The organism is Phyllobacterium ifriqiyense, assembly GCF_030817885.1.
Classification (GTDB): Bacteria; Pseudomonadota; Alphaproteobacteria; order Rhizobiales; family Rhizobiaceae; genus Phyllobacterium; species Phyllobacterium ifriqiyense.
Genome location: NZ_JAUSZT010000003.1, coordinates 2580237 through 2637707, shown reverse-complemented (window position 1 = coordinate 2637707; position 57471 = coordinate 2580237). Strand labels below are relative to the sequence as shown.

Genomic DNA, 57471 nt, shown 5'->3' with positions numbered 1-57471 from the left:
CCCATGATTTTTTCGACCTTGCCAAGATGCATGCGAAACCGGGATAGGAATCGCATGAACACACCGGAAAATAGCGCGGCAATAATGAAGGGAATGCCGAGCCCAAGAGAATAGATCGCAAGCAGTAGCGCCCCGTCAGCGACAGTATCGCGTGCGCCAGCCAGAGCCAAAATTGGACCAAGCACCGGTCCTATGCATGGGGTCCAGCCAAATGCGAATGCCAATCCCATAATATAGGCTGCAAAGGGATTGGCCGGTGCTCCTTTGCTTTGAAAGCGTGCCTCGCGGGATAGAAAAGCTAATCTGAACACACCGAGGAAGTTCAATCCCATAATGATGATGATGATTCCGGCCAGGATGGCTATTTCCTGCTGCCACATGCGCAGGAATGCCCCAATTGTCGATGCGCCTGCACCCAGTAGAACAAAAACTGTGGTGAATCCCAAGACGAAGCAAAAGGACGATAAAAGGAGCGCGCGCCTGACCGGTGAAATTTTGGCGGTGGAAGCATCAGCTCGGAAGTCTTCTACAGTCACCCCTGCCATGTAGCACAGGTACGGCGGCACGAGAGGCAGCACACAAGGTGAAAGAAATGAGAGCGCCCCGGCCCCGGCGGCAGTCAGATAGGAAACATCCAGCGCCATATGCGCTCCTTCATGGTCATTCAGGTTGCGCCGGATTAAGCCGAATCTGTTCGGATTTCCAATCACCTTTTCGCCATTCCTCTGATCAAATACCGCATTACGGGGTAGCTCTGCCGGGGAAATTTGAAGAAAGCTGTAAAAACAACGCTTTTTATCACAGAAACTATGCACAATAGCTGTTGACCGATTGCCATCTCGCACCTATGTTCCGCCGCACTTCCCGAGGCCAGTTTATGGCTTTCAAGGGAGCGCGTAGCTCAGCCGGTAGAGCAACTGACTTTTAATCAGTAGGTCCGGGGTTCGAACCCCCGCGCGCTCACCATCATTCCCGCAAAATATCCTATTCTCTTCGAGCGGTAATTATCCAGGCGCGGGAGTCAAAGAGCACCCCGTCAGTGGTCATATGAGCCTCAAGCAGGTTGCGCAGCCGTTGCAAGGCAGGTTCGGGTGCTTCATTCGTTTGAGCAAGCATATCCTTTATAGAGAAGATTTCCATGAGAGCGTCAAACGCGCTGTCGACAGATGCTCCGTAGAATACCGGTTCCCGCACGTCGATAAAATCGACGGATACAAACCCTGCGGTATTGAGAAGCTCTTTGGCGGTAGCAGGTTCACCAAGGGAAAACGCCTTCCGGGTTTCCGGTGAGGCCATCGTGGTCGGAGCTACGGTTCGCCGAATGGCGCCAGACCATTCATTTTTATCCTGGTTCTGCCATACCATCCATGCCAGTCGCGCATCGGGACGCATGGCGCTGGCAATATTTGCAAACGCGGCAGTCGGATCAGAGAAGAACATAGCGCCAAACCGGCTGATGCAAAGATCGAATCTGGCTTGGGGAAATACGTGGCTTTGGGCGTCGCCCTGCTCAAATGAAACATTTTTGAGCCCAGAATCATTTGCCCGTTGCCTGGCAACTTCCAGCATATCGCTTGACGTATCCACACCAATCGCCTTGCCATTGACAGCAAGGCTGGCGGCATCGCGCGTGGTTTGCCCTGCCCCGCAACCCACATCAAGCACATGGTCACTCACTCCAACGCTGGCAGCGGCAATCAAGTGTTTGGTGTGACGTTTTAATTCTGCGTCATAGAAATCTGCACGATCCAACATTTGAACCTCTCCTGGTTTTTGCTGTCATTGCCGGCGGTTGCTTCTTTAGCAAGACTGGTTGCATTAGAGGATCAGTTATGTAAGTTCACAACCAATGTAGTTGCTGTTCGTTTGAGACGAGGCTCGAGGCATTGACACCTCAGATGCTGTGCAGGGGGATGACGAAATGAATGAACGGATCATCATTGCTGACAATGTTGAGATCGCCACGCAGGCTTTTGGAGATCCAACCCATGAGCCTGTTCTGCTTATCATGGGCGCCATGGCTTCCATGTTGTGGTGGCCGGAGGGGTTTTGCAAGCAACTCGCCGCCCAAAAACGCTACGTCATTCGTTATGATAATCGGGATACCGGCCTTTCGACCGCTTATGAGCCGGGAAACCCTGATTATACAATGGACGACATGGCTCAGGATGCATTTCGCGTGCTCGACGCCTACAATATCAAAACCGCACATCTGGTCGGTATGTCGCTGGGTGGTATGATCGCGCAAATGGCCACTTTCGCCCATCCTGAACGCGTAAAAACGCTGACTTTGATCTCAACCACGCCCATCGGCGTTGATACCTCCAACCTTCCGCAGACGAGTAGTGCCTATATGGAGCACGCAGCGACAGGCGAGAGTGTTGATTGGACCGATAGCGCTCAGGTCATAGATTTTATTGTTAAAGATACGCAGATGATTGCAGGTACACGGCATCCCTATAATGAGATGCAGGCCCGTAAACTCGTGGAGCATGATGTGAAGCGTGCTAAAAACTTCGCCAGCGCTACCAATCATTTCATGTTGAAAGGTGGTGACAGCTGGGACAACAAGCGCGACGAATTAGCTAAACCTCTTCTCGTTGTCCACGGCACAGCGGACCCGATTTTTCCGATCGAGCACGGCGAATTGCTGGCACAAAGCGTTCCAGGTGCAGAACTTCTCCGTGTTCCAGGTGGCGGCCATGAAATTCACCTTGAGGATTGGGATGACATTATTCGCGCTATCGGCACTCACACAGGGCTTAACTGCCGCGCCTAACTTTTCAGGCGGACTTAGTTTTCTTGTTCCGTTGGGCCAAGAAGCCTGTCTCTTTCGCTTATAAAAGTATCAAGCGCCTGATGACCCTTGACTGTCCAGAAAGCGGCTTCCGGCTCGTAATCATATCCCATGAGTTTGGGGGGAATATCCACAGTGGAAAAATTCTGAATCGTTTTGCTTGCAAAGTCGCAGACGTAAAACGGTAGAATCTGGTCGATATGATATTTGGGTTTCTTCCCCAAGCTAACTGCTATCGAAACGGCAATTGCATTTGCCAATCGCATTGAACCTGGCGAATTATTTAAAAGAACGGCAGATGCAAGAATTTTGCGCCACGGATGTTTTTCATTCCTTCTAAATATGAATGCTCCGCTTTGATGGTCGAAATCAGATGGAATTATTGGCCAGGGAGACCGATTCATCACGGCGTCGACATCAATCATAAGAAGGCGTTCGACACCAGCTTCCAGAATTAAAGGCGCTAGCAGGAAGCGTGCGGCGGTATAATAGATTTCACGGCGTGGCAGCCCCTCTGCCAGTGCGCATGGATCAATAGAATAGGTCAGCCTCACGTGCTTGAGAGTCTTGGAAAGGGTAGCCGCTTCCTCGATGACCTTGCCGGAAGGTTGAAGAAGCAGAAGATGGAATGCCTCAGCCTGACCTAGACGTTCGATGGATTTGATCAGCCCCAGAGCGAAATTGTAGAAATAGCGATCATCGCATGCTGCCAGGAGAACATTACCTGAATTTGGCAAATTTCCCTTTATACTTTTACGAAACAGCTCTGTTTCTCGGGCTCTGACCTGTGGCAGCTTTAACGCCTGCCGAGCATTCCGCCTCAACATCCAGCGAAATAATAGTGAATGTCTCTTTTCCGATTTAGGTATGGGAGCAGTGGATTTGGCAGACATGCGATCATTTCTATGACTTTGAGCGTAGTTTCACCTCAATCTATAACACAACCATTATCGTGAAGAAGGGCTTCAGAACCAGATCAGAAATCCTTCCCATGAGTCTCAACAGCGAAAGGCTGGATGACTCTGAAATCTGGAAGTGATGATCTGATTCTAACCATTCGCGTCGGGAAGCGCTTGACACTGGATACCTTAAATTTGATAATGGAACATATCATGAACAAACAGGGGTTCTATAGTGGCGATCGTCGATCTAACGGCGTTAAGACGCGATATTGCGTCTCTAAATGAGCAAGGCACGCAAGGTGCGTCTGGCTCTGCCTTTGATCTTGGCTGCCGGACTGTAGACAGCATATTTCGGGGTGGCCTTCAGCGAGGCGCTCTGCATGAGATTTTTGCGAAGGAAAGTGGGGACGCAGGAGCCACAACAGGTTTTGTTATTGCCCTCGCCTTGCGCGCATCAGCCAACCTAAGCCCCATTCTTTGGATTGAAGAGGATTTTACAGGCAATGAACATGGCTTTCCCTATGCTCCCGGCCTGCATTATTTGGGTCTCGACCCGAAGCGGGTGATTTTCGTTCGGTGCTCCTCGCCTCATAATGTTTTAAAGGCTGCAGCAGACAGCCTTGGCATTCGCGGTATGGGAGCAGTTATTATTGCGCCGTGGGGCCATCCCAAATGTCTGGATCTGACTGCCTCGCGAAAATTACTGCTTAGCGCACAACAGGCCGAAGTGCCCGCCTTTCTCCTGAGGCTGGGAGCTGTTCCGGGTGAAAATGCTGCCGTCACACGGTGGTTAATTCGTGCTGCAACCTCACAATCCCCTGGTGCAAACGCGCCGGGCAACCCTGTTTTTCATGTCCAACTCATTCGCAACAGGCAGGGCAACACAGGCCAATGGCTATTACAATGGGAGAGTGAAAATCATGTTTTCCAACGGATCGAGCCGGTTTTTGGCTCTGTGGTTTCCACATCTTCCTACGGATCGTCTCAAACGCGAAAATTCGCAGCGCGACCGTTCTGATCAGTATCTCATTGTTGTTGACAAGATTGCCAATACTTTACGGCTGGTAGCGGTTGATCAGAGAGCTGCAAAAGCAGGTCTATACAAAAGCATGACTTTGGCTGATGCACGTGCGCAGTTTGAAAAGCTGGATATCGCATTTGCCTCACCTCGTCAGGATTCCGCATTTTTGGAGCGTCTGGCAGATTGGTGTGATCGATACACGCCTCTGGTCGCTTTTGACGATCCGGATGGTCTTATCCTCGATATTACAGGCTGTGTTCATCTTTTTGGGGATGAGCACACTATGCTCAAGGATATTCACAATCGTCTCAATCAACAGGGCGTGGCAGTAAAATCAGCCATCGCAAGCAATGCAGCCTCTGCCCGTGCCTTTGCACGCTATTCATCCGGCGGTGTCATCGGCGATGATGAAGAAAAGAGACTATATAAACTGCACCTTGCCTGTCTTGAGATAGAAGCAGCACATCTTGCTGGTCTGAAGCGCGCAGGTCTGCTGCATGTTGGCGAAGTCGAGGTTCTGCCCCGTGCTGCCCTTGCTGCCCGTTTCGGAAAAGAGCTGATCAATCGCCTGGACAGTCTTTTTGGCAGGCAAGACCAGCCAATTTCTCCGCGCCGTATTGTGCCTGTCTGTATGGTTGAGCGACGCATGACCGAACCTTTGGTTGTTATGGATTCCGTCGAGCTTTTACTTCAATCCCTTGGCGATGAACTTTTCAGGCAATTGCAAACCCGTGTTCAAGGTGCGCGTGAAATCGAAGCGAGCTTTTTTCGTGTTGATGGAAATGTGAGACGGATTCGTATTGAATCCGGAAGGCCGCTTGTAGAGACAAAAACATTACTGCGATTGCTCAAGGAGAGGCTATCAAGCTTGGCAGAACCTCTGGATGCAGGCTATGGCTTTGATATTGTTCGGCTCTCTGCTATTCGAACAGAACAAACACATGCGCTGCAGAAAAGTCTCGACAATACGCGGCAAGAGACAGAAGCATTTGATGCGCTCATCGATAGACTTTCTATAAGATTGGGCAGTTCGCGTGTGTTGCGACCTGTTGCTGTTGATACGCACATTCCTGAACGTGCTGTCATGCTTGAAGCTGCAGCCGGGAATAGATCGGATCAATCAGTTCAGTGGTCACCAGAACATTACCCTGGAAATCCTCCCGAAAGACCAATCAGACTGTTTAATCCACCCGAACGCATTGAAACGACATCGGGAGTTCCTGACGGTGCACCGGCGCGCTTTACGTGGCGCCGCGTACAGCACACGATTGTTTTAGCTGAAGGACCCGAGCGTATTGCACCAGAATGGTGGCGCGAGCATGCGGGTGCTCTCACACGCGACTATTACCGGGTTGAAGACAATCAGGGAAAGCGTTTTTGGGTATTCCGCGAAGGTCTGTATGAGCGAGGCGATCCCACCCCCCGATGGTATTTGCATGGGATTTTTGCCTGATGGATTATACTGAGCTTGCCGTCACCAGCAATTTTTCCTTCCTCAAGGGGGCGTCGCAACCCCAGGAACTGGTTCTGGCTGCAGCTCTTCTGGGGCTTAAAGGCATTGGTATTGCCGATTGCAATACACTTGCTGGCGTGGTGCGAGCCCATAGCGCCAGAAAAGAAATTAAAAAAGAACAGGGTCTTTCAATAGACCTCTATATTGGTTGTCGGCTAAGTTTCACTGACGGCACGCCTGACCTTGTTGTTTATCCGCGAGATCGCCCTGCTTACGGTCATCTCTGCCAGATTTTGAGTGTGGGAAAGCACCGTGCCAAGACCAAAGGGGAATGCCATCTGCTTTTCGAAGACTTTCTGTTCAAGGCAGACAATTTTCAGATAGCTGTAATGCCTCCCGAAAATCCCGACGAAAGCTTCACGGACTTCCTAAAAAAACTGGCTTTTGCAGCGCCGGATTGCGTTTGGCTTGGTCTGGTGATGCCGCGCAAGGGAGCCGACAGGCGTCACGGTGAAAAACTGGTTCGAATTGCAGCCGATGCAAACATTCCATTTTTGGCAGTTAATGATGTGCTTTATCACACTCCTGCCCGGCGGCCACTTCAGGATGTGCTGACCTGTATCCGTGAGCATGTTACGATAGAGACAGCTGGCCGCAAACTGGAAAAGAATGCAGAGCGACATCTGAAATCGCCAACCGACATGCAGTATCTCTTTCGGTTTTTTCCGGAAGCACTTGAAGAGACGCAGCGCTTTGTGAAGCCGATCAGTTTTTCTCTTGATGATTTACGCTATCAATATCCTGATGAACCTGTTCCACCCGGCAAAACACCCCAGCAACATCTGATCGATGAAACATGGATCGGCGCCAATAAACGCTATCCGGATGGCATTCCCAAAAATGTGTCTACGATCCTGGAAAAAGAACTGACCCTGATCGGGGAGTTGGAATACGCTCCCTACTTCCTGACCGTTTATGACATTGTTACCTATGCCCGTTCAAAAAATATCCTTTGTCAGGGGCGCGGTTCCTCGGCCAATTCTGCTGTCTGTTATTGTCTGGGCATTACGGCCGTTGATCCTGCCACGAGCAACCTGCTTTTTGACCGGTTTCTTTCGAAAGAACGTAAAGAACCGCCCGATATTGATGTGGATTTCGAGCATGAGCGCCGCGAAGAAGTCATGCAATGGATTTTCGAGCGATATGGGCGCGACCATGCTGCTATTATTGCAACCGTCATCAGTTATCGGCCGCGCAGTGCAATCCGTGATGTTGGGAAAGCACTGGGCCTGACAGAAGATGTCACTGCCGCTTTGGCCAATATGGTTTGGGGTAGTTGGGGATCGGTCGTTGAAAAGCAGGAAATAAAGCAGGCTGGACTTGATCCTGATAATGTCATGATCCGCCGCACCATAAGGCTTGCCAAGGAACTGCTTGGTTTCCCACGTCATCTTTCCCAACATGTTGGTGGTTTCGTCCTCACGCAGGAACGTCTTGATTTGACCGTTCCGATAGGGCCCGCCGCCATGAAAGACCGTACTTTCATCGAATGGAACAAGGATGATATTGACGAACTCAATATCATGAAAGTCGATGTTCTTTCGCTTGGCATGCTCACTTGTATCCGCAAGGCCTTTGATCTCATTCATCTACACGGTGGTAAACGCTATGGACTTGCGGACATCCCATTGGATGATGACGACGTCTACGACATGCTCTGCAAGGCAGATTCCCTTGGGGTCTTCCAAGTGGAAAGCCGTGCACAGATGAATATGCTGCCGCGCCTTCGTCCGAGGAAATTTTACGATCTGGTTATTGAAGTCGCCATAGTAAGACCGGGACCCATTCAGGGGGATATGGTTCATCCCTATTTGAAGCGGCGCAACAATCCTGATTCTGTTGTTTATCCTTCACCCTCGCCTGATCACGGACATAAAGACGAATTGAAAGAGGTTCTTGTCCGGACGCTTGGAGTTCCTCTCTTTCAGGAGCAGGCGATGAGTATTGCCATCGTCGCAGCAGGTTTTACCGGCGATGAAGCTAATCAATTGCGCCGCGCCATGGCAACTTTCCGGCATGTGGGAACTATACACAAACTGGAAAACAAGATGGTGGAAGGCATGGTTCGCCGAGGCTATGAAAGGGATTTCGCTCAAAACTGCTTCAACCAGATCAAAGGATTTGGCGAGTATGGTTTTCCTGAAAGCCATGCTGCGAGTTTTGCCATCCTGGTCTATATTTCATCTTGGATTAAGTGTCATTATCCCGCTGCTTTCGCGGCGGCATTGTTGAACTCACAGCCTATGGGTTTTTATCCGCCAGACCAGATTATTCGCGATGCGCGCAAGCATGATGTCGAAGTACGTCCTGTAGATATTAATTTCAGTCATTGGGACAACACATTGGAATCAAAGGAAAATGGTGTTTTATGCACAAGACTCGGTTTTCGTCAGGTCGATGGTTTTTCAAAGCCTTGGGCCGACTTGATCTGTGAGAGAAGAAAGCAAGCCTATACCGATATTGAACAGGTAAGGCGTCTGACGAAACTTGAAAGACGGGCTTTTGTCTTGCTTGCCGATGGAGATGCATTTCGTTCGCTAGGTATCGACCGGCGAGAGGCACTTTGGGCCGTGCGCCGCTTCCCTGACAACACGACGTTGCCCCTATTTCAAGCGGCTGAAACAAATGAGTTGGCTACAGAAGTCAAAACGGTTCTTCCTCAAATGAAACTCTCTGAGCACGTCATTGCCGATTACGAATCGACAAGGCTTTCGCTCAAAGGGCATCCGATGCAGTTTTTGCGAGAAATGTTTGTGTCAGAAGGCGTTTCCACATGCCAATTTGCAAATAGTCTGGCGAATAATAAGCGCGTCAAACTGGCTGGAGTGGTGACTGTTCGGCAAAGGCCTGGAACTGCAAAAGGCGTTGTCTTTATGACTATTGAAGATGAAACAGGCATCTCCAACATTGTCATCTGGCAAAAGCTCCTCAACATTTATCGTAAGGAAGTGATGGGATCTCGGCTGATCCAGATCGAAGGAATAGTTCAAAGCGCCGATAATGTGGTGCACATCGTTGCCAGAAAGCTTATCGATCGGACTGGCGACCTTTATCGTCTCTCTGAGCAGCGGGCCATTTTGCCCGTATCACGCAGTGACGAAGTCAACCATTCTGTCCAGGGAGACGCGCGGGCGCGTCATCCCAGAAATGTTCGCATAATGCCGAAATCTAGGGATTTCCATTAATTCGGATATTGTCGAATTTGGCATCCGGCACGACAATCAGTTTCCCGACGAAGGATTTGGCCATGAAATCCGTTTGTGCGCGGTGAAACTCAGAAAGCGGATAGACGCCGCCAACAAGCGGCCGGATCTTGCCTTCTTCAATATAGCGCACGATCCGGCGGAAATCTCCCCGCGTGCCCTGCGATGAGCCATGCAAAGCCAGTTGTTTAAGATACATGGTGCGAAGATCGAGCTGCACAACAGGTCCAGCAATTGCTCCGGCTGTGGTGTAACGACCCTCAGCCCTGAGAATGCGCAGCAAATCGTTGAATATTGAACCGCCAACAAGATCGGCTACGACGTCAATTGGCTCTCCGCCGGTCGCATCATTCACCGCTGCCACAAGGTCATTGGTGCCCCGTGTGATCACTGCTTCAGCGCCAATGTCTAGCAATGCCTGTTCTTTGCCCGCTCCCACAAGCGCATAGGGAATTGCACCCCGTGCTCTTGCAAGTTGAACAATACCGGAGCCCACGCCACCTGATGCGCCAGTAACAAGCACTCGCTCTCCTGCCCGCAATCCGGCACGTTCCAGCATCTGTTCGCCGGTTAAATATGCACAGCAGAAGGTGGCAAGTTCGATATCACTCAAATCCGTGTTGACGTAATGGGCATTTTCAACCGGCACGGTTACATATTCGGCATAACCGCCATCGCGTCCATGACCAATATAATCGATATCGGCAAGACTATCATCATCGCGATTATAGATGGAAAAATCGACCATTACGCGTTGCCCGATACGCCCCTTGTCGACGCCCTCGCCAACATCAACAATTGTCCCGACTATGTCAGTCCCCTGAACGCGCGGAAACCTTAATGTCGGCTCTTGTCGGCGCCAGGTTGAAACGGCGCCAGCATCTTCCTCGGTGCCGTAGGCGCCTTCCCGCACCCAGACATCCGTATTGTTCATACCGCAAGCGGTTATTTCGATAAGAACCTCGCCCGGCGCAGGTGTAGGAACCGGCGTGTTCTCATTGTAAATCAGCTTGTCGAGCCCGCCATGGCCAATGAGTTGTATAGCGGCCATGGTCTGCGGAATGTTTTGCTCTTTCATTGTGAACCTCAGAGCGTTTTTGCAATCGACTCGACCGCTTTGGCCGCGGCATTGACAACCGTGTCAGCCTCGTCCCGGGTCAAACATAATGGTGGTGCAAAGCCCAGAATATCGCCTTGCGGCATGGCCCGCCCAAGCACGCCAAGTTCAGCCAGAGCTGCCGCAATGCGTGGTCCGACTTTCAATGCAGGGTCAAAGAATTTCCTATCGTCTTTGTCAGCAACAAATTCTACGGCGGCGAGCATCCCGTCACCGCGCACTTCACCGACGATGGCATTCTCTGCCAAGGCTTCAGTCAACTGCTTGCGGAAATAAGCACCGGTTTCACCGGCATTTGTCACAAGATCGAGCTTGTCGATAAGTTCGAGATTGGCGATACCAGCCGCAGTGCAGATCGGATGTGCTGAATAGGTCCAACCATGCCCGATTGCACCAAGCATATCGGATCCCTTGACCAGTACCTGCCAAACCTTATCTGAAACGATGACGCCCGAGAGCGGTGCATATGCTGAGGTGAGCCCCTTCGCAATGGTGATCAGATCGGGCTTAATGCCATAATGATCCGATCCGAACATTGTACCCAAACGGCCAAATCCGGTAACCACTTCATCAGCTACGAGTAAAATGTCGTATTTGTTGAGTACGGCCTGAATTTTTTCCCAGTAACCTGCTGGCGGCGGGACAATGCCGCCTGTCCCAAGAATTGGCTCACCGATGAAGGCTGCGACTGTTTCCGGTCCTTCTGCAAGGATCATCTCTTCCAGCTTGTCGGCACAATGTTGCGAAAATTGCTCTTCGCTCATCGAACGATCTTCGCGGCGGAAGTAATAGGGTGCTTCCGTGTGGAGAATTGGCGCACGCGGCAGATCAAAGGCATTATGGAAAAGCTCAAGCCCTGTCATGCTGCCGGTCATGATTCCCGAGCCATGATAGCCACGCCAACGGGAAATGATTTTCTTCTTTTCAGGACGACCCAGAACATTGTTGTAGTACCAGATCAATTTGATGTTGGTTTCATTGGCGTCAGAGCCGGAAAGCCCGAAATAGACCCGGCTCATTCCTTCCGGCGCGCGATCAATGATCATCTTGGAAAGTGTTATTGATGCATCCGTGCCATGCCCGACATAGGCATGGTAATAAGCGAGCTCGTGAGCCTGTTTTGCAATGGCGTCGGCGATTTCGGTTCGGCCATAGCCAACATTGACGCAGTAAAGCCCCGCGAATGCATCAATACTGGTGCGACCGGTACTATCGGTAATATGAACGCCCTCACCGCTTTTGATAATACGCGTTGGTGTTTCACCGCGCGCATGAGCGCCCATATGAGTTGACGGGTGAAAGAAGTGGTCCCGATCCCAGGCGTTCAATTCGTTCGAGCGTTCAAGCATGGTACTATCCTGTTCTTCTAAATCAGTGAGTGTCGATGCAGAGATATTTTAGTTCTGTGAAAGCCTCGATTCCGTGCCGCGATCCTTCGCGCCCCAGCCCGGACTGTTTAATGCCCCCGAAGGGAATTGGCGCGCCGGTGATTTTCACCCGGTTTATCGCGACCATTCCATATTCGAGGCTACGGCCAAGACGCAGCATTCGTGCCCCATCCTTGGTCACGGCATAAGCAACCAAACCATATTCTGTATCGTTGGCGCGCTGAACGACCTCTTCTTCCGTATCAAATACGGCAAGAGCCGCCACAGGGCCCGAATGTCTCTTCGCGCATGATCAGTGCATCTTCTGGTACATTCAAAAGAAGCGTGGGCTCATAAAATAGTGCACCGGCGTCATGGCGCTTGCCGCCGACAGCGCATTTCGCGCCTCGTGCCACGGCATCCTCAACCTGCTCTTCAACCTTTTGAACGGCGCGTTGATGCATCAGAGGACCGATATCAACGCCCTCAGTCAGTCCTGGAGCGACCTTCAGCTTAGAAATCCGCATGGCAAATGCTGCGGCAAAAGCCGCATGTATTGGGCGCTCAACATAAATCCGGTTTGCAGCGAGACAATCCTGTCCCGAAGTGGCGAACTTTGCATCAATGGCGATGTCTACGGCGCGATCAATATCCGCATCGGCAAACACGATAAGCGGTGCATGACCGCCCAATTCCATCACGAGAGTTTTCATGGTTGGCGCACATTGCGCCGCGATAAGCCGGCCAATTTCTGTTGAACCAGTGAAGCTTAACGCCCGAACGCGCGGGTCTTTGCACATGCGCCCAACCACTGTTGCAGCGTCGCCTGTGACAATATTGAAAACGCCAGCAGGAATACCTGCACGATCAGCAAGCTCTGCCAGAGCAAGCGCCGAAAGCGGCGTTTCCGATGATGGATGCGCAACGACAGTACAACCAGCGGCCAAGGCGGCGGCTGCCTTTCGCGTCAGCATGGCTGATGGGAAGTTCCAGGGCGTAACAATCCCGACAACGCCAATTGCCTCGCGGCGAACAATCATCTCAGCGCCGGAAAGATGACTTGTTACATTCTCGGCGTTTAAGCGCTTGGCCTCTTCCGCATACCACTCGATAAAGGAGGCGGCATACTCGATTTCGCCACGCGATTCACTGAGCGGCTTGCCCTGCTCAAGGGTCATGATCAAAGCCAGATCATCCTTCGCAGCCAATATGAGTTCGTACCACTTCCGCAATCTTGCCGTTCGCTCTTGAGGGAGAAGCGCCCGCCAAGCCGGCCAAGCTCTCACGGCAGCATCAACGGCAATCGAAGTTTGATCCGCATTGAGCTTGGATACCCAGGCTATAGCAGCACCGGTCGCAGGGTCAGAAACTTCAAAGGTCTGTCCTGCGTCACCTGCAGTCCAATGGCCATCGACATAGGCCAGTTCGCGCAGCATGCGCCGGTCGGTCAGGCGATCAAGTGCGGCATGGCGATCTGGTCGTGCAAAGTGAGCGGACATTCAACTCTCCCGGAATTGTTCGGTGCAAGGGTCGCACAAATCGGAAGAGAGACAGCCTATATGAGACGCCGGGTTAAGAGAGATTGTCTTTATTTCGTAACACTGAAAGAGAGATTGACTAGCTATTATCCGCGTCGGTCAACAACTCAGCCACAGGCAATACCGCGTCATCTTTGACGGTCTTGGTCACGATATAGGTAAAATACCGGTCTATGCCGATTTCGCGTTGCAAAAGGTCATCCACCAGTCGCTGATATGCATCGATATCGCGAGTCATGACTTTGAGAACGTAGTCGACGCCTCCTCCGACCGACCAACAGGCAACCACTTCTGGCAGCGTTTTGATTGCGCGTTCAAACCGTTCGAAATCCGCTTGTTTGTGCGCACCCAGAGTAACTTCCATGAGCACGGTCGTAATGGGCGCGATAAGCCGCAACGCGATACGGGCATGATACCCTGTAATGACACCTGCCTTTTCCAGGCGGCGCAGACGTGTCCAGCAGGGTGTCGGAGATATTCCTACCCGTTCGGCCAGTGCAAGCTTGGTGATCCGGCCTTCCCGCTGGATTTCATCAAGGATGCGTATATCGATTGGATCTAGCTTGATTGAGGTCATGATACGCCCGTTGGATTCATGTTATAATCATGACGTTGTGATTTTTTGATTGTCAATTGCGCTGACTTCGATCACTTATAAATCATGACATTGTGGCAACCAGATCCAACAAGCCTTCGCCGTCCAGCCTATCTATCGCTGGCAGAACAGATTGCACGTGCTATCGCTGATGGCAAACTGGAAGGTGGCGCCCGTCTGCCAACGCATCGACGAATGGCCGATGATTTGCGACTTTCGGTACAGACTGTCAGTCGCGCCTATGAAGAATTGATTCGCCGCAATTTGATTTCGGGTGAAACCGGGCGTGGTACATTCGTCTGTCAAAACAGCCGTGAGCCGGATCCTCCCTATCTGCCGGAACGACTTGGCGAGGTTATCGATCTGTCCATCTTGAAGCCCATATGCGAGCCAATGCATTTGGAGCGCATGAAAAAAGCCCTGGCGTGGCTGTCGGAAACCCTGCCTCCAAGTTCGGCTTTATCATTCCGGCCAAATGTTGTTTTCCCGCGCCACCGTACCATCGCAATGGAATGGCTGCGCGCGTGCGGACTGGAGGTGGCGCCTGGGAATATCAGTGTAACAAACGGTGCGACTGCTGCCATGACGGTCGCCTTGATGAGCGCAGCGCCACCCGGTTCGAAGGTCGCGACGGAAGGGATAGGGCATCACACATTGACGCCGCTAGCCTCCTATCTTGGCCTTACGCTTGAAGGTCTTGCCATCGATGATCAGGGCATTATTCCGGAATCGCTCGACGAATGCTGCAGGGTCACCGGTATCCAAGCAGTTTTCGTTCAGCCCTCGGTTATCAATCCGACTGGGACACTGATGGGCCTGGAGCGGCGAAATGCTCTGGTGGCTATTGCCCGCAAGCATGACATCGCGATCATTGAGAGTGATGTGCTGGGCCCGCTTGTCGAGCATCGTCCGCCTCCCATCGCATCAATTGCGCCAGAGCGAACGCTCTATTTCACCAGTTTCACCAAGATCGTCATACCCGGCCTGCGGATCGGCTATTTGGTGGCACCTGATCGCTATGTCGCTGCTGTTGCCAACAGGCATCTTGTTTCAAACTGGATGGCGACACCAATTGTTGCAGAAATTGCGAGCCGATGGGTATCGGACGGCACGGCCATGGACTTGGTCAACTGGCAGCGTGAGGCGCTGCGGGCCAGACATTCCGTTGCTGCCGAAGTCTTAAGCGGCATTCCTTTCTTGTCACATCCGCAAAGCCTGCACATCTGGTTACCTCTAACTGGCGAGCGGACTGAAGAAGCTTTTGTGGCGCATGCAAGGCTGCAAGGAGTTGCCATCGCACCCGGCGCGTCCTTCCGCATCTCAAATTATCCGTGGCATCCGGCGGTACGGATCTCGCTCGGCTCAACAACTGAGCAGGAGCTGCGGTCCGGACTTGGTGTTGTTGCCAATCTTCTTCGTGGCGACCTTGAACATCTGCTCCTTGCAATTTGACCAAACTGCCTGATTTTTCATCACGATCAGTTAAATTGTCATGATTTAATTTTAACAATTGACATGATTTCATAAGTCTCCCATCGTTAGCGCATGAGGTTGTCTCAACCAGAAGGGAGACACGCATGCCACCATCCGCAGCCGCACCAATCATCGAGATTGACGGCATCAGTAAAAGTTTTGGTGCGTTCAAAGTTTTGAACGACCTGTCATTCAGTGTAGCACCGGGCGAAAAGCTCGCTCTCATTGGACCATCGGGCTCGGGAAAGACTACGATCCTGCGCATCCTCATGACGCTTGAGGGAATAGATTCCGGAACGATCCGCGTTGCCGGCGACAATCTTTATCAGATGGAGCGTAACGGAAAGCTGCAACCAGCGGATGACGCGCATCTTCACAAAATGCGCGAAAAGATTGGCATGGTCTTTCAGTTGTTCAATCTGTTTCCGCACAAATGCGTGCTCGATAATGTGACGTTAGCGCCCATGCTGACAAAGGGCGTCGCGAAAAAAGATGCCGAGCAGCACGCAATGGAATTGCTGGACATGGTTGGGCTTGCGGATAAGGCGAAATCCATGCCGTCGCAACTCTCCGGTGGCCAAAAACAGCGCGTCGCAATTGCCCGTGCTTTGGCCCTCCAACCGAAGATCATGTTGTTTGACGAAGTTACATCTGCCCTCGATCCAGAACTCGTGGAGGAAGTGCTGAACGTGCTTTGGCGTCTGTGCCGCGAAACAGACATGACAATGCTTCTCGTTACCCACGAGATGGGTTTTGCCCATGATTTTGCTGATCGCGTTCTGTTCTTTGATCGCGGTCGAATTGTCGAGGATGGCAAGCCCGACGAAATTTTCAGACATCCGAAGCAGGAAAGAACACAGGCCTTCCTGAAAAAGATCATCGCCGCAGGTCACCGCATCTAACAGGCCCTCGGCGATCCTACAAAAAAGAAAACCAAGGAGTTGGGAACATGATGAAACTACAAACGATCAGTGCATTGTTGGGAGCCGCAGCATTGTCTGCTCTGGTTTCTTCAATGCCGGCAAAGGCTGACGAAGCGCTCGACAAGTTGAAAGCGCAAGGTTTTGCCCGCATTGCAATTGCAAATGAACCGCCATTCACGGCCGTTAAGGCCGATGGCAGCGTATCGGGTGCCGGTCCGGATGTTGCTCGTGCGGTGTTCAAAAAGCTCGGCGTCAACGATGTCGTTGCTTCAATTTCCGAGTATGGCGCCATGATACCCGGTCTACAGGCTGGCCGTCATGATGTTGTTACTGCTGGTCTTTTCATGAAGCCAGAACGCTGCAATGCAGTGTCCTATTCGGAACCGATCCTTTGTGACGCCGAGGCATTCCTCGTTAAAAAGGGCAATCCAAAAGGCTTCAAGAGCTATGCGGATATTGCCAAGGATGAGAAAGCTACAATCGGCGCGCCGGGCGGCGGTACGGAAGAGCGCCTGGCTCTTGAAGCAGGGGTACCACGTGAGCGCGTTATTGTTGTGCCGGACGGCCAGAGCGGTTTGAAAATGCTGCAGGACGGTCGCATCGATACATATTCCCTGCCCGTTCTTTCAATCAATGATCTGGTCAAAAAGGCAAATGATCCGAACATCGAAGTCATTGCGCCGGTACAGGGTGCTCCTGTTTATTGCGATGGCGCAGCTTTCCGCAAGGGCGACACTGCTCTGCGTGATGAGTTTGACAAGGTTCTTGCCGAGATGAAGACATCTGGCGAATTTGCCAAAATCATAGAGCCATATGGTTTCTCGGCAGCGGCAGCCATCTCGACCAATCGCGAAAAGCTTTGCGCCGCCAAATAAGGCCGCAAGCAATGCCGCTTCGCTTAAAGGTGAAGCGGCTCTTTCCTTTACTCTTACAAAGGTGGCGAAGCGATGGGCCAATGGGCCGGCTATCTGCAACTTATCCTCGACGGCGCAATCGTCACCATCCAGCTGACGCTGATGGGCTCAGTGCTGGCATTGGTAATGGCATTTCTCGCCGGGCTTGGGAGATTATCTCGCATCGCTCCCGTTCGCTGGCTTGCGACGGCCTATATTGAATTTTTTCGTGGCACGTCGATTTTCGTACAATTATTCTGGGCCTATTTTGTGCTGCCGCTCTTTGGCTTTTCGCTCACGCCGTTGCAGGCGGGCGTGCTTGCGCTGGGCCTGAATGTAGGCGCTTACGGCGCAGAAGTGGTTCGCGGAGCAGTCAAGTCCATTGGTAAAGAGCAATACGAGGCTTGTATCGCGCTCAATCTGACACCCTGGCAGGGCCTGCGCAAAATCATCCTGCCGCAGGCATTCGTCCTGATGCTTCCGACATTTGGTAATAATGCCATTGAGCTTTTAAAAGCTTCAGCTGTCGTATCGCTCATATCGCTTTCGGATATGACATTTCAGGCCCAAGTCGTACGTGCGCAAACCGGCAATACACTCGTCCCGTTTCTGACGATCCTTGTGCTATACTTTCTTATCGCCAGCATCATCTCCCTCGCAATCCGTGGTCTCGAGCGTTACCTGACGCGCGGCCTAGACGGCATCAGGTCATAGGAGGCGAAAATGGAATGGGATTGGGCTTTCGTTGTTCAAATTCTTCCAACGCTGATCGAAGGCGTGAAAATTACCATTATTGCCACCCTGCTCGGGTCGGTCCTGGCCGCGATTGTTGGGCTTGTTATTGCCATTATACGCCGTTCCAGCAACCGGCTGATATCAATGCCAATGGGTTTTATTGCCGAGTTCATTCGCGGCACGCCATTGCTGGTGCAGCTCTACTTCATTTTCTACGTGTTGCCGGACCTCGGGGTTACGCTTTCGCCGCTCGTCGCAGGTGTCATCGGGCTCGGGCTGCATTACGGTACATACACGGCTGAAGTGTACCGCGCTGGCATTGATAATGTGGCGCGCGGCCAATGGGAGGCGGCAAAGGCATGCAATCTTAGCCCTTTCCAGACATGGACCCAGATTATCATGCCGCAGGCATTGCCGCCGATGATCCCGGCTTTGGCTAACTATTTCATCGCCATGTTCAAGGAAACCCCGCTGCTTTCAGCGATCACGGTACTTGAGTTGATGAACCAGGCTCGCAGCATCGCCAACTACAATTACAGATATATTGAACCGATCACGATGGTTGGTGCGTTCTTCCTCGTCATTAGTGTCGTTTCTGTAATCGGGCTGCGTTGGCTGGAACGCCGATATGGCAAGATCGATTGAGGAGTACAAAGATGGACTCGTTCCCGACTATTCGCCAGACGGACTTGCATCTTGATTTTGATGATCGGCCTTTATCAAAGCGCGTCGGCCTCCTCATTCTTGCCACCGATCACACGACCGAGCCGGACTTTCAGCGTATGGTGGCCAGCAGCAATATTGGCCTTTATACGTCACGCATTCCCTATGCCAATCCAACCACACCTGAAAATCTGCGGCGTATGCTTCGTCCGATGAGCGAAGGCGCATGGATGATCCTGCCCGACGAAGAGCTTGATGCAATCTGTTATTCCTGCACATCAGCCTCTGTGGTCATTGGCGATGATGAAATTGAGCATGCCATTCGGCAGGCCAAACCGAACGTGCCTGTGGTTACGCCCACATTGGCCGCCGTTAAGGCATTGGAGGCGTTCGATGCGAAAAGGATCAGCATTCTTACGCCTTACACGCTTGAGACCAGCACTCCAATGGCGAGCTATTTCAGCAACAAGGGCTTTGAGATTGCGAATTTCAGCTGCTTTGGACTGGATGATGACCGGGAGATGGCAAGGATCAGCACAAAGTCATTGATCTTGGCTGCACGCGAAACAATCGCCAGCGATGCGGATGCCCTGTTCATATCTTGTACTGCCGTTCGCGCAGCAATTGTGGCGGCAGAAATCGAACAGGCGATTGGCAAGCCAGTTGTGACCAGTAATCTTGCAACCGCATGGGCAACTCTGCGTATATGCGGTGATCACTCGTTTAAGCCTGAACACGGCAGCCTGATGGCTCAGCCCATGGCAAGCTGGTGAAAATGGCTTCAAACCTCGTCAGCATAAACGATATTGAACGGGCGCATGATGCCATTGCGGCTAAAGTCGTGCGAACACCTACAGTTCAATCCGCATATCTTACTCAACAGCTGGGCGTCCCCGTCTGGCTGAAACTTGAACATCGGCAAACAACCGGTAGCTTCAAATTACGCGGCGCGACCAATGCATTGAGCCAGCTTTCCGAGGCTGAAAAGCGGCGCGGCGTTGTTGCTGCGTCAACAGGAAATCATGGTCGCGCACTTGCCTATGCTGCAAGGCTGGAAGGCATGCGAGCCGTAATCTGCATGTCCCGTCTCGTTCCCCAGAACAAGGTTGATGAAATTCGCCGCCTTGGTGCCGAGATACATATTGTCGGAAAATCGCAGGATGACGCTCAAGAGGAAGTCGAGCGCCTGGTTCTTCAAGACGGTTTGGCGATGGTGCCGCCTTTCGACAATGCACATGTCATTGCAGGACAAGGCACGCTCGGACTGGAGATGGCCGAAGACGTTCCAAATATTCACACGGTCTTTGTTCCTCTGTCAGGTGGCGGGCTGGCCTCCGGCGTTGCCTGTGCGATCAAGTCGAAGCAGCCGAATGCAAAAGTCATTGGTGTTTCCATGCAGAATGGCGCGGCTATGCACGCAAGTTTGAAAGCAGGCAGACCCGTGCTCGTTGAGGAAAGCGCTAGTCTGGCGGATTCGCTCGGTGGTGGTATCGGCCTCGATAATCGTTTCACCTTCGCAATGGCTCGTGACCTTCTTGATGATGTAATTTTACTGACCGAGCCGGAAATCGCAGCGGGCATGCGTCATGCCTATCAACATGAGCGCGAGGTGATAGAGGGTGCCGCTGCTGTCGGTATTGGCGCGTTGCTTTCAGGCAAAGTGCGCGCGGACGGGCCAATCATTGTCATTTTATCCGGACGCAACGTCGATATGAATCAGCACAAGAGTGTCATCTGCGCTGATCAGTCCAGTGGAAGAGCAGAACAATGCCACGCATGATCATTCTGACAGAAGCAGAACTACGCAAAATCATCTGGTTGAATCTTGACGCTGTCGCCTGCGTTGAAAATGCTTTTGAGGCACTCGCAACCAAAGCAGTGGCCATGCCGCCTATTTTGCGCCTCGATATTCCCGAACATCGGGGCGAAGTTGATGTCAAAACCGCCTATGTGCCGGGCATTGATAGTTTTGCAATAAAGATCAGCCCCGGTTTCTTTGACAATCCAAAACTTGGTTTGCCGAGCGTCAATGGAATGATGGTTTTGCTGAGCAGTAAAACCGGACTGGTAGAAGCATTGCTTCTCGATAATGGCTATTTGACCGATATTCGTACCGCCGCTGCCGGTGCAGTGGCAGCCAAGCATTTGTCGCGCCCCGATTCTACCGTCGCGACGATTTTCGGTGCGGGTGTGCAGGCACTGTTACAGTTAAAGGCGCTCACTCTCGTTCGGCCTATCGAGAAGGCATGTTTCTGGGCAAGAGATTACGCCAAGGCCGAACAGATTGCCGATAGCGCAAGCAAAGAATTTGGTTTTCCGGTTAAAGCGATTGCCGATCCGGAACAAGCGGCGGCTCTTGCGGACATTATTGTCACGACTACCCCCTCCTCCGATCCCCTTCTGCAAGCTGCCTGGCTACGTGCCGGGCAACACGTCACCGCCATGGGGTCAGACGCCGAACATAAGAACGAGCTGGCTCCCGACATCATAACCAAGGCTGATCTCTACATTGCTGACAGTCTCAAGCAGACCCGTATTTTGGGCGAACTCCATCACGCAATCAAAGCCGGCTTAGTAGATCCAGACGCTGCATATGGTGAGCTCGGGGCAGTCATTGCTGGTTCCGCAAAAGGCCGCGCCTCACCGTCCCAAATCACATTGGCTGACCTGACGGGCACGGGCGTGCAGGACACAGCCATCGCCACGCTGGCACGGGAACGCGCAGCCCACGCAAATGCTGGAACCAGTTTCGAAAGTTGATAAGGGGCTTTTGCCCAAGCATGAGGAAATAGAAATGACCGGACCTAACCTGAAGTTTACGAGGCAGGAGTTTGCCGATCGATTGAAGAAGACACGCGCTGCAATGCAGGCACGCGGAATCGATCTTTTGATCTGCAGCGATCCATCCAATATGGCGTGGCTCACCGGATATGATGGCTGGTCGTTTTACGTTCATCAGGCTGTCCTTGTGCCGCCTGAAGGAGAGCCTGTCTGGTATGGTCGCGGGCAGGATGCGAATGGCGCCAAACGCACAGCCTATCTGAACCATGACAACATCATTGGTTATGCGGACCACTACGTTCAGTCAACAGAACGCCATCCCATGGACTTCCTGTCGCAAATTATTGAGGAGCGCGGTTGGGACAAGCTCACTATCGGCGTCGAGATGGACAATTACTGGTTTTCCGCCGCGGCCTATGGCTCGTTGCAAAAACATCTGCCCAATGCCCGTTTCGTCGACGGAACCGCATTGGTGAACTGGCAGCGCGCAGTCAAAAGTCCCACCGAAATTGATTATATGCGCAAGGCTGGGCGTATTGTCGAACTGATGCATCAACGTATCGTCGATAAGATCGAGCCCGGAATGCGTAAATGCGATCTGGTGGCAGAGATTTACGATGCTGGAATTCGTGGAACGCCAGAGTTTGGCGGCGACTATCCCGCCATTGTGCCTTTGCTTCCTTCCGGTGCGGATGCTTCCGCACCCCACCTCACCTGGGATGACAAGCCAATGAAGCTTGGCGAAGGGACATTCTTTGAGATTGCAGGTTGCTACAACCGTTATCACGTACCGCTTTCCCGCACAGTGTTTCTCGGCAAGCCGACACAGGAGTTCCTGGATGCGGAAAAAGCCACGCTCGAAGGTATGGAGGCAGGTCTTGCGGCAGCGAAACCCGGTAATACATGCGAAGACATTGCCAACGGCTTCTTTGGTGTCTTGAAGAAATACGGAATCGTAAAAGACAATCGTACCGGCTATCCAATCGGTATTTCCTATCCACCGGATTGGGGCGAACGCACCATGAGCCTGCGTCCCGGCGATAAGACGGTGCTTGAACCGGGTATGACATTTCACTTCATGACCGGACTTTGGCTGGAGACGATGGGGCTTGAGATCACCGAGAGCATTTTGATCACCGATACCGGCGTTGAATGTCTCGCCAACTTCCCGCGCAAGCTTATCGTCAAAAACTGAGGCTACGATGCAGTTACAGACACTTCGGCCCTCACCTGTCACGCCCACCATTGATCTCGACAAGCAGGGTGTACAGCATGGTTTCTTGAGATTGCCTTATAGCCGCGACGACTCTGCGTGGGGATCTGTAATGATCCCGATAGCGGTTCTGCGTAATGGAGATGGACCGACGGCACTTCTAACGGGCGGCAATCACGGCGACGAGTATGAAGGTCCGATAGCCCTGTTCGATCTTGCCCGGACACTCGACATCAACACCATCAATGGCACCGTCATCATTGTGCCCGCGATGAACTATCCGGCATTTCAGGCGGGCACGCGGACATCGCCCATCGATAAAGGCAATATGAACCGAAGCTATCCCGGGAAGCCGGATGGCACGGTAACGCAGAAGATCGCCGACTACTTCACGCGGGAGTTGCTCCCGCGTGCGGATGTGGTCCTGGATTTTCATTCAGGCGGCAAGACGCTTGATTTCGTGCCTTTCGCTGCGGCTCATATTCTGCCTGACAAGGTCCAGGAGGCCAAAGGCTTTGATGCGGTCAAGGCATTTTCCGCCCCATGGTCCATGCGGATGTTGGAGATCGATGCCGTCGGAATGTATGACACGACCGTGGAAGAAATGGGCAAGGTGTTTGTCACCACTGAACTTGGTGGTGGGGGCACGGCTCGCGCCGAAACGGTGGCGATAGCAAAGCGTGGCGCAGCAAATGTTCTTCGGCATGCGGGGATTTTGCACGGCGCAATTGAACATCGTGAGACCCGTTGGCTCGACATGCCATCTGGAAACTGCTTCTCATTTGCCGAGGATGCAGGCCTCATAGAAACCATGGTCGATCTTGGCGAAGCAGTTCAGGAAGGGCAATTGATTGCTCAAATCTATCCGATTGGCCGCACTGGTGCTGCTCCTGCGGAAATAAGAGCTAGAATAACCGGCGTTCTTGCGGCTCGACACTTCCCAGGCTTGGTCAAACCGGGTGATTGTGTAGCTGTCGTTGGAACTGTTGACTAAGCAGCGGTTTTGGCTCGATCAAGTTTCGTTATCCAAAAGCACGGGCTGAGCGTAAACTTCGTCTTGATGATTCTCTTGCCGATTATGGATTGAGGAATCCAGGCCTGCGAACCATCGTGGTGAAACCGGTTATTGGAGAACTTGATATGGGCGGAGAAGGTCTTCTCGTATTTCTACTGGTTGGACTGATTGCTGGCTGGCTAGCCAGCATGCTGGTTCGCGGCGGTGGCTTTGGCCTCGTCGGCGATCTTGTCGTCGGCGTGATCGGCGCTTTTATTGCAGGGTTCTTGTTTCCAAGGCTCGGCATCTCGTTGGGTGCGGGCATAATCGGACAGATTATCGCTGCAGCAATTGGCGCGATTATCCTGCTTGTAATCATCCGCGCCGTTAAACGCGCCTGATTACTGTACCGTAAAAAAGGCCTCCGGATCGATCTGGTCCGGAGGCCTTTTTGTTTATTGGTTTACTCTGCCGTAGTGGCCCGCCGCAGTGGGCTCAGGGTCGGCGGCCTCTGATTTCAAATCCTTTCTGGAAATGAAGGTGTAGAACATCGGCACCACAAACAGTGTGAAGATCGTTCCGACCAAAATACCGGAGAAGATTACCAGACCGATGGAGTAACGAGCGGCTGCACCTGCGCCTGTTGCCGTGATCAATGGGATAACGCCCAAGGCCATAGCTGCAGTTGTCATCAGGATCGGGCGAAGACGTGTCTTTGCCGCCAGAATAATCGCGTCATGTCGCGAAATTCCATGAAGCTCACGTTGCTGATTGGCAAACTCCACCATCAAAATACCATGCTTGGTAATCAGCCCGACGAGCGTGATCAGTCCAACCTGTGTATAGATGTTCAGCGTGCCCAGCCCGAGATTCAGCGGTACGATAGCACCAAAGATCGACAGGGGAACCGACATCATGATGATGAACGGATCACGGAAGCTTTCGAACTGCGCCGCAAGCACGAGATAGATAACCACCACAGCCAAAGCAAATGCGATGAGGATTGTGCTTCCCTGTTCGATTTCAAGACGAGACTGGCCTGAATAATCCATGAAGAACCCATCCGGCATCAATGGACGTGCAGTATCGATAACCGTTTGCAGGCCCTGACCGGTCGTCACGCCAGGCAGTGGCAATGCCGAGATGGTCGCGGAATTGAGCTGGTTGAACTGCTCGATAGCCGCTGGCGATGCATTCTCGCTGATTTTCACAACCGCAGACAGAGGAACCATTGTTCCCGATGCACTCCTGACGAAGTACTGTCCCAGTTTATCCGGATTGGACCGGAAATCCTGCGGGACCTGCGGATAGATATCATAGCTGTTGGAGTCGCGATCAAACTTCGACACTTTCGGCTCACCAACCAGCAAACCGAGCGTCTGACCTATCTCGCTGACGGGAACGCCCAAGGCCGAAGCCCTGTCACGGTCGATCGTGATCGTGACTTGAGGTGCGTTGAATGACAGCGAGTTCTGGACGATAATGAACTGACCAGACGCCTGCGCCTTGTTCTTGATCTCTTCGGCAACTTCAAAGACCTTGTCAGCCGGTCCCGTTGACTGAATGACCACCGAGATAGGCAAGCCACCGCCTGTACCCGGAAGCGTTGGTGGTGAGAAGATGAATGCCTCCGCGCCGGCTATAGGCGAAATACGGCCTTGCAACTCTTCCTGCAATTGCTTCTGCGACTTGTCACGATCAGACCAGTCCTTGAACACCCAGATCGCAAATGCCGAATTTGTCGTTCCCAATCCAAGAATATTGAAGCGGGCTTTTAGCTCCGGCAAATCTTTGGTCAGATTGTCGATCTGATCGGCATAAAGCTTCGTATAAGCAGAGGTAGCATATTGCGGAGCGTTGACGATTGAGAACAGAGCGCCGGAATCTTCTTCCGGAGCCAGTTCAGAAGACGTCTTGGTGAAGAGGAAGCCGGTCAAAGCAACAAGTGCGATAACAATAAACAATGTTACCGGGCGGAAGCCCAGCGACCCGGCAACGCGCCGTTCATATGCACCTTCAAGCCAGCCAAAAGCACCATCGACGATCCGCTGGAACCGACTATGGTTGCCGCCGCGAAGCAGGAGAGCGCACATCATTGGAGATACGGTCAGAGCGGCCACACCGGAGATGATAACCGAGCCTGCGAGCGTAAACGCAAATTCGCGGAACAATGAACCCGTAAGACCACCCGTAAAGCCTAGCGGTGCGAACACAGCGGCAAGCGTTACAGTCATAGCGATGATAGGGCCGGTAATTTCCTTCATACCGCGCAATGCGGCATCGACTGGTTTCAGCCCCTCTTCGATATGGCGATGAATATTCTCCAAAACGACAATCGCGTCATCCACCACCAGCCCGATCGCAAGAACCATCGCCAGAAGCGATAGAAGATTGATCGAATAGCCTAGCAGGAAAAGGAAAAAGCACACACCGACAAGCGAGATCGGGATAGTTACGACCGGAATAATAACCGACCGGAACGAGCCGAGGAACAGCAAGATAACCGCGACAACGATCAGCACCGCTTCAACAACAGTCTTCAACACTTCTTCGATGGACGAGCTGATTTGCTCAGTAGCATCATAAAGCATGGTGATTGTCATGCCTTCTGGAAGCGACTGTTGAATCGACGGAAGTTCTTCTCGAACAGCGGCGGTCATATCAATCGGATTGGCCGCCGGTGTCGGGAAAATGCCCAGGAATGTACCGCTGGAACCATTGAAGGTCACGACTGTGTCTTTGCTTACCGCACCCAATTCCACGCGCGCAACGTCACGCAGACGCACGATATTGTCGCCTTCGGATTTGATCGGCATCGCGCCGAATGCTTCAGGCGTCTGCAATGTTGTCTTCAGGGTAATTGGTGAAGCGACATAAAGGTTCTTCACCTTGCCCGGAGCTGACAGGAAGTTTGACTGATTGATCGCAGTCAGAACTTCCGTTGCGGTTGTCCCGCGTGCTGCAAGCTTGATCGGATCGATCCAGACACGCATCGAGAATACCTGACCACCAAGAATCTGAGCGTCTGCAACACCTTGAATCGTCGACATGCGCGGTTGAATAACGCGTTCGAGATATTCGGTAATCTGCTCACTGCTCATATTGGGGTTCTGCACGGCGAGATACATCGTCGCGAAGTCCTGACCAGTTCCCTTGGTAATGATCGGATCATCGGATTCCGTTGGCAGATCGCCGCGAACCTGATTGACCTTGGAGATAACTTCGGTCAACGCAGCATCGGGGTCAGCGCCAAGCTTCATCTGTACAGTAACTTTACTGGACGATGGCGACGAGGACGAGGTCACATAGTCGATGTTTTCAGTCGTCGTTACCGCTTTTGCGATAGGCGACGAAATAAAGCCCTGCATCAGATCCGCGCTCGCGCCCGGATAGGCTGTTGAAATGGTGATAACCGTTTCCTCGACCTTCGGGTATTCGCGAACGGACAAGTTCACGAGACCCTGGGCGCCAAGCAGAATGATCATCAATGCTACAACCGTCGAGAGGACTGGACGGCGAATGAATATCTCGGAAAAATTCATTTCTTTGGCAGTCCTGCGTCGGTTGTATTGGCTGGGTTAACGGAGTTGTCGATCTTCACCGCAGCGCCGGGGCTCAAGCGGTTTTGACCTGCGGTTACAACTATATCGCCCTTTTTCAGGCCCTTGGTGACTTCAACCACCAATCCAGAGCGACGGCCGGGCGTAACGAAGACCTGAGATACGACGAGCTTTTCTTCTTTCTTCTCGCCCTCAGCCGGCTTTGCTGCGTCTGCAGGTTTTGCTTCGTCAGACTTTGCAGCGTCTGCAGGAGCCGTGCCTTCAGCTGGCTTTTCTGGAGCAGGACGAACAACAAACACATAGTCGCCATACAAGCTGGAAACGAGCGCTGTCTGAGGCAAGGTCACAACGTTCTCTTCCTTGGGAAGCGTTACGCGAACCTGAGCAAACTGGCCGGGACGAAGCTTGCCGGACGAGTTTTCAACCTTGGCACGTACAGATACAAGCCGGGTCGATGGGTCGATACGTGGTTCAATAGCGGTAATTACGCCATCGAAGCTTTCGTCATTGTCTGTCAGATTGAGCTTGATCGGTTGATCAATGTTGATCGAGGCAAGCGACTGTTCCGGCACAGTAAAATCAACACGCATTGTGTTAAGATCCTGCAACGAAACAACGACTGTGCCTGGCGACAAATACTGACCAAGTTCGATACGGGGGATACCAACCGTACCCTTGAATGGAGCTTTGATGAGCTTTTGATCAAGTACGGCCTGCAACTTGGCGATTTCTGCCTTCTTGGCCAAGGAGGCCGACTGGGCTTCATCTACGCTCGAAACCGCACCGACGCCGCGTGTATTCAGCGTACGTGCGCGCTCCAGCGTCTGGTCAGCCAGAACATCCTGTGCCTTCGCAGCAACGATATCCGCCTTTTCGATGGCATCATCGAGTTGCAACAGAGCTTCACCCTTCTCGATCATCTGGTTGGCTTTGAAAGGAATATCCTTGACGATACCAGCCACCTCTACGGCCAACTCGACGCCCTGAATGGCGCTAACTGTACCAATTGCTTCGATATTGGGCGTCCACACGCCAGGCTCAACCGTATAAGTTGATACGGGAGCGGCTGGCTGCTGCATGGTTGCGAAGAAATCTTTGATAGCCTTGTCCCGGAACAGATTGAATCCAACCAATCCAACACCGAGCAATACGACCAGGATCAGAACGATCACGGGGACTATGTAGCGCTTAATCATGGGGGAAACCGCTCCGAAACAAAACAATGGCCAGCAAAATTTCTGCCAGCCTGTCATATGACATTAACGTGGTGTGGACTTGATTGCCACATGTAATGTACTGTACCGTCTGGACGGTATTGTCAATATCAGTTGGCAGGTTGACTACAACGAAAGTTTTAGAATGAAGGCGGACACGCTCTCCACGAAAGATAAAATTCTCCAGGCAGCAGCCGAAATAACTATGGAGATCGGGCCGGTTAATCTTTCGCTTGATGCGGTTGCACGCAGAGCGGGACTTTCAAAAGGAGGGCTTCTTTATACGTTCCCGACCAAGGCAAAACTGCTGGAAGCCCTTGTTGAACAACATATGGCTGAGTTTGACGAATCACTGAAGAAAGAGGAAGCAGCCAGGAATCACGGAAGGAATAGCGTCATTCTTGCTTGTATTGCGGTTTTCAGGGCGCAATTTATCTGCAACGAAAAAGAGCCATCGGGCATTCTGGCGGCGATTGCCAATGACCCGACATTCCTTGATCCGATCCGTCGTTATAATAAGCAGCTATTTCAACGTATTCGTGAAAATTCAGACGATCCGACGCTTGCACTGATGGCATTTCTGACCATTGAAGGCATGCGCAGCCTCAAACTCTTTGAGATGGAGGGTTTAAGCCATGATGAGCAGATCGCAACAATCGATCGTTTAAAACTGCTCTTTCAATCAGCAGATTAATCAAACAACAGGAATGTCGCCAGTCGCCCAGGCAGCCTGTGTTTCACCGACAAAATCATCAAATCGTGTTGCTTCAATTGCACTACGCACGCCCTGCATGAGTTGCTGGTAATAGGCAAGATTATTCCATGTCAGCAACATTCCACCGAGCGCTTCACCTGATTTGACGAGATGGTGAAGGTAGGCGCGGCTATAATCCCGTGCTGCCGGGCACGTCGACTCTTCGTCAAGCGGACGGGGGTCATCCGCGTGGCGCGCATTGCGCAGATTGACTTTACCTCGCCGGGTAAAGGCCAGCCCGTGCCGCCCTGCCCTGGTTGGCATTACGCAATCGAACATATCAATACCGCGCGCAACAGACTTTAAAATATCATCAGGCGTACCAACACCCATCAGGTAGCGGGGCTTTTCTGATGGCAGCTCGGGGCAAGTCACGTCCAGCATATCGAGCATGACTTCCTGCGGTTCGCCAACCGCCAATCCGCCAACTGCATAGCCCTTCAAGTCCATAGATTTGAGAGCTTGCGCCGAGCGAATACGCAGATCCGGTACGTCACCACCTTGCACAATGCCAAACATTGCCTTTCCCGGCTGAGTACCAAACGCAATTTTGCATCGTTCTGCCCAACGCAACGAAAGCTCCATGGCGCGTTGAATATCTTTTGGCGTGGAAGGCAGCGCAACGCACTCATCCAATTGCATCTGAATATCTGAATCCAGCAATCCTTGAATTTCAATCGAGCGCTCAGGTGTCATTTCATAGGCGCGGCCATCTATATGTGACCGGAAGGTAACGCCCTTCTCGTCAAGCTTGCGCAGTTGCGCCAGCGACATAACCTGAAAACCGCCGGAATCAGTGAGAATGGGACCGGGCCAACGAGCGAAATCATGAAGCCCGCCGAGTTTGGCGACACGTTCCGCGCCCGGACGCAGCATCAAATGATAGGTATTGCCCAGAATAATATCGGCGCCGAGATCCCGCACCTGATCCATATACATGGCTTTGACAGTTCCCGCCGTACCAACAGGCATGAAGGCAGGTGTACGAACGGTACCGCGCGGCATGGTGATTTCACCACGCCGGGCTTTGCCGTCAGTTGCTATCAATTTGAATTCAAAGTTTTCGCTTGTCATGATGCCGATCGCCATAACAGGCTTGCGTCACCATAGGAATAGAAGCGATAGCGGTTTTTGATCGCATAGTCATAAGCGGCATGCATGCGTTCAAACCCGCTGAATGCCGAAACAAGCATGAACAGGGTCGAGCGCGGCAGGTGAAAATTGGTCATCAGCATGTCCACTGCACGAAACTGATAGCCGGGGGTAATGAATATGTCGGTCGGCCCGGACCAAGCCTTTATGGTACCGTCAACATCCGTCGCACTTTCAAGCAAGCGTAATGATGTCGTGCCAACAGCAACAATACGCCCGCCCCGCGCTCTTACGGCATTCAATGTCTCTGCAGTTGCCGCATCGACCGTGCCAATCTCTGCATGCATCTTATGATCGGCCGTGTCATCGGCTTTAACCGGCAGAAAAGTCCCCGCGCCAACATGCAAAGTGACAAAATGTTCTTCAATCCCGCGCGTTTTCAGTTCCGCCAGCAACTCCGGGGTAAAATGCAGTCCGGCAGTCGGGGCAGCAACAGCGCCTTCTTCACGGGCATAAACAGTCTGGTAGTCTGCCTGGTCCCGCTCATCTTCCGCGCGTTTGGAGGCAATATAAGGCGGCAAGGGAATGTGCCCCACCGCGGCAATGGCTTGATCAAGATCGGGGCCACTGAAATCAAACACGAGCAATGCTTCGCCAGCATCACCTTTTTCGGCGACAGTCGCTTGTAACGAACCGAGCAGGCAGGCATTATTGCCATGTCCGAAATCGATACGCTCGCCTTGCTTGATGCGCTTTGCCGGTCGCAGAAAGGCCTTCCAGCGATCAGGCCCGACCCGCATATGCAGCGTCGCGCTTATTTGTGCTTTCACACCCTCCCGTTCACGAAACCCTTCAAGTTGAGCGGGTATCACTTTGGTATCATTGAATACCAGAGCATCGCCTTCCCGAAGAAAATCCCCAAGGTTGCGCACGCTGCTGTCCTGAAATTCGGAACCATCATTCTTCACAAGCAAAAGCCGCGCTGAATCGCGCGGCTCTACTGGTCTCAATGCAATGTTGTCTTCCGGCAGGTCGAAATCGAAAAGATCAACACGCATGATAGATAAACAATGCCTTATTCAGCGTCGGCTGCGACGCGCATGGAAACGATTGAGTCAGGATCCTGCACTGGCTCGCCGCGCTTGATCTTGTCTACATTGTCCATGCCTTCAATGACCTGACCCCAAACCGTATACTGACGATTGAGGAAAGCAGCATCATCAAAGCAGATGAAGAATTGCGAATTGGCTGAATTCGGGTTCTGGGAACGAGCCATCGAGCAAGCGCCACGACCATGATTGGCGTTGGAGAATTCGGCCTTCAAGTCTGGCTTATCCGAACCGCCCATACCGGCACGCGATGGATTGAACGAGCTGCCGCCCTGCTTGCCGAACTTGACATCGCCGGTTTGCGCCATGAAACCGTCGATCACGCGGTGGAATACAACGCCATCATAAGCGCCTTCGCGTGCCAATTCCTTGATGCGCTCGACATGTCCAGGAGCAAGATCTGGATACAGTTCGATAACAACATTACCCTTTGTTGTTTCCAGCAGGATGGTATTTTCTGGGTCTTTATAAGCCATTTCAGGCAATCTCCTTGTTAGTAATTATTGGCCAACTGTGACCTTGAGCATCTTGTCCGGGTTATCGACAGAACCATTATCCGCCTCAGAACCCTTCTTGATTTTGTCCACGGCTTCCATGCCGCTCGTCACCTTGCCGACGACCGTGTACTGGCCGTTGAGCGATGGATATTCGGTGAACATGATGAAAAACTGCGAGTTTGCGGAGTTTGGATTTTGCGAGCGGGCCATACCCACCACGCCCCGAACAAACGGCTCCTTGGAGAATTCCGCTGGAATATCCGGGCGGGTTGAACCGCCAGTACCGGCGGCGGCCTGGTTGTATCCCTTTTCGGTATTGCCATACTGAACATCACCGGTCTGGGCCATGAAACCTGGAATCACACGGTGGAACACGACATTATTATAAGCACCCTCTTTGGCGAGCGCCTTGATCTGCTCAACATGTTTTGGCGCAAGGTTGGGGAGAAGCTCCACTTTGACGTCACCATCCTTGAGTTTGATCGTCATTGTGTTGGCATCGTCAGCCCAACTCGAGTTTGCAGTAGCAAAAGATAGAGACGTAACGGCAGCAACAAGCAATGCTGTGCGGAATACGGACATGAAAGACTCCAGATCAGGATTTGAATTTAGTCTTGAGCGCATCAGCGACAAGCGCGGGAACAAAGTGCCGGACGTCGCCGCCCATGGACGCAATCTGGCGGACCAATGTGGCAGTAATTGTGCGGACCGATGGATCAGCGGGTAGAAACACAGTTTGCAGTTCCGGTGCCATCTTGCCATTCATGCCAGCCATCTGCATTTCGTAGTCGAGATCAGTGCCGTCACGCAGGCCCCGCACCATCAGCGAAACCTTGTGTTTGCGGGCAGCATCAATAAGCAGTCCATCGAATGCTACGACCTTGATCCTGGCACCATCCTTGCCCAGTACATCGAGAGCAACCTGTTTAATCAAGTCCATTCGCTCTTCAAACGAAAATAATGGTGCCTTGCCCGGATGAATACCTATGGCAACGAACACTTCGTCGGCAAGTCTCAGCGATCCTTGCAAGACATCTATATGGCCATTGGTGATGGGATCGAATGATCCGGCATAGATTGCTATCGTCATGAGCGCTTACTAGCGGTTTTGCCAAGGGGTTTCAATGGCCCGAACCAATTGCCCTGAACAGGGAATGAACAAGCAGATCAGTAAGCATTCATCCCCTTTCAACTATGCGTGAACCCAAATGGTGAAACCATTTCATAGTTACTGCGTTGTTAACCATGAAATGAACTGTAATGATCCCGAAGGGAAGACCAATGTTTATTCTTCTGAGTATTGCCATGATGATTGCAATGGTAGTGTCCGCTATCATTATGATTGTTGAAGAAAACAAAAAACGGGAAGCTCCGTTAAGAACCTCCCGCTTTGGTGTTTATCACATACGCGATAACTAGGTTGTCGCGTATTATTCTTCGTTGGCACCTTGATCTGACGTCGGTGTAACCACTTCTTCTCCGACCGTCCCCTCGTCCTCAATGTCTTCGGACTCGGTTTCAGAGATACGCTCCACTGAAACGACCTTTTCACCATCGGCAGTATTGAAAATGGTGACGCCCTTTGTGGACCGTCCGGCAATTCGAATGCCGTTTACGGGGACCCGAATGAGCTGACCGCGATCGGAAACCAGCAAGATTTGATCCGCTGCTGCGATCGGGAACAAAGCTACCAGCTTACCAATTTCATCCGTCTTTGACGTATCGGTGGCGCGAATCCCCTTACCTCCGCGGCCCGAAACGCGGAACTCATAAGATGATGAGCGCTTGCCATATCCAAACTCACTGACCGTCAACACTGTCTGTTCACGATCGCGAAGTTCTGCATAGCGTTCAGCCGAAAGGCTGGTCAGTTCAGTTGCCTCTTCGCCAACCAGTGCGATTTCCTCAACATCATCAGCACCTTGCGCCCGGCGCTCCGCTGCCGCCTGCTTCAGGTAAGTCGAACGCTCTGCCGGACTTGCATCCACATGGCCAAGAATTGCCATGGAAATGATCTTGTCTCCCGGTGCGAGGGTAATACCGCGCACACCAATGGAGTTGCGACCGACAAACACACGAACATCGGTTACCGGGAAGCGTATGCACTGTCCGCCAGCGGCTGTCAGCAGCACGTCGTCAAACTCGTTGCATGTATCGACGCTGAGAATTTCATCGCCTTCTTCTTCCAGCTTCATCGCAATTTTACCGTTGCGATTGACCTGAACAAAGTCTGACAACTTGTTGCGACGAACCGTGCCACGTGTCGTCGCGAACATGACATCGAGATTTGCCCAGCTGGCTTCATCCTCGGGCAGAGGCATGATCGTCGTAATGCGCTCGCCCTGTTCGAGCGGCAGCATATTGATCAGGGCCTTGCCGCGCGATTGCGGCGTGCCAATTGGCAAGCGCCAGACCTTTTCCTTATAGACAATGCCGCGTGACGAGAAGAACAGCATAGGCGTGTGCGTATTGGCGACGAAAAGCCGTGTTACAAAATCTTCGTCCTTCATCGACACACCGGAGCGGCCTTTGCCACCACGACGCTGGGCGCGATAGGTGGCGAGTGGCACGCGCTTGATATATCCGGCGTGACTTACCGTAACCACCATATCTTCGCGGGCGATAAGGTCTTCATCATCCATATCTGCGCCGCCCTCCGTCAGCACAGAGCGACGGGGCGTTCCAAACTCATCACGAATGGCGATAAGTTCGTCCTTGACGATGCCCATGATGCGGGTACGTGAGGCGAGAATTTCAAGATAATCGGCGATTTCAACACCGATCTTATTCAATTCATCAGCGATTTCATCGCGTCCGAGAGCTGTCAGCCTCTGCAAGCGCAGATCAAGAATGGCTCGGGCCTGCTCTTCTGACAGATTATATGTGCTGTCATCATTCAACTTGTGACGAGGATCGGCGATCAATGTGATCAAAGGCGCAACATCATTGGCTGGCCAACGACGCTCCATCAACTGATCGCGTGCAGTCGCTGGATCTGGAGCTTTCCGGATGAGCGCGATGATTTCGTCAATATTCGCCACAGCAATGGCAAGACCAACCAATACGTGTGCACGGTCGCGAGCCTTGCGCAGCAGGAATTTAGTACGGCGGCTGACCACTTCCTCGCGGAAGCTGACAAAAGCGCGCAATATATCGAGCAGGTTCAAAAGCCCGGGCTTGCCGCCATTCAATGCCACCATATTGGCACCAAACGAGGATTGCAGCGGGGTAAAGCGGTAAAGCTGGTTCACGATGACATCGGCAACCGCGTCACGCTTCAACTCAACCACAACGCGATAGCCGTCACGGTCCGACTCATCCCGGATGTCCGAGATGCCTTCAATCCGCTTTTCACGGACAAGATCGGCCATCTTCTCGATCATCGTCGCCTTGTTCACCTGAAAAGGCACTTCGGTAATGATGATCGCTTCGCGATCGCCGCGCATGCTCTCGATGGCAACCTTGCCGCGCATCAAGATAGAACCACGCCCGGTGCTATAGGCCGATATGATACCGGAGCGGCCGAGGATCAAACCGCCAGTCGGGAAATCTGGACCGGGGATATATTCCATCATTTCCGGCAGGTCGATTGCCGGATTGTCGATCAAGGCAACGCAACCATTGATGACTTCAGTCAGATTGTGCGGGGGTATGTTTGTCGCCATGCCAACGGCAATACCGCCGGAGCCATTGACGAGCAGATTGGGGAAGCGCGCCGGCAGAACCGTTGGCTCTTGCTCGCGGCCATCATAATTGTCCTGGAAGTCGACAGTTTCTTTGTCGATATCGGAGAGCAAAGACTCCGTAACTTTTTCAAGACGGCATTCGGTATATCGCATCGCAGCCGGGCTATCGCCATCGATGGAACCGAAGTTTCCTTGCCCATCCACGAGCGGGTCGCGCAGCGACCAATCCTGCGCCATGCGCACAAGCGCATCATAAATCGAAGCATCGCCATGAGGATGGTATTTACCCATCACTTCACCGACAACACCGGCGGACTTACGATAAGACCTGTTCCAGGAGAGGCCCATTTCATTCATCGCATGAAGAATACGGCGATGAACAGGCTTCAAGCCGTCGCGCACATCAGGTAGCGCACGGCTGACGATCACGCTCATTGCATAATCGAGATAGGAACGCTGCATCTCCTCGATGATGGAAATGGCTTCAATACCGGAGCCAGGTCCGGTCTTGTCGTCTTCTGGGCCAGGAGGTGGAGTTAAATCAGACACGAGGCACTCATCTTTCGAATAGAATCAATCTTTGATCTTATAGCGGCTTTCCAAACCAAATGCCAATTAACACGTCGGTAATGCACAGATGAAAACCCTTTAAAATCAAGAACATAAAATGGAGTTTCTCATGCAGTGAAAAAGTTGCATAAGGATTTTCATCTTTATCGACGCTGAACAGCAAATCCGGTAAGTTAAGGCGGGGACAGCCATGGGCTTGCATGGCATTAATCAGAAAAGAAAAGCAAAATCGTGGCATTATATGACACAATTCTAAATGCGCTCGTTACCCTCATGGTAACGATTGATCCGCCGGGGCTTGCTCCGCTTTTCCTCGCCCTTACTCAGGGCATGAACAGGAAGGAACGCGGCCAGGTTGCGTTGCGCGCCAGCCTTACAGCGTTCATTGTACTCACGGTTTTTGCAATTGCAGGCGCGCAAATATTGGCGCTTTTCGGCATAACGCTCGGAGCTTTCCGCATTGCCGGTGGCCTGCTCTTGTTCTGGATTGCCTTTGAAATGATCTTTGAAAAACGTCAGGACCGCAAGGAAAAGAGCGCCGCCGTCGCAATCACCAAGGATCACATTCGAAATATTGCAGCCTTTCCTTTGGCAATACCACTTATTGCAGGCCCCGGAGCCATATCGGCAACGATCCTGTTGGCCGGAACGATGGCCACTCCAGCTTCGCGTATCGCCCTTATTGGCGTTATTCTCGTATGTATTGCCTCGGCTTATCTCGTCTTTTTCGTTGCGGAACGTGTTGATCGTTTTTTGGGAGAAACGGGACGTTCGATCCTGACACGCTTGCTGGGCGTGATCCTTGCCGCGCTGGCAGTGCAGTTCGTTGCGGATGGCATCAAGACGTTCATTACGACCTGATCAAATAGCCCGAGCCAACCACTATAGCGGCTTGTCTTCTTCCGCAGCTTCCCGCTGAGTGATCAGGCGGGCACTGCGTGCGCCGGTGAACGATATCCATAGCCAGCTTAATGCAACGGCGAGCCGGTTGCGCACACCTATCAAAAAATAGATGTGCGCCAGTCCCCACAACCACCATGCGGGGTAGCCCTTCAACTTTATGAATCCGAAATCTGTCACCGCAGCCCGCTTGCCTATCGTTGCCAGATCGCCTGAATGTCGATACCGGAAAGGCTTCGTCGCAGTATCGCCAGCAAGGCGCGCCTTGATGATTTTCGCAACATGCGCACCTTGTTGCTTGGCCGCAGGTGCTATTCCCGGAACAGTGCCCTTATCGCCATTTGCCACCGTTGCGGTGTCGCCAATGACAAAAATTTCGGGGTGACCTGGTGCGGTCAGGTCAGGATTAACGGCAAGGCGCCCTGCCCGGTCTGCCTGCGCATTCAACCATTTGGCGGCTGGCGACGCCTGAACGCCTGCTGCCCAGATGATTGTTTTTGCGCGCAGGGAATGTCCTGCAAATTCGACGCCGTCTGCATGACATTGGGTTACCGGATTGCCGACATGCACGATAACGCCGAGCTTCTCGAGCGCCCGTTGCGCATAGGCAGAAAGATCCTCGTTAAATGCGCCGAGAACACGCGGACCGCCTTCGATAAGCACCACGCGGGCTGTGGCTGGATCAATTACGCGAAAATCACCCTTCAATGTATCACGTGACAAGTCAGCCAAAGTTCCGGCAATTTCCACGCCGGTTGGTCCGCCGCCTATGATTACGAATGTGAGAAGTTCCTGGCGCTTTGCCGGGTCAGGTTCGCGTTCAGCTTTTTCGAATGCCGTGAGAATACGCCGGCGGATCATCGTGGCATCTTCGAGCGTCTTCAATCCGGGAGCATAGGGTTCCCAGTCATCGTGACCAAAATATGCATGCCGCGCACCAGTAGCCAAGACGAGCGTGTCATAAGCAATCACCTCGCCGTCGAGCGTCGAAACAGTTTTTGAGGCGGTATCAACCCCATCGACTGTTCCCAGCAGTGTCTTCACATTCTTGAATTTGCGCAAAAGATGCCGGATCGGCCAGGCAATTTCGGAGGTCGCCAGCGTTGAGGTTGCGACTTGATAAAGCAGCGGCTGAAACAGGTGGTGATTGCGCTGATCGATCAGCGTCACATCGATATCGACATTGCGAAGGTTTTGAACTGTGACCAGACCACCAAAACCTGCGCCGACGATCACGAGGCGATGACGAGATGCAACTGGTGTTTCGACTTGTGTCATAACCGGGCTCCGATGCACTATCGCGACTGGTCTAACAGACCAGCCTTTCCACGACAATTGCGTCAAACGCCGGACAGCAATGCGTTATGTATTGGTCCCAGTGAGCCGCTTCAGGCTGCCACTGTTGGCTTGACCTGCATGTGCTTATCGAAAAGGGACGCACCAATATTGCGAGCAGTATTGAAATGTTGAAGCGGGTCTCGCGAATCTGCCTCCAGCAGCCGTGTCGATGATATGACACGAGCCCCGCAATAATCGAAAATCCCATGATCGATCTGTCTTTCCATAGCGATATCATAGCCATGTTTCTCATAAGTCCTCGCGTCTGCGCCACCTATGCCGACGAGATGGATTTGAAGATGGCCAAGCTTTTTCGACAGCTTCCCTTCGAAATTGTCGTCATATGCCCAACCATTCGAGAAAACACGATCGATCCAGCCCTTGAGCAAGCCCGGCATTGACCACCAATAGACCGGAAATACGAGTACCAAACTGTCTGCCCGGTCTATCCGCGCTTGCTCGGCCGCTACATCCGGCGGCGTCTTGGCACGTCGTTTGTGGGAAGCGATATCTGCCTGGCTAAATCGCGGATCAAAACCCTCTGCAGCAAGGTCTGCGATCTCAAATGTATGGGAGCCGCTCTGCGACAGGCCTTCGCCAATCTTTAACGCAATGCTGTTGGTCAGTGATTTGGATTCTGGATGCGATGTAACAATAAGCGCATGCATGTCGATTACTCCATGATTAGAGATTGTGGAACCGGCCGAAACCTTATATACTTTTAGTAAGTTACTTTTGGTATATAGTGATGTCAAGCTCAGTTTCAAAAAACTCCTCATCTCAAACATCTCCCCGCCAGCGTCTTTCCCGCGAGGCGCGCCAGCGGCAATTACTGGATGTTTCATGGAAATTAATTCGTGACGAAGGTACGGAAGCTTTGACGCTTGGTCGCCTGGCTGAGTTGTCAGGTGTTACAAAGCCCGTTGTCTATGACCATTTCGGCACAAGGCCAGGACTTCTCGCGGCCCTTTTCAAAGAGTTCGATGCGCGTCAGACCGTTATAATGGATGCGGCGCTTGAGCGTGCCGCACCCAATCTTACCGACGTCGCCAAAGTGATCGCCTCGTCTTATGTTGATTGCGTTCTTACACAGGGACGCGAAATTCCCGGTATCACTGCCGCATTAAAAGGCTCGCCGGAACTTGATAAGATAAAGCACGACTTCGAGGCCGTGTTCATAGAAAAGTGCAGGCATCTGTTAAATGCGTTTACCGGCGCAGAAGGTGTTTCATCGGCTGGGCTGTGGGGAATGCTCGGAGCTGCAGAAGGCTTGTCAAATGCTGCAGTAAACGAGGATATCGCTCCTGCTCAGGCAAAAGATGAGCTCTATGAAATCATTATTTCAATGGTGAAGCGCTCCGGAAACTAGGAGCAGTTGTTTTCTCATCTAAAAACAAACATCGGGCAGTCTTGGACTACCCGATGCCTGCATAATAATGAGAATACGATCAAGTCCGGTCTTTTGAACTCAACTCAGAACGGGATTTCATCATCGAGATCGCGTGAGAAATTACCGCCGCTCGAGCTTGAGGATCCGCCTGCATTGGACCGGCCAAAGTCGGAGCCGCCACGATCGTCGCTCATTTGTCCGCGCCCGGAATTGCTCTCGAAGGACCGACCGCCGCCAGCTCCCGCACCTTCTCCGCGTGAATCCAGCATCTGTAGTTCACCCCGGAATTTTTGCAGTACGACTTCGGTGGAATAACGATCATTGCCCGTCTGGTCCTGCCATTTACGGGTCTGAAGCGCGCCTTCCAGATAAACCTTCATACCCTTCTTAAGGTACTGCTCGGCAACTTTTGCGAGATTGTCATTGAAAATCACGACGCTATGCCACTCGGTCTTTTCCTTGCGTTCGCCGCTATTCTTGTCGCGCCAGCTTTCCGAGGTCGCAATGCGTAGATTCACGACGGGATCACCTGAACCGAGCCGCCGGACTTCTGGATCAGCGCCAAGATTTCCTACCAAAATGACCTTGTTGACACTGCCTGCCATGTTCAAAACTCCACAAATTCCAATTTTAAATTTTGCCTATCATACAGAAGCCATGGACGTGGCGGGCAATTGATTGCCACTATCCACAATATACACCTCATATCGGCATCGTCTGCTGCGATCACTCTCCTGCCAGATTTGTCAGGAGACATTTTTCGATCATACAGCCGACTATCTCAGCTCAAAGCGTCCTTTTACAATCAATTCGCAGCCGTATACATCCGGATATGGCGAAGGCCGCTGTCAATATTATTTGTTCTTTCTTTGTTCTAACACTTGCTCTAATAATGTCAACATGGCTATGGTGATTCAGGATGGTTGATAAAGTCCGGCCTCGTAAATTATCCATGAAGCACTAGATAAAGGGAACTGTTCTCTTAAAGAACAATTCCCCATAACAGCATGCCCTCTTAAAGGCGAACCGACATGAGCGATCAGAAGTACATTTCCATTCGCGGCGCGCGCGAACATAATTTGAAAAATATCGATCTTGATCTGCCGCGCGACAAGCTGATTGTCATGACCGGCCTTTCGGGTTCGGGCAAGTCTTCGCTCGCCTTCGATACGATCTACGCAGAAGGCCAAAGACGCTATGTCGAAAGCCTGTCGGCCTATGCCCGGCAGTTTCTGGAGATGATGCAGAAGCCGGACGTGGATCAAATTGACGGTCTTTCTCCGGCAATTTCGATTGAGCAAAAGACAACCAGCCGCAACCCCCGCTCAACTGTGGGTACAGTCACTGAGATTTACGACTATTTGCGCCTGCTTTATGCGCGTGTTGGTGTCCCTTATTCACCGGCAACAGGCTTGCCTATCGAAAGCCAGACCGTCAGCCAAATGGTGGATCGTGTCATGGCTCTCGAGGAAGGCGCCCGTCTATTCATCCTTGCGCCCATAGTACGCGGGCGTAAGGGGGAGTATCGCAAGGAGCTTGCGGATCTGCAGAAACGCGGTTTTCAGCGCGTGAAGGTCGATGGTATTTTTTATGAAATTGCCGATGTTCCGGCACTCGATAAGAAGTACAAGCATGATATCGACGTTGTGGTTGACCGCATCGTCGTCCGACCTGATATTTCCGCACGTCTTGCCGATAGCCTCGAGACCTGCCTGAAGCTTGCAGATGGTATCGCTGTCGCAGAATTTGCGGATAAGCCGCTGCCTGCTGATGAAACCTCGAGTGAATCAGCCAATAAATCCAAGAACGAAACACATGAACGCATCATGTTTTCGGAAAAATTCGCCTGTCCTGTTTCAGGCTTCACCATTTCGGAGATTGAACCGCGCCTTTTCTCGTTCAATAATCCCTTCGGTGCTTGCCCGACCTGCGATGGCCTGGGTACTCAAAAAGCGATTGATCCGACGATGATCATTCCTGATGAGGCTCTGACGCTCAAGAATGGTGCAATTGCGCCTTGGGCAAAATCGAGTTCTCCTTATTACAGCCAAACATTGCAGGCGCTGGGCGAAGCCTACGGTTTCAAGCTCGCAGATCGCTGGCGTGATTTGAATGAAGAGGCGCGCGAAGCCATACTTTACGGCACTGGCAGCCGTGAAATTGCATTCTCCTATGATGATGGTTTGCGATCATATCGCACAACAAAATCTTTCGAGGGTGTCATTCCCAATTTGGAACGCCGCTGGAAAGAGACGGATTCAGCATGGTCGCGCGAAGAGATCGAGCGTTTCATGTCTGGCACGCCTTGCCCCGCTTGCAAGGGTTACCGCCTGAAACCCGAGGCTCTTGCGGTAAAAATTGGCGGTCTGCATATCGGCCAGATTACTGAAAAATCCATTCGTCATGCGGATGCCTGGTTCAGCGATATTGATAAAAGCTTCAATGAGAAACAGACAGAAATCGCTGCGCGCATTCTTAAGGAAATTCGCGAGCGTCTGCGCTTCCTGAATGATGTCGGCCTGGACTACCTGGCGCTTTCACGCAATTCGGGCACTCTTTCCGGTGGTGAAAGCCAGCGTATCCGCCTTGCATCGCAGATCGGTTCCGGTCTGACTGGTGTTCTCTATGTTCTGGACGAGCCATCCATTGGCCTGCATCAACGCGACAATGAGCAGTTGCTGAAGACTTTGCGTCATCTGCGGGATCTCGGAAATACGGTTATCGTTGTCGAGCACGACGAGGATGCGATTTTGACCGCGGATTATGTCGTCGATATCGGTCCGGCCGCCGGTATTCACGGTGGTCAGATAATCGCCGAAGGCAGTCCAGCGGACATTATGGCCAGCCCGAAATCCTTGACCGGCAAATATTTGTCAGGCGAAATCGAGGTGGCCGTGCCGGCAGAACGCCGCAAGGTCAATAAGAAACGGATTAAAGTTGTCGGCGCGCGTGGCAATAATCTGAAAAATGTCTCGGCAGAAATTCCGCTTGGCACCTTCACCGCTGTAACCGGCGTGTCGGGTGGCGGAAAATCCACCTTCCTTATCGAGACATTATTCAAGGCCGCCTCACGCCGGATCATGGGCTCCCGCGAGCATCCTGCAGAGCACGACCATATTGATGGTCTGGAATTCCTCGATAAAGTCATCGATATCGATCAATCGCCAATCGGACGTACACCCCGGTCCAATCCGGCAACTTATACGGGTGCGTTTACTCCAATCCGTGACTGGTTTGCGGGTTTGCCTGAAGCCAAGGCGCGTGGCTATCAGCCGGGTCGTTTTTCGTTCAACGTCAAAGGCGGGCGCTGTGAAGCCTGTCAGGGCGATGGCGTCATCAAGATTGAGATGCACTTCCTGCCGGATGTCTATGTCACGTGCGACGTATGCCATGGCAAGCGCTATAATCGCGAAACGCTGGAAGTTCTGTTCAAGGGCAAATCAATCGCTGATGTGCTCGATATGACTGTTGAAGAGGGTGCGGAGTTTTTCGCCGCCGTTCCTGCCGTTCGCGATAAGTTGCAAACATTGGCGAAGGTCGGCCTCGGTTATATTCATGTCGGGCAACAGGCAAACACGCTTTCCGGCGGTGAGGCGCAACGAATCAAACTCGCCAAGGAACTGTCCCGCAAGGCAACTGGCAGAACGCTTTATATTCTTGATGAGCCGACAACAGGCTTGCATTTCCATGATGTAGCCAAGCTTCTTGAAGTTTTGCATGAGCTTGTGGATCAAGGCAATACGGTGGTCGTGATCGAGCATAATCTCGAAGTCATCAAGACCGCTGATTGGGTGATCGATCTTGGTCCGGAAGGCGGCGACGGCGGCGGTGAAATCGTAGCGGTTGGTCGTCCTGAGGATATTGTCGATGTTGAGCGTTCTTATACGGGTCAATTCCTGAAGGAGCTTTTGCGGCGCCGTCCGGGACATAGGGTGCAAGCAGCGGCGGAATAGCTGCTTCCAGAGATGTCGTGGCGTTGGTCTGGATACGGTCAGGGAGGAAACTATGACTGCAGGAACTATTCGGGCGGGCATCGGCGGCTGGATATTTGAACCTTGGCGCGGGACCTTCTACCCGGAAGGTCTTTCAAAGGCCAAGGAGCTTAATTATGCAGGACAGCATCTCCAGACGATAGAAATCAACAGCACCTATTACGGCACGCAAAAACCGGAGACCTTCGCCAAATGGGCTGGCCAGGTGCCGGATGGTTTCATTTTCTCCGTTAAAGGAAATCGTTTTGTCACCAATCGAAAGGTGCTGGCGGAGGCTGGAGAGTCCATGGAGCGATTTATCAAATCGGGACTTGCAGAACTTGGTGACCGTTTAGGACCGCTTATCTGGCAGTTCGCGCCGACAAAAAAGTTTGATATTGAGGATTTCGGCGCTTTTCTCGACCTTCTTCCCCGAAAGGAAGCGGGCTTGCCGTTGCGGCACGCGGTTGAAGTGCGCAATCCATCTTTTATCGATCCTGATTTTATTGCCTTGGCACGCAAGAAGAACGTGGCCATCGTCTATGCCGAGCATTTTGAATATCCGGAGATCGCTGATGTGACGTCCGATTTTGTCTATGCACGACTTCAAAAAGGCGATGATAATATTGAAACGGCTTATTCAACTGACGCATTGGACAAGTGGGCTGAGCGAGCGCAATTATGGGCCAAAGGCGGGGTGCCGGATGATCTTCCCTTGGCTGCTCCCAACGAGAAGACGCAGAAGCATCCTCGTGATGTGTTCGTTTACTTCATCCACGAAGGCAAAGTGCGCGCTCCGCAGGCAGCGCAAGCGCTCACAAGGCGAATCCAGTAAGTCACCGCCCCTGCCCGGCCTAATAATGTTGCAATTCGCCTAATTTTTAGGCTGCGCAACGGTCTGATTTGTGCATTCATGGTTCAATTCATCGACGGGAAATAAAATTCCCTCTGCCAAAGCGGCATTAAAATTGCCATTTCAAGAATATTCTTCAAAAGCGATGGAATTGGCACGCTTCATGCTTTTATGATGGGCAAGCGGGCATAGGCCCGCCGGTTATATAGGGAGATCGATCTCTGATGAAGAAAATCGAAGCCATCATCAAGCCGTTCAAGCTGGACGAGGTGAAAGAAGCACTGCAGGAAGTAGGGCTTCAAGGCATCACGGTCACCGAAGCCAAGGGCTTTGGCCGTCAAAAGGGTCACACGGAATTGTATCGTGGCGCGGAATATGTCGTCGACTTTTTGCCCAAGGTTAAAGTGGAAATCGTTCTCGGCGATGAATCTGTCGAAGCCGCAATAGAGGCAATTCGCAAGGCTGCGCAGACCGGGCGCATCGGCGACGGAAAAATCTTCGTCTCGAATATCGAGGAAGTCGTTCGCATTCGTACTGGTGAATCCGGTATCGACGCCATCTGATCCAACTGTTGCCGGCGATGAATCCGGTACCCAATCATCGTGCTTAATAAGGAAAATTGGTATGACGACTGCAAATGATATTCTCAAGCAGATCAAAGACAACGACGTAAAGTTCCTTGATCTTCGCTTCACAGATCCCAAGGGCAAGCTGCAGCATGTGACAATGGACGTTGCTGAAGTTGATGAGGATATGTTCGCCGATGGCGTTATGTTCGACGGCTCGTCCATCGCCGGTTGGAAAGCCATCAATGAATCGGACATGGTGCTGATGCCAGATACCGAAACGGTTCACATGGATCCGTTCTTTGCTCAGTCAACCATGGTTATTCTTTGTGATATCCTTGATCCGGTTTCTGGCGAATCCTACAATCGTGATCCGCGCGGCACTGCCAAGAAGGCTGAAGCCTATATGAAGGCCGAAGGCGTTGGCGATACAATTTTTGTTGGCCCAGAAGCGGAATTCTTCGTCTTTGATGATGTGAAGTACAAGGCTGACCCGTATAATACAGGTTTCAAGCTGGATTCAACGGAACTGCCTTCAAACGATGACACAGACTATGAGACCGGCAACCTCGGTCACCGTCCGCGTGTCAAGGGCGGCTACTTCCCGGTTCCTCCGATTGACAGCGCACAGGACATGCGCTCGGAAATGCTTACCGTTTTGACGGAAATGGGCGTGCGCGTCGAAAAGCACCACCACGAAGTGGCAGCTGCTCAACACGAGCTCGGCATCAAGTTCGATCACCTGACACGCAATGCCGACAAGATGCTTATTTACAAGTATGTCGTTCATCAGGTTGCCAATGCCTATGGCAAGACGGCTACCTTCATGCCAAAGCCGATCTTCGGCGATAATGGCTCGGGCATGCACGTGCACATGTCGATCTGGAAAGATGGCAAGCCGACATTCGCTGGCAATGAATATGCGGGCCTGTCAGAAAACTGCCTGTTCTTCATTGGCGGCATTATCAAACACGCCAAGGCAATCAATGCCTTCACCAACCCGTCGACCAACTCCTACAAGCGTCTGGTACCGGGTTATGAAGCTCCGGTCCTGCTGGCATATTCTGCGCGCAACCGCTCGGCTTCATGCCGTATTCCATTCGGCTCTTCGCCAAAGTCGAAGCGCGTTGAGATCCGCTTCCCTGATCCAACAGCAAATCCATATCTCGGTTTTGCTGCCATGTTGATGGCCGGTCTGGATGGCATCAAGAACAAGATTCATCCTGGTCAACCAATGGACAAGGATCTTTATGATCTTCCAGCAAAGGAACTCAAAAAGATCCCGACTGTCTGCGGTTCGCTGCGTGAAGCGCTCCAGAGCCTCGACAAGGATCGCTCCTTCCTCAAGGCAGGCGGCGTATTTGACGACGATCAGATCGACTCCTTCATCGAGCTGAAAATGGCTGAAGTGATGCGTTACGAAATGACCCCGCATCCGGTCGAATATGACATGTATTATTCGGTCTGATAGCGACCTCTGCATACGAAAAACCCCGGCTCACGCCGGGGTTTTTTATTGAGTCAAATCGGGCAAAATGCCTATACCGAAACCGCTTGCAATATTTGCACGGCGGCCTGCATTTCTCGCTTGCGTATATCACGGCGAATAGCGGCTTCGGCATCTTCTCCCCACTGCTCTGATGTCCAGTCCTCCTCCAGATGGGCAAGTTTCCAAGCCTCGTCGCCGGAGATTTTACCTTTGGCTACCGATAGCGCCAAAATGGCCGAACCCGTTAGGGTTGTGATCGTATGGAGCGCCGCAATCGCAAAGGGATCGGTAAAAGCTCCAAGGTGAACACCAAAAGCGCCAAGCGCTTCGCGTGGCTGCTCCACATGGATCACACCTTCGGCCAAGATAAAACGCGCATTAAGCACAGCCGCCGCCCAGTCGATAATCGGATCCCAGGACTCAGTCTGGCGTTGGACCAGACGTTGCGGAGAACCGGCGCGATAGCAAAGCATATCCGACGAGGCAAAACGCAAAACATCTTCCAGCACCGCCTGTGGATCATTGATGATACCGTCAATTGCTGTGTTGGCCAGTCGTGTTGCGGGCATCCGCGCCGGATCGATTTCCTTCTCCTGTGCGGTAAATTCGTCAGCGATGAGTTGTGCTGCGGCACGTGTTGGCAGAACCAGATTTTGCCGGGCGGGGGTTTTAACCACACGCCCATCCAGCTCCACTGAAAATCCGCCATCGCGCTCTGCAACAGCGGCCTCTTTGTAGAATCGCTTTGGCAGAGGCAGTTTTGAGGTTATTTGCGCACGGCGAACAGGGTCCGGATCGGAAAGCTCCTGTTTTGCATCCATGCTGAAAAGTTCATCGCGCATTGTTAAAGTCCATTTCTACGCCTGAGAGGTTATCCCTCTCAATTGTCTTCGTCTGCATCATTTTCGTCCAGACCCAAGAGGTTCCATGTCTGGACCATATGTGGTGGCAGAGGTGCTGTAACATCAATGATACCACCGGATGGATTTGGTATGCGAATGCGCCTTGCATGAAGATGCAGGCGATTTTGGATGCCGCCCGGAAATGACCAGTTTGTATCGGCTTCGAAATATTTCGGATCACCGATGATCGGGCAACCAATATGGGCTGCGTGAACGCGAAGCTGGTGCGTGCGCCCGGTGTAAGGCTCCATTTCAAGCCAGGTCAGCACCTGCCCTGCAGATTCAATAACCCGGTAGTAGGAAATCGCATGATCGGAATCCGGCTCGCCATGAGGGACAACGCGCATTCGGTCGCCATCTTCCGTTGCTTCCTTGGCTAGCCAGGTGGCGATTTTGTCTTCCCGCTTGCGTGGAATACCCTTGACCAGAGCCCAATAGGTTTTCTTGGTTTCACGCTCGCGAAATGCAGCGGTCAATGCCTGCGCGGCACCGCGCGTGCGGGCAACGACCAGCACACCCGAAGTATCGCGGTCAAGCCGGTGCACAAGCCGAGGCTTTTCACCTCTTTTGTTGCGCCATGCTTCCAGCATATCGTCCACGTGGCGGTTAACGCCCGAACCACCCTGAACGGCTAGACCCGCAGGTTTGTTGAAAACGTAGACTTTCGGATCTTCATAAAGCAGCATCTGCTTTAGAACATCGCCATCATCGCGACCGCGTATGCTTTTGCCGGTCAGATGGCCTTCAGCTTTGGAATCTACGGGCAGCGGCGGGATACGGACCGTCTGTCCTGCCTGAAGCCGCGTATCGGATTTGGCGCGCGACCCATCAATTCTTATCTGGCCGGAACGCAGCAATTTTTGCAAATGCCCGAAACCGAGGCCCGGATAATGTACTTTGAACCAACGGTCGAGGCGCATTTCCGCCTCACCCGTATCGACTGTTTTTTGTTCTACCGCTGCCATCAGCTCAAGCCTTTTAATCGCAGACCTTTAGATTCGGCGTGTCCTCAAGCGTATGAAACGCGGAAATCGCATCGAATGATTATTTATGGAATTACATAGGTCTTGCGGCAGCGCTTAGCACTATGCGACGGTTCTTGCGAGCCATAATCCTAAAAACACTGCGCAAATGCTCAATACGACGCTTATTAGCACGTAAAAAGCGGCGCTTGCCGTCTCGCCGCGCTGCCAAAGCATAACAACATCGAGCGAAAACGACGAAAAGGTTGTGAAACCGCCCAGTATGCCAACTGCAACGAACAGGCGAAGCTCTTCCGAACCCTCAAATCGCCGCGTTAGCAGTTCGATAAACAGGCCCATGATCAGCCCGCCAACCACATTGACCACCAACGTGCCATAGGGAAACGCGGTACCAAATAGACGTGTCATTGCCAGACCGGTGAGATATCGCAGAACCGAGCCAATGGCTCCTCCAGATGCGACCAGTAAAATTGCGTTCATGTTACATTCAGTTCGGCTGGATTAATTTGCGATCTCAGTAAGTTGACTCATCACGGGACGTTACGAGCCGTAGAAAAATGTTCCCGCTTACGACAGGGAACGATCAAGACTTTAGAGCATTTAATATTGCGGTGCACAAGAGTCTGATGCAGTGTCATTTCTACGCGTTAGTGGCGGACCAAGCAATCGGAGTGGCAAAGTGTCATTATTAAACATCTATTGGAGATCCCTCCAATATCTCGGCGCCGAAAAGCGCGCGACCATGTTTATATGCATCGCCAATATTGCACTCGCTGCAAGCATGATCGTAGAACCATGGCTTGCTGGCCGGGTGATTCAGGCTATCGCAACAAAAACCGCCATCATTCCCCCGCTTAGCCAGTTGGCTGCTGTGGGCTTGTTTCATATTGGTGCCAATGTTCTGGTTTCTCGTGAAGCCGACAGGCTGGCCCATCGTCGCAAGCTCGCCGTACTTACCGAATCCTACAATCGCGTGATCAGCATGCCGCTCGCTTGGCATCATCAGCGCGGCACATCAAACGCGCTGCATACATTGCTGCGCGCAATCGAAACTCTGTTCGGCCTGTGGCTCGAATTCATGCGCACCCATCTGGCAACTGCCGTTGGCCTGGTGCTGCTGTTCCCGCTTGCTCTCAGCCAGGATTGGCGTTTGACCTCAGTGCTCGTTGTGCTCGGCGTGGTCTATATGATGGTTGTCCGTGTCGTTACCAGCAAGACCAAGGATGGTCAGGCTCAGGTGGAACGTCATCACATCACAGCTTTCAGCCATGTCAGTGACTCCATGAGCAACATCTCGGTATTGCAAAGCTACAACCGTGTTGAAGAAGAAACACGGGCGTTGCAGACCTATACAAAGAACCTGCTGGATTCCCAGTATCCGGTTTTGAACTGGTGGGCTCTCGCCGCTGGTATCAACCGCATGGCCTCAACAATCTCCATGATCATCGTTTTGCTGCTTGGTTCTTATTTCGTCATGCGTGACGAGATGAATGTAGGTCAGGTTGTTGCGTTCACAGGTTTTGCCGGTTTGCTGATCGGCCGTCTCGACCAGTTGAGTGCCTTCGTGAACCAGATTTTCGCGGCTCGTGCCAAGCTTGAAGACTTCTATGCAATGGAAGAATCTGCTGCCTATGCAGTCGAGCCGAAGACTGTGCACGACATCGACAATGTAACCGGCGATGTGGAATTCGAAAATGTCTCGTTTGAATTTCCGAACTCTACGCAGGGCTTGAAGAATGTAAGCTTCAAGGCAAAGGCTGGTGAGACTGTTGCCATTGTTGGACCGACAGGTGCTGGCAAGACAACGCTGATCAATCTGTTGCAGAGGGTTTATGATCCCAAGGAAGGCCGTATTCTTGTCGACGATATCGACACGAAGACAATCAGCCGCCGCTCGTTGCGTAATGCCATTGCGACAGTGTTCCAGGATGCTGGCATGTTCAACCGCACGATTGAGGACAATATCCGCGTTGGTCGCCCCAAAGCTTCTGATGAAGATGTCTTTGCCGCTGCGGAAGCTGCCGATGCAAGCGACTTCATCCTGTCGAAGTCTGCAGGCTACAACACTGTTGTCGGCGAACGTGGCTCGCAATTGTCCGGCGGTGAGCGCCAGCGTGTGGCTATCGCCCGTGCGATCCTGAAGGATGCTCCCATCCTCGTATTAGATGAGGCAACGAGTGCTCTGGACGTTGAGACAGAGGCCCGAGTTAAGGTTGCGGTCGACAAGCTTTGCCAGAACCGTACAACGTTCATCATTGCGCACCGTCTGTCGACCGTCCGCGACGCTGACCTCGTACTGTTCATGGATCAGGGTGAAGTTGTTGAATCCGGCAGCTTTGATGATCTGGCCCGTCAGAATGGCCGCTTTACCTCGCTGCTGAAGGCTGGCGGTCTGAAGCTTGATGATGACACAGCCAATGTCACGCCCTTCCCGCGCAAGCCGGAAGCGGCCTGAAAGGGTGAATAAACAAAAGGCCGCTCATGAGCGGCCTTTTTCTTTTGCGGCGATACTCCAGTAGCGCCAAGGCAGGTACCAGGCGAAACGCTTATCAAGCGCTACGGGCACCGGGTCCAACCCGCTGGTGCCGCCCGGCCCACAACGGGCAAACCTGAACAACCCCATCCACCCGCCCGCCCAAAATCCATGACGCGCAATTGCCTCATAGGCATATTCCGAGCAGGTCGGCAAATGCCGACAGGAATTCCCGATGAATCCAGACAGGGTGAGTTGATAAAAGCGAACCAGCCCGGTTCCGATCAGGCGTCCCGGTGTCTTGGGCCATGGACCACCCCAATTGCGGGAATATTTTACCGGATGCTTATGCGCGGGATCATTGCACATCCCGTCAGGCTGCGGCTTCAGCGTTTTTTCTATCGATCTGATCAAGACAATCCACAACTGCATCGAAGGTCAACATTGTGGAGTTGTGCCTGGCTTTGTAATCGCGGACAGGTTCCAGAAATTTCAAATCTTCAAAGCGACCTTCCGGGGGTGGACCATTTTCTTTCAACATGCGCAACATCGTCAGGCGTAATGCGCGAAGTTCTTCGGGCGTTGCGCCGATCACATGACGGGCCATGATTGAAGACGAAGCCTGACCGAGCGCGCATGCTTTCACATCGTGAGCAAAATCGGAAACCACGCCATTTTCGACCTTGAGATCGACGATGACAGTGGAACCGCACAGCTTGGAATGCGCCTTTGCAGACGCATCGGGAGCGTCCAAACGGCCAAGCCGTTGAATATTGCCGGCAAATTCCAGAATTCGCGTATTGTAAACGTCATTGATCATGATTTGCCACTCTTGACACAGTGTTCATCTCAAAGGCGTCACAACTCGCCGTTGATGCTCTATGAATTTCCTATAGACTACCTATATAGTATGCGAGCAGGCCCTCATAAAGTCGCGTAGATTAATTTTGCGATGGCATGTATGCCTACGGGGTGGATGATTGATCCGCTCATGCTTCAATACACCGTCCGTTCCCGCGAGGAACGATTATCGTGTATTGCCGTTTAACTCGTCGCTCCTTTGAGGGCGACTACGGGAGATCGCGATGGATGCGGTAGTGAAAAACTTGCAGCCTATAACTGCAAAGCAAAATAATATTCGCCGACCAACTCAGGAAGAAGCAGAAGCAGCGGTACGCACCCTGCTTCTTTGGGCTGGCGATAATCCTGACCGCGAGGGCCTGCTCGACACGCCTGAACGCGTCGTCAAATCATACAAGGAACTCTTCTCCGGCTATGCACTCGATCCTGCTGATGTGCTGGGGCGGACCTTTGAAGAAATAGCTGGCTATGAGGATATGGTCCTCATTCAGGACATTCCTTTCTTTTCACACTGCGAGCACCACATGGTTCCGATCATCGGCAAGGCCCATGTCGCCTATTTGCCTGATGGTGAAAAAGTTGTCGGACTTTCGAAAATTGCGCGCGTTGTCGATATTTTCGCGCATCGCTTGCAAACGCAGGAAAGCATGACTGCCCAGATTGCCAGCGCGATACAAAGTTCCCTGCGTCCGCGCGGTGTTGCCGTCATGATCGAGGCCGAGCATATGTGCATGGCCATGCGCGGTATCCGCAAATCGGGCTCATTGACAACCACGACGACATTTACCGGATCGTTCAAGGACGAGGTCAATGATCAGGTTCGTTTCATGACCATGGTCCGAGGTCGTTGAGGACAAAATGGCAGAAACGTCTTTTCCTCGTCCTGCAGCGCATAATCATGACGTTGAAGAAGGCAATGTTTTCACCCCGCGGTTTGACGCTGCGGGGTTGATAACCGCTGTTGTTACCGATGCCAGGGACGGTGAACTTCTCATGGTCGCGCATATGAATGCCGAAGCTCTACAATTGACCATCGAGACCGGCATTGCTCACTATTGGTCACGGTCGCGGCAATCACTGTGGAAGAAGGGGGAAACCTCCGGCAATCTGCAAAGCGTTGTCGAGCTCGGCACAGATTGCGATCAGGATGCCCTCTGGCTGAAGGTTCGAGTAGCAGGAGACGGACCGACATGCCACACCGGCCGCAGGTCATGTTTTTATCGCAACATCGTTGCGCATGACGGAAAGCCGTCGCTGGTCATGAAGTTTTAGATGGCGTAATGCCTCGCATCTGCCGTTTTCTGCGTTTGTAGTCAGGTTTCATTGGTCAGCTAAGAATTGTTATTCACGCAATATTCAGCTTTTGGTTACCACAATCGAAATTGAATGAAAGTCCACGACTCTAGGAGTTCATGCCATGCTCGAATGGGCATCGCGCCGGACACGTGCGGCGGAATCTATCGGCATCAGCAATGCCACTGATGAGAAGATCGCAGCACCTGAAAGGCCCGTTCAAAGCAAAACACCCATAGCACTTGCTCTGGGAGGCGGAGCTGCTCGTGGTTGGGCGCATATTGGCGTGCTTCGTGCTCTCGATGAAGCGGGCATAGAGATATCGATGATCGCCGGCACTTCGATTGGAGCGCTCGTTGGCGGCTGCTATCTCGGCGGCAAGCTCGACCAGCTTGAGGAATTTGCCCGAAGCCTTACCAAGCGTGGCATTTTCAGTCTGCTTGATCTGCGATTTGGTGGAAATGGGTTGTTCGGCGGTATGAAGCTGGACCGGCGATTGCGTGACCATCTCGAAGAATTATCCATCGAAGACCTGCCCAAGCGGTTCATCGCGGTGTGTACAGAAATCAATACGGGTCATGAAATCTGGCTGACGCGTGGCAGCCTCATCACCTCGATGCGCGCATCCTACGCCCTGCCCGGCGTATTTGAACCCGTCGAGTGCAATGGCCGCATCCTTGTAGATGGCGCTCTGGTCAACCCTGTGCCTGTCGCCGTCTGCCGCTCCTATGAGCAGCCATTGGTCGTCGCGGTTAACCTGCATTACGATCAGTTTGGCCGTGCAGCGGTCATAAAACATAGCGCCGAGGCACCTCATCCGCAAACTGGCGATATTGAAAATTCCGGCTTGCGGCGCCCTGCTTATTCCAAGCGCCTGGGCATTACAGGTGTGATGATGGAATCGTTCAATATCATTCAGGACCGGATTTCACGCGCTCGCATGGCGGGCGATCCGCCGGATATCGCATTATTGCCAAAAGTTGGCAAAATCGGTCTTGCTGAATTCCATCGCGCCGATGAAGCGATCCGAAGCGGATATGAAGAGACCATGACCCGCCTCGGCGAGCTTGAGCGCATGCAAAAGCTTGTTTTCTAGTATCGGCATCACTCGCGGAAATGATGTCAATCAATACAATAGCATCGCGCTAAACGTAGGCCTTGCTTAAAAATTTCCACAGGCTGAACAATTTCTATTCCAGCAACTGCTGAAAAACAGACGGCATCCGTCGATTGGCCCACGCTGACAGTACTTGGTTCGCGTATTCCTGCGTAGTCTGCCCTGCAGGCAGCTCCAAATCATATCTCTGACCAACATGAATCCGATGATAATCATCGGCAGCGCTTCCCATCGGCCGATCTGCTCGCAATGTTTCCCTTTTTACGAGTTCATCAAGATCGCAATGAAGCCCGACGAAGAAAACATCGAACGGTTTGAAAAGCTGGGCCAGATTGGTGACCCACCAATCTTCCTCGAGAATATGTTCAAGCAAAATATTATTGCCTGCTGAAGCATAAGCCACGAGCGAACGATGAAATCCGTCAAAGAATTTGGTGCGATTCTCCCTCCAATTGAAGTCGCCGTTCCGAAAACGGTCCAGAGGCAACATCCCGGAATCACGGAGATGATCAATAGAAACATGCCAGAATGGTTCTGGCAGTTGTGCCTGAAGGACTCGCGCAAGAGTAGACTTCCCGCTGCTTGATGCCCCGTGGATAAAGATTATCTTTGCCGTCTTTTCCAATTCAAGCCTAATCCCCGTAATGAACCATTACGGTATTAGGTCGGCTTCATTGCAGCAAAATGAACCTCACTACGTCGATAAATCTAGAACTAAGCCGTCGCGATATAGCTCCGAATCTCTTGTGACTCGCGTTCCACTTCCTCGATTCGCAGCTTAACAACGTCGCCGATCGATACGATGCCATAAAGTTGGCCATCCTTTTCAACCGGCAAATGGCGGAAACGGCCTTGCGTCATCGTTTCCATGACCTGATTAATCGTATGACTTTCGTTGCAGACCTTGACCTTTATGGTCATTGTTTCTGAAATCGGCTTCCATAGAGCATCGGCACCGTCGGCCGAAATGGCGCGAACCACATCGCGTTCGGACAAGATACCTTTGATAGCCTTGTTCTGATCGCAAACGACAAGTGCGCCGATTTTGTGCTTGGCCAAAACCGTAATTGCATCCGCTAGCGACACATCAGGCGTAATGCTGAAAACGTCATAGCCCTTGCGTTCAAGAATCGATCTGACTGTCATGCGCATCCTCCTTACATGTTTGATTGCTGCATCTCCCCCGATGCTTTTAGCAACCTAACTCATCGTGCTTATATGTTGCACCCATTGCAAGTGCATTGCAATTGCGCATGTCGCCTCCATAGTTATCTTTGCACAAGAACACTCGGCTCAGATCGATTTGATAAACGCAATCCAATCTATTGATTATAAAACATCTTTTGCATTCAAAAATTGATTGCACGTATCAGGCGCGGTGCCGGTCAAACAGCGATATTCCGAAGAAACCGACGACAAATCCGCCTATATGCGCCTCCCAGGCGATCGACGCAGATTCCTCTACTCCCAATGATAAAAGCCCGGCCGCAATATTGGTGACAAACCAGACTCCAAGAAACGTCAGCACTGTGCGCATGCGCAGTGCAACGGCAATCGGCAATATGTCACCGACAAAGGCTGCCGAGTTGCGCGATGTTGAGCGACGAAATCCAAAACGCGCTGCAGCGCCCATCATGCCGGACACTGCACCGGACGCGCCTACCAGGGGAGCCATGCTATCAGGGTAAATAGCATAATGCGTCAATGCGGCGGCGATGGATGTCGCGATCCAAAAAAGTGTCAAACGCACCGGGCCAATGCGCGCTGCAAGTGGGGATCCGAATGCTGCCAGCCAGATCATGTTCAATGCGATATGAGCCACGCTTCCATGCATGAATGAATAGGAGATCGTCGTAAACCATGTCCACACGTCACCCTGGCCGCCCATTTGCGCAAAGCGTGCAGGAATAAAGGCATAGTTCCAGAGAAACTCGACAGCCTGTCCATCGTCAAGAATATAGGTCTGGTAGAGAAATACTGCGATGCAGATGCCGATAGCTGCGAGGATAATACCCGGAATGTTGAACATCGGCTCTCCGCCTGATGGTTTGTCCCGCGCTATGTCTGGTTCGGTCATTCTGTATCGGCCTCGTTTCGGTCCCGGCAAGCTATAGTATCAAGCCGGCAAGTGGAATCCCGGTTTTCGAATAATCCGATGCATAAACAGAAAGAAGGCCGCCCGGTTACGGACGGCCTTAAATTTAAGGTCAGGTATGAAATCTCGTAAACCCTTGTCTCACATTCGTTGCGACACCTCAACGTAAACCACTTATTAACCCTAACAGCCCGCCACGGTGGACATGGACACATGAAACGTGGCGTTACCCTGCCGTCGGTGACACAGTCCGCGGACATCCGATCGGACAAACAGACAAATTTATGCAGCACGGAAGATCAAACGAGCTTATCGCTTATTGGGAGCAGTTGCGTGGCACACGCGCTGCGCCCGAACGCAGCGAGATAGCGCCTGCTGCCATCCCCCGCCAATTAGCCGATATATTCATTTTGCAGGCCAGTCAGGATACCGAAGCAAGGTTCCGGCTTGCGGGCACCCGGATTTGCTCAATTCACGGCCGCGAATTGAAAGATTCAGCTTTCGAATTGCTTTGGCAGGCACGAGATCGCCGCAGTATCTCGCGTTTGCTTGCCAATTCGATAACCCGAAAAAGCCCCGTCGCTATAAACGCCGAAGGCATAAGCGCACGCCAGCGCACCGCGCTGTTTGAATTCATCCTCTTGCCGCTTGCCAATGAAGTGCATGAACAGTTTCTGATCGGAATGATTGTCGCCTTGGGACAGCCGTTCTGGCTAGAGTCAGACTCTATCGTCGAAAGCCGCATAAGATCAATCACGACGCTGGATACAAGTCGGAGCCAGTATGCTGGCGGATCGCGATCATCGCCAAACCCGAAAGGCGCTATTCATACAATTATCGGCCAAAATACTGACCGCCTGCAATTGCTGGATGGCGGAAAATCCTCGCGACCACTTAAAACGCGCGCGAAACCATTACCGCCACATTAAGAATCATGGAATAGCTTGTCATCAAGGCTAAACGAATTCTGCCAGTTGGACGTGACGATGCAACCTACCCACGATGGCTCAAGTCCAAACCCTACCGCTAC

General features: G+C 52.2%; 53 protein-coding genes, 1 tRNA gene and 1 pseudogene (2 of these 55 running past the window's edge). 29 read left to right on the top strand and 26 right to left on the bottom strand.

The window, feature by feature from the left end; genetic code table 11:
• A protein-coding gene (locus QFZ34_RS20530; protein ID WP_307284899.1) for a cytochrome c biogenesis CcdA family protein crosses the window boundary here: on the bottom strand, positions 1-644 show its 5' portion. The gene continues 103 nt to the left of window position 1, outside the view; only the first 644 of its 747 coding nucleotides appear in the window; it begins with the start codon at positions 642-644; its stop codon lies off the left edge, out of view.
• Between the two features lie 246 nt (positions 645-890).
• Between QFZ34_RS20530 and QFZ34_RS20525 the strand changes: the two genes are divergently transcribed.
• Positions 891-966 (top strand) — tRNA-Lys (locus QFZ34_RS20525).
• 18 nt (positions 967-984) lie between these two features.
• Here QFZ34_RS20525 and QFZ34_RS20520 read toward each other — a convergent pair.
• Positions 985-1755: a class I SAM-dependent methyltransferase gene (locus QFZ34_RS20520; protein WP_307284896.1), complete on the bottom strand. Its 771-nt coding sequence runs from the start codon at positions 1753-1755 to the stop codon at positions 985-987.
• Between the two features lie 166 nt (positions 1756-1921).
• On the opposite strand from QFZ34_RS20520, the gene QFZ34_RS20515 reads away from it, so the two are divergent.
• Entirely contained in the window at positions 1922-2779 is an 858-nt protein-coding gene (locus QFZ34_RS20515; RefSeq protein ID WP_307284893.1) for an alpha/beta fold hydrolase, read from the top strand.
• Between the two features lie 14 nt (positions 2780-2793).
• Here QFZ34_RS20515 and QFZ34_RS20510 read toward each other — a convergent pair whose 3' ends face one another.
• Positions 2794-3690, bottom strand: a complete 897-nt coding sequence (locus tag QFZ34_RS20510) for a hypothetical protein (protein ID WP_307284890.1) — start codon at positions 3688-3690, stop codon at positions 2794-2796.
• Positions 3691-3931: 241 nt separating this feature from the next.
• On the opposite strand from QFZ34_RS20510, the gene QFZ34_RS20505 reads away from it, so the two are divergent.
• The 3 genes from QFZ34_RS20505 to QFZ34_RS20495 are packed head-to-tail and all read left to right on the top strand — an operon-like array spanning position 3932 to position 9418.
• On the top strand, positions 3932-4717 hold the full coding sequence (locus QFZ34_RS20505; protein ID WP_307284886.1) for an ImuA family protein: 786 nt from the start codon (positions 3932-3934) through the stop codon (positions 4715-4717).
• Positions 4620-6173 carry a Y-family DNA polymerase gene (locus QFZ34_RS20500; RefSeq protein ID WP_307284883.1) on the top strand — a complete coding sequence of 518 codons (1554 nt, stop codon included), beginning with the start codon at positions 4620-4622 and terminating at the stop codon, positions 6171-6173. Before QFZ34_RS20505 ends, QFZ34_RS20500 begins: the two co-directional genes overlap by 98 nt.
• Positions 6170-9418 (top strand): error-prone DNA polymerase, encoded by a 3249-nt coding sequence (locus tag QFZ34_RS20495; RefSeq protein WP_307286523.1) that lies wholly within the window; start codon positions 6170-6172, stop codon positions 9416-9418. The genes QFZ34_RS20500 and QFZ34_RS20495 overlap by 4 nt, the downstream gene beginning before the upstream one ends.
• Here the strand turns inward: QFZ34_RS20495 and QFZ34_RS20490 are convergent.
• From QFZ34_RS20490 to QFZ34_RS20475, 4 genes and pseudogenes are all read right to left on the bottom strand, one after another.
• Positions 9402-10514 (bottom strand): alcohol dehydrogenase family protein, encoded by a 1113-nt coding sequence (locus tag QFZ34_RS20490; protein ID WP_307284880.1) that lies wholly within the window; start codon positions 10512-10514, stop codon positions 9402-9404. The two genes, QFZ34_RS20495 and QFZ34_RS20490, sit on opposite strands and share 17 nt — an antisense overlap.
• Positions 10515-10522: 8 nt before the next feature.
• Positions 10523-11902: an aspartate aminotransferase family protein gene (locus QFZ34_RS20485; RefSeq protein WP_307284877.1), complete on the bottom strand. Its 1380-nt coding sequence runs from the start codon at positions 11900-11902 to the stop codon at positions 10523-10525.
• 22 nt (positions 11903-11924) lie between these two features.
• A pseudogene (locus QFZ34_RS20480) lies at positions 11925-13419 on the bottom strand (NAD-dependent succinate-semialdehyde dehydrogenase).
• 118 nt (positions 13420-13537) lie between these two features.
• Complete coding sequence (locus QFZ34_RS20475) at positions 13538-14035, bottom strand: Lrp/AsnC family transcriptional regulator (RefSeq protein ID WP_307284872.1); 498 nt, start codon at positions 14033-14035, stop codon at positions 13538-13540.
• A gap of 84 nt (positions 14036-14119) precedes the next feature.
• Between QFZ34_RS20475 and ehuR the strand changes: the two genes are divergently transcribed.
• From ehuR to QFZ34_RS20420, 11 genes are all read left to right on the top strand, one after another.
• Complete coding sequence (ehuR, locus tag QFZ34_RS20470) at positions 14120-15505, top strand: MocR-like ectoine utilization transcription factor EhuR (RefSeq protein WP_307284869.1); 1386 nt, start codon at positions 14120-14122, stop codon at positions 15503-15505.
• 125 nt (positions 15506-15630) lie between these two features.
• Positions 15631-16428 (top strand): ectoine/hydroxyectoine ABC transporter ATP-binding protein EhuA, encoded by a 798-nt coding sequence (gene ehuA, locus QFZ34_RS20465; protein WP_115053131.1) that lies wholly within the window; start codon positions 15631-15633, stop codon positions 16426-16428.
• Between the two features lie 47 nt (positions 16429-16475).
• Complete coding sequence (ehuB, locus tag QFZ34_RS20460; RefSeq protein WP_370878820.1) at positions 16476-17324, top strand: ectoine/hydroxyectoine ABC transporter substrate-binding protein EhuB; 849 nt, start codon at positions 16476-16478, stop codon at positions 17322-17324.
• Between the two features lie 72 nt (positions 17325-17396).
• Positions 17397-18056: an ectoine/hydroxyectoine ABC transporter permease subunit EhuC gene (ehuC, locus tag QFZ34_RS20455; RefSeq protein WP_307284864.1), complete on the top strand. Its 660-nt coding sequence runs from the start codon at positions 17397-17399 to the stop codon at positions 18054-18056.
• Positions 18057-18065: 9 nt separating this feature from the next.
• Positions 18066-18722 (top strand): ectoine/hydroxyectoine ABC transporter permease subunit EhuD, encoded by a 657-nt coding sequence (ehuD, locus tag QFZ34_RS20450; RefSeq protein ID WP_115053133.1) that lies wholly within the window; start codon positions 18066-18068, stop codon positions 18720-18722.
• An 11-nt stretch (positions 18723-18733) separates the two neighbouring features.
• Entirely contained in the window at positions 18734-19513 is a 780-nt protein-coding gene (gene eutA, locus QFZ34_RS20445; RefSeq protein ID WP_307284860.1) for an ectoine utilization protein EutA, read from the top strand.
• A 2-nt stretch (positions 19514-19515) separates the two neighbouring features.
• Positions 19516-20520 carry a hydroxyectoine utilization dehydratase EutB gene (gene eutB, locus QFZ34_RS20440; protein WP_307284856.1) on the top strand — a complete coding sequence of 335 codons (1005 nt, stop codon included), beginning with the start codon at positions 19516-19518 and terminating at the stop codon, positions 20518-20520.
• The gene (eutC, locus tag QFZ34_RS20435; RefSeq protein ID WP_307284853.1) at positions 20508-21500 is read left to right on the top strand and encodes an ectoine utilization protein EutC; all 993 of its coding nucleotides are present in this window, start codon (positions 20508-20510) and stop codon (positions 21498-21500) included. The genes eutB and eutC overlap by 13 nt, the downstream gene beginning before the upstream one ends.
• Positions 21501-21534: 34 nt before the next feature.
• Positions 21535-22716 (top strand): ectoine hydrolase DoeA, encoded by a 1182-nt coding sequence (doeA, locus tag QFZ34_RS20430; protein WP_307284850.1) that lies wholly within the window; start codon positions 21535-21537, stop codon positions 22714-22716.
• Positions 22717-22723: 7 nt separating this feature from the next.
• Complete coding sequence (gene doeB, locus QFZ34_RS20425; RefSeq protein ID WP_115053137.1) at positions 22724-23728, top strand: N(2)-acetyl-L-2,4-diaminobutanoate deacetylase DoeB; 1005 nt, start codon at positions 22724-22726, stop codon at positions 23726-23728.
• 146 nt (positions 23729-23874) lie between these two features.
• On the top strand, positions 23875-24129 hold the full coding sequence (locus QFZ34_RS20420; RefSeq protein ID WP_008123031.1) for a GlsB/YeaQ/YmgE family stress response membrane protein: 255 nt from the start codon (positions 23875-23877) through the stop codon (positions 24127-24129).
• 54 nt (positions 24130-24183) lie between these two features.
• Here QFZ34_RS20420 and QFZ34_RS20415 read toward each other — a convergent pair whose 3' ends face one another.
• Both QFZ34_RS20415 and QFZ34_RS20410 read right to left on the bottom strand, forming a co-directional pair.
• Complete coding sequence (locus QFZ34_RS20415) at positions 24184-27270, bottom strand: efflux RND transporter permease subunit (protein ID WP_307284843.1); 3087 nt, start codon at positions 27268-27270, stop codon at positions 24184-24186.
• Positions 27267-28484, bottom strand: coding sequence for an efflux RND transporter periplasmic adaptor subunit (locus QFZ34_RS20410; RefSeq protein WP_115053139.1), 1218 nt, complete (start codon positions 28482-28484; stop codon positions 27267-27269). Before QFZ34_RS20410 ends, QFZ34_RS20415 begins: the two co-directional genes overlap by 4 nt.
• 73 nt (positions 28485-28557) lie before the next feature.
• Here QFZ34_RS20410 and QFZ34_RS20405 point away from each other — a divergent pair, with 73 nt between their 5' ends.
• The gene (locus QFZ34_RS20405; RefSeq protein WP_307284839.1) at positions 28558-29196 is read left to right on the top strand and encodes a TetR/AcrR family transcriptional regulator; all 639 of its coding nucleotides are present in this window, start codon (positions 28558-28560) and stop codon (positions 29194-29196) included.
• Here QFZ34_RS20405 and tgt read toward each other — a convergent pair whose 3' ends face one another.
• From tgt to gyrA, 6 genes are all read right to left on the bottom strand, one after another.
• Entirely contained in the window at positions 29197-30330 is a 1134-nt protein-coding gene (gene tgt / locus QFZ34_RS20400; RefSeq protein ID WP_307284836.1) for a tRNA guanosine(34) transglycosylase Tgt, read from the bottom strand.
• Positions 30327-31406 carry a tRNA preQ1(34) S-adenosylmethionine ribosyltransferase-isomerase QueA gene (gene queA, locus QFZ34_RS20395; RefSeq protein WP_307284833.1) on the bottom strand — a complete coding sequence of 360 codons (1080 nt, stop codon included), beginning with the start codon at positions 31404-31406 and terminating at the stop codon, positions 30327-30329. The genes tgt and queA overlap by 4 nt, the downstream gene beginning before the upstream one ends.
• A 17-nt stretch (positions 31407-31423) precedes the next feature.
• Positions 31424-31933 carry a peptidylprolyl isomerase gene (locus QFZ34_RS20390; RefSeq protein ID WP_115053142.1) on the bottom strand — a complete coding sequence of 170 codons (510 nt, stop codon included), beginning with the start codon at positions 31931-31933 and terminating at the stop codon, positions 31424-31426.
• A 24-nt stretch (positions 31934-31957) separates the two neighbouring features.
• Positions 31958-32536: a peptidylprolyl isomerase gene (locus QFZ34_RS20385; RefSeq protein WP_115053143.1), complete on the bottom strand. Its 579-nt coding sequence runs from the start codon at positions 32534-32536 to the stop codon at positions 31958-31960.
• 13 nt (positions 32537-32549) lie between these two features.
• Positions 32550-33044, bottom strand: a complete 495-nt coding sequence (coaD, locus tag QFZ34_RS20380; RefSeq protein ID WP_307284828.1) for a pantetheine-phosphate adenylyltransferase — start codon at positions 33042-33044, stop codon at positions 32550-32552.
• Between the two features lie 340 nt (positions 33045-33384).
• Positions 33385-36102: a DNA gyrase subunit A gene (gyrA, locus tag QFZ34_RS20375; protein ID WP_370878866.1), complete on the bottom strand. Its 2718-nt coding sequence runs from the start codon at positions 36100-36102 to the stop codon at positions 33385-33387.
• 339 nt (positions 36103-36441) lie between these two features.
• Between gyrA and QFZ34_RS20370 the strand changes: the two genes are divergently transcribed.
• Positions 36442-37071, top strand: a complete 630-nt coding sequence (locus QFZ34_RS20370) for a MarC family protein (RefSeq protein ID WP_115053147.1) — start codon at positions 36442-36444, stop codon at positions 37069-37071.
• Positions 37072-37092: 21 nt separating this feature from the next.
• Here the strand turns inward: QFZ34_RS20370 and QFZ34_RS20365 are convergent, their stop codons facing one another.
• Both QFZ34_RS20365 and QFZ34_RS20360 read right to left on the bottom strand, forming a co-directional pair.
• Positions 37093-38388, bottom strand: a complete 1296-nt coding sequence (locus QFZ34_RS20365) for an NAD(P)/FAD-dependent oxidoreductase (protein ID WP_307284819.1) — start codon at positions 38386-38388, stop codon at positions 37093-37095.
• A 110-nt stretch (positions 38389-38498) separates the two neighbouring features.
• A complete protein-coding gene (locus QFZ34_RS20360; RefSeq protein WP_307284816.1) occupies positions 38499-39116 on the bottom strand; it encodes an NAD(P)H-dependent oxidoreductase in 618 nt (205 codons plus the stop codon).
• An 80-nt stretch (positions 39117-39196) separates the two neighbouring features.
• Between QFZ34_RS20360 and QFZ34_RS20355 the strand changes: the two genes are divergently transcribed.
• Complete coding sequence (locus tag QFZ34_RS20355) at positions 39197-39817, top strand: TetR/AcrR family transcriptional regulator (protein WP_115053150.1); 621 nt, start codon at positions 39197-39199, stop codon at positions 39815-39817.
• Positions 39818-39921: 104 nt separating this feature from the next.
• Here the strand turns inward: QFZ34_RS20355 and QFZ34_RS20350 are convergent, their stop codons facing one another.
• Positions 39922-40443 (bottom strand): single-stranded DNA-binding protein, encoded by a 522-nt coding sequence (locus tag QFZ34_RS20350; protein WP_115053151.1) that lies wholly within the window; start codon positions 40441-40443, stop codon positions 39922-39924.
• Between the two features lie 426 nt (positions 40444-40869).
• On the opposite strand from QFZ34_RS20350, the gene uvrA reads away from it, so the two are divergent.
• The 4 genes from uvrA to glnA all read left to right on the top strand — a co-directional run bounded on the left by uvrA (position 40870) and on the right by glnA (position 46696).
• Complete coding sequence (uvrA, locus tag QFZ34_RS20345) at positions 40870-43791, top strand: excinuclease ABC subunit UvrA (protein ID WP_115053152.1); 2922 nt, start codon at positions 40870-40872, stop codon at positions 43789-43791.
• Between the two features lie 52 nt (positions 43792-43843).
• Positions 43844-44644 (top strand): DUF72 domain-containing protein, encoded by an 801-nt coding sequence (locus tag QFZ34_RS20340; RefSeq protein WP_307284810.1) that lies wholly within the window; start codon positions 43844-43846, stop codon positions 44642-44644.
• A 242-nt stretch (positions 44645-44886) separates the two neighbouring features.
• Positions 44887-45225: a P-II family nitrogen regulator gene (locus tag QFZ34_RS20335; RefSeq protein ID WP_008123000.1), complete on the top strand. Its 339-nt coding sequence runs from the start codon at positions 44887-44889 to the stop codon at positions 45223-45225.
• A gap of 61 nt (positions 45226-45286) precedes the next feature.
• Positions 45287-46696, top strand: a complete 1410-nt coding sequence (gene glnA, locus QFZ34_RS20330) for a type I glutamate--ammonia ligase (protein ID WP_115053154.1) — start codon at positions 45287-45289, stop codon at positions 46694-46696.
• 71 nt (positions 46697-46767) lie between these two features.
• Here glnA and QFZ34_RS20325 read toward each other — a convergent pair whose 3' ends face one another.
• The 3 genes from QFZ34_RS20325 to crcB all read right to left on the bottom strand — a co-directional run bounded on the left by QFZ34_RS20325 (position 46768) and on the right by crcB (position 49082).
• Positions 46768-47559 (bottom strand): ATP12 family chaperone protein, encoded by a 792-nt coding sequence (locus QFZ34_RS20325; RefSeq protein ID WP_307284803.1) that lies wholly within the window; start codon positions 47557-47559, stop codon positions 46768-46770.
• Between the two features lie 38 nt (positions 47560-47597).
• Positions 47598-48584, bottom strand: a complete 987-nt coding sequence (locus QFZ34_RS20320; protein ID WP_115053156.1) for an RluA family pseudouridine synthase — start codon at positions 48582-48584, stop codon at positions 47598-47600.
• A gap of 120 nt (positions 48585-48704) precedes the next feature.
• Positions 48705-49082, bottom strand: a complete 378-nt coding sequence (gene crcB, locus QFZ34_RS20315; protein WP_115053157.1) for a fluoride efflux transporter CrcB — start codon at positions 49080-49082, stop codon at positions 48705-48707.
• Between the two features lie 199 nt (positions 49083-49281).
• Here crcB and QFZ34_RS20310 point away from each other — a divergent pair, with 199 nt between their 5' ends.
• Positions 49282-51057, top strand: a complete 1776-nt coding sequence (locus QFZ34_RS20310; protein WP_115053158.1) for a glucan ABC transporter ATP-binding protein/ permease — start codon at positions 49282-49284, stop codon at positions 51055-51057.
• Between the two features lie 24 nt (positions 51058-51081).
• Here the strand turns inward: QFZ34_RS20310 and yidD are convergent, their stop codons facing one another.
• A complete protein-coding gene (gene yidD / locus QFZ34_RS20305) occupies positions 51082-51444 on the bottom strand; it encodes a membrane protein insertion efficiency factor YidD (RefSeq protein ID WP_307284796.1) in 363 nt (120 codons plus the stop codon).
• A gap of 4 nt (positions 51445-51448) precedes the next feature.
• The gene (locus tag QFZ34_RS20300) at positions 51449-51895 is read right to left on the bottom strand and encodes an iron-sulfur cluster assembly scaffold protein (RefSeq protein ID WP_307284793.1); all 447 of its coding nucleotides are present in this window, start codon (positions 51893-51895) and stop codon (positions 51449-51451) included.
• Positions 51896-52160: 265 nt separating this feature from the next.
• Here QFZ34_RS20300 and folE point away from each other — a divergent pair, with 265 nt between their 5' ends.
• From folE to QFZ34_RS20285, 3 genes are all read left to right on the top strand, one after another.
• Positions 52161-52787, top strand: coding sequence for a GTP cyclohydrolase I FolE (gene folE / locus QFZ34_RS20295; RefSeq protein WP_115053161.1), 627 nt, complete (start codon positions 52161-52163; stop codon positions 52785-52787).
• Between the two features lie 7 nt (positions 52788-52794).
• Complete coding sequence (gene hisI / locus QFZ34_RS20290) at positions 52795-53208, top strand: phosphoribosyl-AMP cyclohydrolase (protein ID WP_115053162.1); 414 nt, start codon at positions 52795-52797, stop codon at positions 53206-53208.
• A gap of 145 nt (positions 53209-53353) precedes the next feature.
• Positions 53354-54325: a patatin family protein gene (locus tag QFZ34_RS20285; RefSeq protein ID WP_115053163.1), complete on the top strand. Its 972-nt coding sequence runs from the start codon at positions 53354-53356 to the stop codon at positions 54323-54325.
• Between the two features lie 94 nt (positions 54326-54419).
• On the opposite strand, the gene QFZ34_RS20280 is transcribed toward QFZ34_RS20285, so the two are convergent.
• From QFZ34_RS20280 to QFZ34_RS20270, 3 genes are all read right to left on the bottom strand, one after another.
• Positions 54420-54971: a phosphotransferase-like protein gene (locus tag QFZ34_RS20280; RefSeq protein ID WP_115053164.1), complete on the bottom strand. Its 552-nt coding sequence runs from the start codon at positions 54969-54971 to the stop codon at positions 54420-54422.
• Positions 54972-55060: 89 nt separating this feature from the next.
• Positions 55061-55492, bottom strand: coding sequence for a CBS domain-containing protein (locus QFZ34_RS20275; protein ID WP_307284786.1), 432 nt, complete (start codon positions 55490-55492; stop codon positions 55061-55063).
• A 223-nt stretch (positions 55493-55715) separates the two neighbouring features.
• Positions 55716-56423 carry a rhomboid family intramembrane serine protease gene (locus tag QFZ34_RS20270; protein WP_115053166.1) on the bottom strand — a complete coding sequence of 236 codons (708 nt, stop codon included), beginning with the start codon at positions 56421-56423 and terminating at the stop codon, positions 55716-55718.
• Between the two features lie 302 nt (positions 56424-56725).
• Between QFZ34_RS20270 and QFZ34_RS20265 the strand changes: the two genes are divergently transcribed.
• Both QFZ34_RS20265 and QFZ34_RS20260 read left to right on the top strand, forming a co-directional pair.
• Positions 56726-57370, top strand: coding sequence for a PAS domain-containing protein (locus tag QFZ34_RS20265; RefSeq protein ID WP_307284782.1), 645 nt, complete (start codon positions 56726-56728; stop codon positions 57368-57370).
• Between the two features lie 57 nt (positions 57371-57427).
• Positions 57428-57471, top strand: partial view of a PilZ domain-containing protein gene (locus tag QFZ34_RS20260; protein ID WP_307284779.1) — the 5' portion only. The gene runs 565 nt beyond the window's last position; only the first 44 of its 609 coding nucleotides appear in the window; it begins with the start codon at positions 57428-57430; its stop codon lies beyond the right edge, outside the window.

Excerpts from the sequence above, each read along its gene's own strand:
- QFZ34_RS20520 (WP_307284896.1), bottom strand. The coding sequence starts at position 1,755 with ATGTTGGATCGTGCAGATTTCTATGACGCAGAATTAAAACGTCACACC.
- QFZ34_RS20515 (WP_307284893.1), top strand. The coding sequence starts at position 1,922 with ATGAATGAACGGATCATCATTGCTGACAATGTTGAGATCGCCACGCAG.
- QFZ34_RS20510 (WP_307284890.1), bottom strand. The coding sequence starts at position 3,690 with ATGTCTGCCAAATCCACTGCTCCCATACCTAAATCGGAAAAGAGACAT.
- QFZ34_RS20500 (WP_307284883.1), top strand. The coding sequence starts at position 4,620 with ATGTTTTCCAACGGATCGAGCCGGTTTTTGGCTCTGTGGTTTCCACAT.
- QFZ34_RS20490 (WP_307284880.1), bottom strand. The coding sequence starts at position 10,514 with ATGAAAGAGCAAAACATTCCGCAGACCATGGCCGCTATACAACTCATT.
- QFZ34_RS20485 (WP_307284877.1), bottom strand. The coding sequence starts at position 11,902 with ATGCTTGAACGCTCGAACGAATTGAACGCCTGGGATCGGGACCACTTC.
- QFZ34_RS20475 (WP_307284872.1), bottom strand. The coding sequence starts at position 14,035 with ATGACCTCAATCAAGCTAGATCCAATCGATATACGCATCCTTGATGAA.
- ehuR (WP_307284869.1), top strand. The coding sequence starts at position 14,120 with ATGACATTGTGGCAACCAGATCCAACAAGCCTTCGCCGTCCAGCCTAT.
- ehuA (WP_115053131.1), top strand. The coding sequence starts at position 15,631 with ATGCCACCATCCGCAGCCGCACCAATCATCGAGATTGACGGCATCAGT.
- ehuB (WP_370878820.1), top strand. The coding sequence starts at position 16,476 with ATGATGAAACTACAAACGATCAGTGCATTGTTGGGAGCCGCAGCATTG.
- ehuC (WP_307284864.1), top strand. The coding sequence starts at position 17,397 with ATGGGCCAATGGGCCGGCTATCTGCAACTTATCCTCGACGGCGCAATC.
- ehuD (WP_115053133.1), top strand. The coding sequence starts at position 18,066 with ATGGAATGGGATTGGGCTTTCGTTGTTCAAATTCTTCCAACGCTGATC.
- eutA (WP_307284860.1), top strand. The coding sequence starts at position 18,734 with ATGGACTCGTTCCCGACTATTCGCCAGACGGACTTGCATCTTGATTTT.
- eutB (WP_307284856.1), top strand. The coding sequence starts at position 19,516 with ATGGCTTCAAACCTCGTCAGCATAAACGATATTGAACGGGCGCATGAT.
- eutC (WP_307284853.1), top strand. The coding sequence starts at position 20,508 with ATGCCACGCATGATCATTCTGACAGAAGCAGAACTACGCAAAATCATC.
- doeA (WP_307284850.1), top strand. The coding sequence starts at position 21,535 with ATGACCGGACCTAACCTGAAGTTTACGAGGCAGGAGTTTGCCGATCGA.
- doeB (WP_115053137.1), top strand. The coding sequence starts at position 22,724 with ATGCAGTTACAGACACTTCGGCCCTCACCTGTCACGCCCACCATTGAT.
- QFZ34_RS20420 (WP_008123031.1), top strand. The coding sequence starts at position 23,875 with ATGGGCGGAGAAGGTCTTCTCGTATTTCTACTGGTTGGACTGATTGCT.
- QFZ34_RS20415 (WP_307284843.1), bottom strand. The coding sequence starts at position 27,270 with ATGAATTTTTCCGAGATATTCATTCGCCGTCCAGTCCTCTCGACGGTT.
- QFZ34_RS20410 (WP_115053139.1), bottom strand. The coding sequence starts at position 28,484 with ATGATTAAGCGCTACATAGTCCCCGTGATCGTTCTGATCCTGGTCGTA.
- tgt (WP_307284836.1), bottom strand. The coding sequence starts at position 30,330 with ATGACAAGCGAAAACTTTGAATTCAAATTGATAGCAACTGACGGCAAA.
- queA (WP_307284833.1), bottom strand. The coding sequence starts at position 31,406 with ATGCGTGTTGATCTTTTCGATTTCGACCTGCCGGAAGACAACATTGCA.
- QFZ34_RS20390 (WP_115053142.1), bottom strand. The coding sequence starts at position 31,933 with ATGGCTTATAAAGACCCAGAAAATACCATCCTGCTGGAAACAACAAAG.
- QFZ34_RS20385 (WP_115053143.1), bottom strand. The coding sequence starts at position 32,536 with ATGTCCGTATTCCGCACAGCATTGCTTGTTGCTGCCGTTACGTCTCTA.
- coaD (WP_307284828.1), bottom strand. The coding sequence starts at position 33,044 with ATGACGATAGCAATCTATGCCGGATCATTCGATCCCATCACCAATGGC.
- gyrA (WP_370878866.1), bottom strand. The coding sequence starts at position 36,102 with ATGCAGCGTTCCTATCTCGATTATGCAATGAGCGTGATCGTCAGCCGT.
- QFZ34_RS20365 (WP_307284819.1), bottom strand. The coding sequence starts at position 38,388 with ATGACACAAGTCGAAACACCAGTTGCATCTCGTCATCGCCTCGTGATC.
- QFZ34_RS20360 (WP_307284816.1), bottom strand. The coding sequence starts at position 39,116 with ATGCATGCGCTTATTGTTACATCGCATCCAGAATCCAAATCACTGACC.
- QFZ34_RS20355 (WP_115053150.1), top strand. The coding sequence starts at position 39,197 with ATGTCAAGCTCAGTTTCAAAAAACTCCTCATCTCAAACATCTCCCCGC.
- QFZ34_RS20350 (WP_115053151.1), bottom strand. The coding sequence starts at position 40,443 with ATGGCAGGCAGTGTCAACAAGGTCATTTTGGTAGGAAATCTTGGCGCT.
- uvrA (WP_115053152.1), top strand. The coding sequence starts at position 40,870 with ATGAGCGATCAGAAGTACATTTCCATTCGCGGCGCGCGCGAACATAAT.
- QFZ34_RS20340 (WP_307284810.1), top strand. The coding sequence starts at position 43,844 with ATGACTGCAGGAACTATTCGGGCGGGCATCGGCGGCTGGATATTTGAA.
- QFZ34_RS20335 (WP_008123000.1), top strand. The coding sequence starts at position 44,887 with ATGAAGAAAATCGAAGCCATCATCAAGCCGTTCAAGCTGGACGAGGTG.
- glnA (WP_115053154.1), top strand. The coding sequence starts at position 45,287 with ATGACGACTGCAAATGATATTCTCAAGCAGATCAAAGACAACGACGTA.
- QFZ34_RS20325 (WP_307284803.1), bottom strand. The coding sequence starts at position 47,559 with ATGCGCGATGAACTTTTCAGCATGGATGCAAAACAGGAGCTTTCCGAT.
- QFZ34_RS20320 (WP_115053156.1), bottom strand. The coding sequence starts at position 48,584 with ATGGCAGCGGTAGAACAAAAAACAGTCGATACGGGTGAGGCGGAAATG.
- crcB (WP_115053157.1), bottom strand. The coding sequence starts at position 49,082 with ATGAACGCAATTTTACTGGTCGCATCTGGAGGAGCCATTGGCTCGGTT.
- yidD (WP_307284796.1), bottom strand. The coding sequence starts at position 51,444 with ATGTGCAATGATCCCGCGCATAAGCATCCGGTAAAATATTCCCGCAAT.
- QFZ34_RS20300 (WP_307284793.1), bottom strand. The coding sequence starts at position 51,895 with ATGATCAATGACGTTTACAATACGCGAATTCTGGAATTTGCCGGCAAT.
- folE (WP_115053161.1), top strand. The coding sequence starts at position 52,161 with ATGGATGCGGTAGTGAAAAACTTGCAGCCTATAACTGCAAAGCAAAAT.
- hisI (WP_115053162.1), top strand. The coding sequence starts at position 52,795 with ATGGCAGAAACGTCTTTTCCTCGTCCTGCAGCGCATAATCATGACGTT.
- QFZ34_RS20285 (WP_115053163.1), top strand. The coding sequence starts at position 53,354 with ATGCTCGAATGGGCATCGCGCCGGACACGTGCGGCGGAATCTATCGGC.
- QFZ34_RS20275 (WP_307284786.1), bottom strand. The coding sequence starts at position 55,492 with ATGACAGTCAGATCGATTCTTGAACGCAAGGGCTATGACGTTTTCAGC.
- QFZ34_RS20270 (WP_115053166.1), bottom strand. The coding sequence starts at position 56,423 with ATGACCGAACCAGACATAGCGCGGGACAAACCATCAGGCGGAGAGCCG.
- QFZ34_RS20265 (WP_307284782.1), top strand. The coding sequence starts at position 56,726 with ATGCAGCACGGAAGATCAAACGAGCTTATCGCTTATTGGGAGCAGTTG.